This window comes from Agrobacterium sp. LR_9, from assembly GCF_041954855.1.
Taxonomy (GTDB): domain Bacteria; phylum Pseudomonadota; class Alphaproteobacteria; order Rhizobiales; family Rhizobiaceae; genus Agrobacterium; species Agrobacterium leguminum.
On sequence record NZ_JAVAYA010000001.1, the window covers coordinates 168,830 to 224,081 of the forward strand.

Genomic DNA, 55,252 nt, shown 5'->3' on the forward strand with positions numbered 1-55,252 from the left:
ACCGGCGACCAGGCGGTGCTGGTTTTCGACGTGAGCGCCTGCCGCTTCCTCGACAATGGCAAACCCCCGCTCCGTCAACGATATCAGGACGCTGCGCCGGTCGTTTGGGTTATGGATACGCTCCACCAGCCCGGCTTTCTCGAGCTGGTCGATCCGGTTGGTCATGGTGCCGGAACTCACCATCGTCATGGCCAAAAGATCGCCGGGGGAGAGCCTGTAGGGCGAGCCGGAGCGCCGCAATGTCGCCAGCACATCGAAAGCGGAAGAGGAAAGCCCGTGCTTCAGCAGCACCGCCTCCACCTCCCGGCCGAGATGGGTGGCGAGCCGGTTCAGGCGCCCTAGCAGCCCCATGGGACCGACATCGAGATCGGGCCGCTCCCTGCGCCATTGCGCCAGAATGTGATCGACATGGTCCAACGGTTCTTTGCTCATCACCAAGGCATAACAATTGATGTCTTGACGTCAAGATAAAATCGGCTAGATTGCATTTATCTTGATATAGAGATTCTTGAAATGAAGAAAAATCCGACTTATGCCGCCGATGTGCTGGTGACCGCCCTTGCCCCCGCCATCTGGGGAACAACCTATTTCGTGACGACCGAATTTTTGCCGCACGGCTATCCCTTTCATGTCGCGATGCTGCGCGCATTGCCGGCCGGCGTGCTTTTGCTGCTTTCCGTGAGAAAGCTGCCGCACGGTATCTGGTGGCCGCGCAGCTTCATTCTCGGGGCGCTGAATTTCTCGTTCTTCTGGGCGATGCTTTTTGTGTCGGCCTATCGGCTGCCGGGCGGCGTGGCGGCAACGGTGGGTGCGGTCCAGCCCCTGATCGTGATTGGCCTTTCCCGGCTGTTTCTCGCCGCACCCGTCCGGCCGCTTGCCATCGCGGCCGGTTTTCTGGGCATTGTCGGCGTCGCGCTTCTGGTTCTGGCGCCGGGCGCTGCGCTGGATGGTATCGGTGTGGCGGCAGGTCTTGCCGGTGCCGTCTCCATGGCTTTCGGAACGGTGTTGACCCGCAAATGGCGGCCGCCGGTGTCGAACCTCACATTCACCGCCTGGCAATTGACGGCGGGCGGCCTTCTGTTGCTGCCGGTCGCCTATTTCCTGGAGCCGGCCCTGCCGACGCCGACAGCGGCCAATATTCTTGGCATGGCCTATCTGGGACTTGTCGGTGCTGCCCTGACCTATTTTCTGTGGTTTCGCGGGCTTGCCCGCATCGAACCTTCCGCCGCCGCATCGCTCGGCTTCCTAAGCCCGGTCGTTGCAACCCTGCTCGGCTGGCTGGCGCTCGGCCAAAGCCTCACGCCAGCGCAGATCGTCGGTTTCGTTGCGGTGCTTTTCAGCATCTGGCTCAGTCAGCGCAGCCAGTTGCCGAGATAGGTGTCGTCAGGCCCATTCGCCCTTGCGCATCACCGGAACCGTGGAGCCGTCCGGCTTCACACCGTCAATATCCACCTTGTCGGAGCCGATCATCCAGTCAATGTGGATCAGGCTTGAGTTGCCGCCCTGCGCCTTGATTTCATCCTGCGACAGCGAAGCACCGTCGAGGAAGCATTTCGAATAGCATTGGCCGAGCGCAATGTGGCAGGAGGCGTTTTCATCGAACAGCGTATTGTAGAACAGGATGCCGCTTGCAGAGATCGGCGAGGAATGCGGCACCAGCGCCACTTCGCCGAGACGCCGCGCGCCCTCGTCGGTGTCGAGCACCTTGTTCAGCACCGCTTCGCCCTTCGAAGCCTTGGCTTCGACGATGCGGCCGGCTTCGAACTTCACCTGGATGTCGTCAATCAGCGTTCCTTGATGCGATAGCGGCTTGGTGCTGGAGACGTAACCGTCGACACGCAGCGCATGCGGGGTGGTGAAGACCTCTTCCGTTGGGATATTCGGGTTGCAGGTCACGCCATTCTTGGCGGTGGAGGCGCCGCCATGCCATTCATGGCCGTCGGCGAGACCGATCTTCACATCCGTGCCGGGGCCGGTGAAATGCAGCGCAGAGAAGCGCTCACCGTTCAGCCATGCCGAACGTTTGGCGAGATTGGCATTGTGCTCGGCCCAGGCCGCGACCGGATCGGTCAGATCCACCCGCGACGCGGCGAAGATGGCGTCCGCGAGCTTGCGGACCGCTTCGTCTTCCGCGAGACCGGGGAAAACCTGCTTTGCCCAGGAGGGGTTCGGATAGGAGATGATGTTCCAGTTGATGTCGAAATTGGAAATCTTCTCCAGCGCCGGCTTGTAGGCCGTGGAGTTGGCCTTGTTGGCGCGGGCTACCTTGGCGGGGTCCTGTTCGGCCAGCAGCATGGGATTGTCGCCGGCAATCGCCAGCCGCGCCGCGCCATTGGCATAGGCCTTCGCCATGCCTTCATAAAGCCAGCCGGAAGCCCGGTCGAAATTGGCGTCGCTGGCGTGGCGATAGCGGGCAAGCGTGGTTTCTTCGTCGGAATAGAAAGTGGTGACCAGTCCGCCACCCGCCATATAGGCGTGTTTGGTCAAAAATCGCACCAGCGGCAGGGCTGCCAGCGGTGCGGTAATCACCAGATCCTGATCCTTCTGCAATTGCAGGCCGACCTTGACGGCGACTTCGGCCAGTTTTTCGAGTTTGACGGGATCGATGGGGGAAACGGTCATGATCTGCCTTCGTCTATTTCAATAGGAGGCGCCGACCATAGCCCATTCCTTCCGAAAGCCAAATGCTTTCAGGCGCGCATCCCGCGCTTCAATCGGCGACCAGCGGCGCGGCAATCGCCTTCAGTGCGCTTTGGGCATCGCGGGGCGAAAGCCTAACCTGCAGGCCGCGTTGTCCGCCATTCATGTAGACATAATCATGCGCCATGGCCCCGGCCTCAATGGCCGTTGGCACCTGTTTCTTCTGCCCGAAAGGGCTGATGCCACCGACATGATAACCGGTGGCGCGCTCCGCATCGGCAGGCCTCATCATGCTTGCGGATTTGCCACCGAAGGCGGCGGCCAGCTTCTTCATGCTGACCTCGCGATCCGAAGGGACGACGACGCAGACCGGCTTGCCATCCAGCTCCGCCATCAGCGTTTTCAGCACCAGATGCGGTGGTTCACCGATCGCCTCGGCCGCCTGCAGGCCGATGCGGTCGGCATTCGGGTCGTAATCATAGGTGACGGTGGTGAAGGCAACGCCGGCCTTGGTCAGCATTTGGGTGGCACGGGTTGTTTTGGACATGGCGGGCTGCGTTCACGCAAAAAGGGTCTGATAGGTTTCAGGCTTGAAACCGACGGTTATCCTGCCCTTCGCTTCCAGCACGGGACGCTTGATCATGGAGGGCTGTTCCAGCATCAGCCCGATGGCCTTCTCACGGGTGAGATCGGCCTTCTGGCCGTCGTTGAGTTTTTTGAAGGTCGTGCCGGCGCGGTTGAGAACCGTTTCCCAGCCCGCGGCATCGCACCATGTTTCCAGATGAGCACGGTCGATGCCGGCCGCCTTATAGTCATGGAAAGAATAGTCGACACCGTTTGCTTCCAGCCAGCTTCTGGCCTTCTTCATCGTGTCACAGTTCTTGATGCCGTAAATCGTGACCGTCATGCCTTCTGCCTCTTCGTCTCTAAAAGCACTTCCGGCATAACAAAATATCCGTCTTATTCAACCCGCCTCCTGAAGTGCCCTGCGCATATACCCGGTCGCGGTGCCTAAGCCATGCAAAATCGCAATGGCTGATATCCAAACGAGCGCGAGCAAAGCTGCATGGCTTCCCTGCTGCATCATGAGTTGTAGAATGGGCCGGAAATGCCCATTATCTGGGCATCAAAGATGGAGAGAAAAATGCGTCAGGTTGCAAAGACATCGCGTAACTTCTTCGGTGAAACTTTCGCCGTTCTCGGTGCAGCGCTCTCGGTTTCGGCCGCTGTTCGCGCACATCGCAAGCCCGCCCGCGCCGATCTCGAAGCCCTCGGCATCGACGGCAAGGCTTTCGACAAGGTACAGCTCTAAGCTGGTCATTATCCGTTGCGAGGCGATAGCGCCTCGCTTGCGCTCAGGATCGATAACCGGATCGGTTTTCGGCTGGCGCGGCGGGTGTGCAACTGGCGCGAAAAGCGTCGGATTCGCACAAGAAGGTTCCGCATAGTTCCCAATGGAGAATGCGGAAAAATTGTCGGCATGGGAGTGGTGCGCCGCTTCAGGTGCATGTTATCGCACCGATGCCCTTTGTGTCGGCCGTTTCGAAGGTCCGATCACTTTTTCCGGCAAATGGAGCTGGCTTTCAGGCCGTTCATAACGCTCCGCTTTCGGCGAGAGTGCGAAGCGCCCGAGCAGTTCATGCCGTGTTTCGCCATTGTGGCTGAAAACGAGTTCGAAGCTCCCCGCAAGCCAGCTATAGGGTTTGTCAGCCGGCATCAACTCAATTTTCCCGCAGCCGTAGATAACGGTGAGATGTGGCGTAAACGACGATGCGGCAACATAGGGCAGGTTTGCCCGCCGCAGGGCGCGCTGCACCATTTTCGCCAGAGCCCTAAGTTCCTGCATCTCGCGGCTGCTGTGTAGCGCCAGACTGTTGCGATTGCCGAAAAGCGATGTTCCATCGAATGTGATCGGAACGGGCCGAGCCTTGATCTCCCCCAGCGCTGCCTTCAGCCTTTCTACTAGCCCGTGAGGCACGGTCTCGAAACCTCCGATACAGAGCAGGGTTATGTGCAGAAGCTCCGGCGGATAGGCCTCACGCTTCGTCCGCCCTGCGGCATGGCGCGCCGCATCGGCAAAAATTCGTTCCGCCAGGGCGGCCGGCGGTTTCACCGTGATCAAGAGCTTGCTGCTAAATCGCGGATTGAAACGCCGTATTTTCTCCGGCTCCCATCCTTCGAAGAAAAGCTGCCTTAAACCTCCTTCATTTGCCAACCCAAAACCCATAGCGATGCTCCACGGCCTTTGCCTGGGCCGGGATATTATCACCAGCGGCAATAATTAAAAGAACAAAAAGAGAACAAAAGCCTTGGGTGCTTACCCGATGCCGGGAAATAGCCGGGAGCGCCTTTTCGCAGCCGCAGGTTAAAACCGCCTGATATTGACATTCTACCTACTAATTGGTAGGCAGCTCTCATGAAAAATCCACAGACCAAAGCCGATGAAATCCTCCGTTGCGCACGCTCCCTGATCATAAAGGGCGGCTACAACAGTTTCAGCTATGCCGACGTTTCCGCCGTGGTCGGCATTCGCAATGCGAGCATTCACCATCACTTTCCCAGCAAGTCCGATCTGGTCCAAAAACTCGTTGCGCAATACAGGCAGGAGGCGGAAGCGGGTATCGCCGAACTGGAGCAAAACATTTCCGACCCGCTCGAACAGCTCCGCGCCTATATCGGCTATTGGGAGGGCTGTATCGCCGAGGCCACTCACCCCTTCTGCGTCTGCGCTCTGCTCGCCAGTGAAATTCCGGTTCTTCCTGAAACAGTCGCTCTTGAAGTGCGCACGCATTTTCGAAGTCTCTCCGACTGGCTCACCGCCGTTCTGGAACGTGGCGTTGCCCAGGGGCGCCTCGCGCTGAACGGAACCGCCAGAGCCAATGCTGAAATCTTCATGGCTACCGTGCATGGCGCGATGCTTTCCGCCCGTGCCCATGGTGATGCGACGACTTTTGGCGCAATAACCCGCCCCATGCTGGAGCGCATGGCCGCTTGAAACTGCAGTTTCGCGAGGGAGCTCGATGCATGACCCGAGCGGCACGCCACCGAAAAAATAGACCGTAGTAAGCTGGCAGATTTGTCGATGACGGACTGCTTCCCGGACCACCACGTCCTTTTGGACGAGAAAGGCAATCTCTCATGTTCGGAATTTCTCCGCTCGGCTGGATCCATACGCTTGGAAGCCTGCCGGCCATTCCCGCCGCCATTTACATGTTTGCCCGCCACGGCCGAATCGTTCCCCGATCAGCGCCAGGCACTCTTTATCTTGTCTCCATGCTCATTGGCGCTGCGACGGTCTTCCTCGTGGCGCATCAGCCGATCAGTTACGGCGTTGGCGTCCTGACCATCCTGTTCCTGCTCGCAGGTTACGGCATCGAAGGCGTTCTGGGTTCAACGCGCATGGCCAGATATATCGAAACCATCTGTCTCAGCATCAGTGCGTTTCTTTTGATGGTCCCGACGGTGAGCGAAATCCTGCGTCGTGTTCCAGACGGTCACCCTCTGGTTACGGACCTGAAATCGCCGCTGCTTCTCGGCGCTCAGGCAGGGTTGCTGGCGATCCTCGTGGTTGGCCTGACCGCCCAGATCATCTATCTCGCACGGCAAAACAGAAACGCCGCGAACTAGTCGCGGCGCCATCTTTATAGGACCTGTCGAGTATAGTCCTTATTCCCACTCGATCGTGCCGGGCGGCTTGCTCGTCACGTCATAGACGACGCGATTGATGCCGCGCACTTCGTTGATGATGCGGGTTGCTGCGCGGCCAAGGAAATTCATGTCGTAGGGATAGAAATCCGCCGTCATGCCATCCACCGAGGTCACGGCGCGAAGCGCGCAGACGAAGTCATAGGTACGGTAATCGCCCATGACGCCCACGGTCTGCACCGGCAGCAGCACGGCGAAAGCCTGCCAGATGGTGTCGTAGAGACCGGCTTTGCGGATTTCATCAAGATAGATCGCATCCGCCTTGCGCAGAATATCGAGCTTCTCGCGTGTGATCGCGCCGGGGCAGCGGATTGCGAGACCCGGACCCGGGAAGGGGTGGCGGCCGATGAAGCTGTCCGGCAGGCCGAGTTCACGGCCGAGCGCGCGCACTTCATCCTTGAAGAGTTCGCGCAGCGGCTCGACAAGCTGCATGTTCATCCGCTCGGGAAGGCCGCCGACATTGTGGTGACTCTTGATGGTGACCGAGGGGCCGCCGGAGAAGGAGACGCTTTCGATGACGTCAGGGTAAAGGGTGCCCTGCGCCAGGAAATTCGGTGCGCCCTTGCCATCGGCAGCAATCTTGGCCGCTTCGGCCTCGAAGACCTCAATGAACAGGCGGCCGATGGTCTTGCGCTTCACTTCCGGATCGGAAACGCCCGACAGTTCGCCGAGGAACAGGTCGGCGGCATCCACATGCACCAGCGGAATATTGTAATGGTCGCGGAACATGCCGACGACCTGCTCGCTTTCGCCAAGCCGCATCAGGCCATGATCGACGTAAACGCAGGTGAGCTGGTCGCCGATCGCCTCATGGATGAGGATGGCCGCAACCGAGGAGTCGACGCCGCCGGAAAGCGCGCAGAGCACGCGGCCGGTGCCGACCTGTTCGCGGATCTTGCGGATCATTTCGGCGCGATAGGCCGCCATCGTCCAGTCGGATTTGAGCCCGACGATCTTGTGCACGAAGTTGGAGAGCAGCTTGCCGCCGTCCGGCGTATGCACCACTTCCGGGTGGAACATGGTGGTGTAATAGTGGCGCGTCTCGTCCGCGGCGATGGCGAAAGGTGCGTTCTCAGAGGTCGCGATGACCTCGAAACCTTCCGGCAGCTTCGTCACGCGGTCGCCATGGCTCATCCAGACGGGATAGCTCTTGCCCTGCTCCCAGAAGCCTTCGAAAAGCGGGCTCGCCTTCTTGATGTCGATATCGGCGCGGCCGAATTCCGCCGCATGGCCACCTTCGACCACACCGCCGAGCTGCGTGCAGAGCGTTTGCTGGCCGTAGCAGATGCCGAGGATCGGAACCTTGCTGTCGAACACCGCCTGCGGTGCGCGCGGGCTTCCTTCCGCCGTGACAGATGCGGGGCCGCCGGAGAAGATCACGCCCTTGGGCTGAAGCTTCTCGAACGCCTCTGCGGCATTCTGAAACGGATGGATTTCGCAATAGACCCCGGCTTCGCGGATGCGGCGCGCAATCAGCTGCGTCACCTGGCTGCCGAAATCGATGATGAGAATGCTGTCGGGATGGGCTATCTGGGTCATGGCGAGCCTTTAAAGAAAATGGCGGCTTTAGGCAACCCGGAAGCGGGCGTCAAACAGCGGAAATTTACGAAAATCGCAAGGTTCTAAAGGGCAATCACGCTGTCCTCGATGGCGCGGCAAAGCCGGTGGACGGCATCCGCCAGCTTTTCATCGATGATGTGCAGGTACTCCGTCCAGTCGTCCACATGGTTCACATCCACCTTGCCATCGGAAATGCCGCGCAGACTGACGAGCGGTACGCCGAAGCGCTGGCAGGCTCTTAAAACCGCAAAGGTTTCCATTTCCACCATATCGGCGTCGATCAGCCCATAGGCCTCACCCGAAACGACATTGGCGCCCGTGGAAAGCCGCGCCTCGGCAATTTCAGGTATTCGAAAAGGCAAGGCCACTTCGGCGGGCAGATCGAGCAGCGGCGTGCAGCCCTTTTCGAAACCGAAGGCGGAGGCGTCCATGTCGCGATAGGAAACCGAAATCGCTTGATAGATGCCAGTTTGCTCCAGCGTCCGCGAACCGGCCGAACCGAGCGAAACGACGAGGTCCGGCAGGTGATCGGCCGCATCGAGACCGGCAAGAACGGCCGTGACCGCAATCGCCGCCTCGACCGGGCCGATACCGGTCATCAGCGGCGCAATGCGTGCCTGAAGATGGGGACCGTATTCGGGGGAAGCGGCCATGACAAAGAGGACGGATTTATCCGCAACATGCAAAAGCCGGTAGCTCATCCGGTAATATCCTCGCGACCCTTTACCACCATCATCGTGCCCGTCATGGAGGCGATCAGCTTCGCCGGTCCGTCGGACAGCGCATAGGCGCGGCCATCGGCGACGATCAGGTTGTTCCCTGGCTTGATGATCTCGCCGCGAAACAGGAACCGCTCGCCGCGTCCCGGCGACATGAGGTTGACCTTGAACTCGATGGTCAGCAGCGAGGCTTCCGGCTCGATGATCGTATAAGCGGCATAGGTGCAGGCCGTATCCAGACCGGCGGCGATGACGCCCGCATGCAATATGCCGTGCTGCTGCGTCAGCTTTTCATGAAAAGGAAGCTCGATTTCCACCAGCCGGTGTTCGATACGGGTGATCTCGGCGTTAATCGCCAGCACCACGCCCTGCCGCGCAAAGCTTCTTTCTATCCGCTGACGAAAATCGCCGGGATCCGTGATCTCCATGGCCTACCTGCCTGCTTCTGCCTCATCGCAAACTGACATGGCGCGTGGCGGCAGGCAAGGCAAGGGCGGTGCGGGGATTTAGTTCAACATGCCGATGCTTGCATTCAGCACCGTGGCAAAGGCGACCCATACGGCATAGGGCACGAAAAGCCACATGGATATGCGGTCACGGCGGCAGGTGAGCGCCATAAAGGCGACGATACAGATCAGCATCGGAACGATGATGACGAGCGCACCTGCCGGGCTTTGCATTCCGAAAAAAATCGGAGACCACAGGAAGTTCAGCACCATCTGCGTGAACCACAGCCGCATGCGCGTTCCCATCGGCTTGCGGATCCATGTCCGTGCGCCGGCAATGCCGATCAGCACGTAAAGCGCGGTCCAGACGGGCCCGAAAATCCAGTTGGGCGGATTGAAGAAAGGCTTCTGCAGCGATTGATACCATTCGCCGGGCACATTGTTGACGCCGATCAGCGCCCCCACGGCAACAACAGCAACCACAAAAACGACATAGACGGCAAGGTTTCTCATGATCCGTCAAATGCGCCGGCCGTGCTTTTGTTCCCCTGTCTTTTCAGTATTTTAGCTGGACAGACGCACGATGTGCTGATCCCACGCCACGTCGCTGCGCCGGGTCTCGAAAAATCCGTCATAGGAAGAAACCGCAATGCCTCTCGCGGCGGGCGCGACGCCTGCCGCTTCCCGCACGGTCGTCTCTGAAACGACGCGCCCGGTTTTCGCATCCAGCGTCACGGCGGCGTTGCCGTTGGGCGATGTCAGGCCCACCAGCCCATCGCGCCGGTTGACGGCAATGGCCCCGACATAATTGGCAAGGCGCACCGTCGTTTCTTCCGGCAAATCGACGAAGGTGAGAGCTTCGCCCCTGGAGAAATGGCCGACAAGCGGCGGGAGATCGTTGCGCGGTCCCTCATATTGGCAGGCGAACCAGATACGCCCGTCATCGCCGAGATCGACATGGCGGGTGGAAAGCTGCCGCAGATGCGCCGGCATGGCTTGTTTCTGGATCACTTGCCCGGTCGCCGCATCCAGAAGCACGAGGGACGGCTGCATATTGTCGATATTGAGCTTGGTTCGGCCGAAATCCGGATGGGTTTCGATGCCGCCATTGGCGATCACGATCAGCCGCCCGTCATCGCTCACCGTCATGTCATGCGTGCCGATGCCATGCGCATCATATTCGCCGATGCGGGTAAAGCCGTTGCGGGCGTCATAGAGCCCGATAACGCCGCGATTGCCGTCGAAGTCGTTTTCGCTGGCATAGAGGATTGCGCCGTCAGGGGAGAATTGCCCGTGGCCGTAGAAGTGGCGGTTTTCCGGCGTGTGCATCACGATCGGTTCGCCGCGTCGCGCGGGGTCGAAGGCCATGAAAAAGGTGCCGGGCCGGCGCGCAAACGCCACGGTCATGCCGGTTGCATGGCTCGTCGCCATTCCATGGGCGCGGGCAGGAAGCGCGACGCGGTCGATGATCTCGCCGCGTTCGCTTACCGTCGCAATGCCGTAGGACCCGTCACGGGCGCGGAAGGCGGAGGCAAAGACCGCGTCCGTCCGCTCCAGCGCATAAAGTGAACGGGGAGCCAGCGCGGCGAGGAAGGGAACTCCCGCCGCTTTGATGAAGCTGCGGCGATCTATCAGCATCCGTTTGGTGCCGGAGATCATCGGCTCAGTCCCCATCGGCGAAGGAGAAGCCGGAGCTGAGGCCGATCGCGCCGCCATATTGATCGTTCAAGCGGTAGATCAGGTCTTTGCCATTGAGCAGCAGATAATCCACCTTGGCGCGCTGATCGTCCTGATCCAGCGCCTTTTGCACATCCGTATTGATGGTCCCGGCAACGCGGATCATCGATTTGGCGATGAAATCGATGGAGTTGACGATGGAGCGCTGATCGGGCGGTACGAGTTCGACCATATCCGCCGTGTGCAGCAGGGTCTGAACCGCCTTGATATTGGTGGCAATGCTCTGCCATGTCAGGCCGGAGCGCCAATAAATGGCGGTGCGGGGAAATCTTGCCTTGTCCGGTCCCTTGTAGAAGGTTTCGATCCGCTGGTCGCGAATGGCTTCGGAGCCATGGACGAGAATGCCGAGCAGGGCGACCAGCGCCTCGCGCTCGTCACGAAAGACGGGGTTGTCCGCTCCGGGCTGCGTCCAGTTTTTCTGCGCGCCGTCAGGCGCATTCCAGCTGTCAGAAAGTTCCGTTGCCACATTGGCGATATTGCCGGCGATAGCAGCGCCATAGCGGCAGCGGAAATCACCCTTCCTGTCGAGCAACTCTTCCGCTCCGGTTCCGTAAAGCACGAACTCAAGAGCGCCGAGCCCCTGCGCCGCAACGCTCTTGCCGCTCAGGCCATCCGCACTCGTGACGCTTTCATCCTTTTCGGTGAGATAACGCTGCACCTGTTTCAGTCCGAGACCCTTCTTGTCGGGATAATAAAGCACGCGTTCGAAACGGTTCTTCTCGATGACGGGGCCGACACGCACGATCTCGATGGTCGACCAGCTTGAGACCGTATCGACAAAGGCAGCCTTGGCCGCCGCTGCGGTCGTTTCGGAGGGAGCGGTGCAGAAAGCTTTCATGCGGCCTTCCAGCGTCTCCGCCGACTGCCGGAAGCGGTCATAGCCGGGACGGATGAAGCCGTTCACCGCCTTTTCCATCACGCCCCGCACCTCAACCGGGTCGAGCGGCGGCGGCGGCATCAGCTCCACATCCTGCGCCTTTGCCGGCGGCGTGGTCAGAAGCAGCAGCACGGACATGACGCCGGAAATTTTTCGCATGGCATTTTTCATCAAAGGGACTCCAGAAAGGCCAGCAAAGCCTGCCGGTCGGATTTTTGCAAGGCGGCAAAGGCGTCGCGCGCTTTTTGCCCTTCGCCGCCGTGCCACAATATCGCTTCCGTCAGGCTGCGCGCCCGCCCGTCATGCAGGTAAAAACCGTTGCCATTGACCTTTTGCGTCAGGCCTATGCCCCAGAGCGGCTGGGTTCGCCACTGCCGTCCGCTGGCTTCGCCCACCTGCTGGCCATCGGCAAGTCCTTCGCCCATGTCATGCAGCAGAAAATCGGAATAGGGCCAGATCAGCTGGAAAGCATGCATTGGGTCGGCGGTGTCGCGGCGTGTGACGAATTTCGGGGTGTGGCAGGCCGTACAGCCGGAGGCGTAGAAAAGCTGCTTTCCCCGCAGAACCGTCGGATCATCGACGTTGCGGCGGCGCGGCACGGCGAGGTTTTCGGTGTAGAAGGTCACGAGATCGAGAACCGGATCGGGCGCCTCCACCGGCCCGAGCCGGGGCTGCACACCGGTCGGCATGGCAAGACAGTCCTTCTGGACGTCCGTGCAGTCGCCATAGGCATTCGGCGCATCCGGTGAGGAAATGCCGATATCGTGGGAGAAGGCGCTGGCGCTCTGGTCTCGCACGCTCGCATTCTGAGCTTTCCAGCCAAACCGCCCGAGTTTCACCTCGCCGGTGCGATGGTCTTTGACCCATGCGGGACGCCCGGCAACGCCGTCGCCATCATTGTCGTCCGGGTCGGCCTGGGCCAAAATATCGGCCTCGGCAATGGCCTCGATCAGGCCAAGACCGAGGGTGGGCATGGCAATGCGCGCCGAAAGCGTCGTGTCGGCGCCAAGCGGACCATATTGCAGGTTCTCCACGGCATAGCTGGGCTTGCGCAGCATCACCACCTCACCATCCGCCAGCTGAACCGGCTCTTCCGTATAGGTGATGACCGGCTTGCCTTCGGCGGCGAGGCCGGGAATGGCCAGGTTTTGAAGCTGCCGGCCATAGGTCTCATCGGGAAAATTTAAGGTCTGGTGGCTGGCAATGGCCTGTCGTTCGGCTTCATTGCGCGCCGGTCGCGCCAGCCGCAGAAACAGCGAGACGGCGTCTTCTCCGGCAAGAGGCGGTCGACCCCTGCCATCCTTCACATGGCAGGTCTGGCAGGATCGGGCGTTAAACAGCGGTCCGAGCCCGTCCGAGGCCTGTGTGGAGGACGGAGAGGAGACCCAGAGCTTCTGGAACAGTGCGTTGCCGAGCTTGAAATCCTGCTTCCGTTCGAGCGGCATGGTGGCGGAAGGATGGGAGAACGCGCTGCTGTCGGCCTTGCTGGTGCTGGTCGTCGCTCCACCGGACATGGCTTCGAAAGCTTCCGGCCCGGTAAAATCTGCCGTTGGCGCAGTCACGGCCAGCACGCGGCTTCGATCTTTCTCCGTCAGATCGTTGCGCAGCGGTTCGGCAAGCGCCATCGACGCCACAAGGCAGGCTGCCCCGGCGAAGAAGAATGGCTTGCGGATCGGCGGCAGCAAAAATTGCATGACAATAAGGGCGGGTGAAAAGTGACGGGCCGCAGCGACCTGCGACCCGTTTTACCGCTTATTTGAAGACGGCGTTCGGATTGTCGAGGCTGTCGGAGCCTTCAAGCTCGATCTTGCCGAGATCGAGCGCCGCGATGACGCGTTCGACAGTCTTCGTCTGGTCGAGAAGGCCGTCGATGGCCGTCTGAACCACTGCGTTGCCTTCCTTGTTGCCTTCGCCAATCATCTGGTCATAGGCCTCGACGGTCTGCGCGCGCTTTTCCATGGCATGCATGGCGTCGAGCGTCTTGTTCAGCTTCGCCAGCATCTCGTCGTTCAGCGCCTTGTCCTTGGCGCCGACCAGTTCCGACAGCGAGGCGCCCGTCATCTTCGTTCCGTCCACGCGGGTATAGTCGCCGGTATAGGCCGAGGCGATGCCGATCGCGTCGTAAAGATGCGAATTGTAGGTGTTGTCGGAGAAGCAATCATGCTCCTCTTCCGGATCATGCAACAGAAGGCCGAGCTTCATGCGCTCACCCGCCAGCTCGCCATAGGAAAGCGAACCCATGCCGGTGAGAATGGCGGTCAGGCCGGCTTTCGGATCGGCTTCCACCGTTTTCGTGGCTTCGCCTTCCGGCGCCCAGGCATCCACCATCTCCTGAAGATCCTTGATCAGCAGGGTCGAGGCGGATTTCAGGTAATCGGCCCGGCGGTCGCAATTACCGTTCGTGCATTTCGCCTTGTCGTAATCGGTGTAGGGGCGGTTGCCTGCGCCCGGTCCGGTGCCGTTCAGATCCTGGCCCCAGAGCAGGAATTCGATGGCGTGGTAACCGGTCGTCACATTGGCTTCGACATCGCCCGCCTCGTGCAGGCTTTCGATCAGTTCCGGGGTAATCTTGGAGGCGTCGACCTCTTCACCGCTGATCTTGATCTTCGGATTGGCGATGATGTTGGCAACGTAAAGCTCGTTCTCGTCGCTTTCCGTGCCATAAGAACCGTCGACATAGTCGATCAGGCCTTCATCCAGCGGCCAGGCATTCACCTTGCCTTCCCAATCGTCGACGATCGGGTTGCCGAAACGATAGACTTCCGACTGCTGATAGGGAACGCGGGCCTTGATCCATGCTTCCCGGGCGGCCTTCAGGGTTTCTTCGCTCGGCGTTGCGATCAGCGCATCGATGGCCTTGTCCAGCGCCTTCGCCGTGGTCAGCGAATCCCCATACTTCGCATGCGCGACATCGGCATAATGCTTGACGACGGCGGCCGCGTCGGTGGCGGCCCGGGCGGGAAGCGCGGTGAAAGCCGCAGATGCGGCAAGAAGCGCAAAAGAAGCGCTGAGAATGGTTTTGCGGATCATGATCCCTCTCCTTCGGCAGGCGTGAAATGACTTCGCGCCGCGGCAAGCGAGTTCTGACCCAATCACAAACTTGTGTCAAACATTCTAGTTTAGAATGCTTTGAAACAAGACCTGGTGTTGTTTTCCAAGTAAAATCAGTGCTTGCAAAGACGGTGTTATGCTTTGCGTTTCATCAAGCAGAAGAAGAAGCCATCCGTATCTGTGGTTGCAGGCGTCAGCGTCACTGTCTTGCCGTCGGAAGAATGCGGTTTATTCGCGTTGCCGCCGAAAGTCGTCTGCCAGCGTTCCAGTGCGGAGCCTATGGAAAATTCCGGATTTTCCGCGCAGAAACGCCTTACCTGCTGTTCGTTTTCTTCGGGAAGTACGGAACAGGTGACATAAAGCAGCTCTCCGCCCGGGCGTACGAACCCCTTGGCCTGCGAAAGCGCCTCGCCCTGCTGCTGCACGCGCTCTTCCAGATTGCGGGCCGTCAGCCGCCATTTGGTGTCGGGCCGGCGACGCCATGTCCCGGTGCCGGTGCAGGGCGCGTCCACCAGAACGCGGTCGAATTTTTCCTGGAACGGCGCAAGGCCGGAGGCGCGGTCGTGCACCTGCACATTGCGCGTGCCGGCCCGCTTCAGCCGTTCGATGATCGGCGCAAGGCGCTTGCGGTCGGCGTCAAAGGCGTGGACCTGACCCTTGTTGTTCATGCTGGCCGCCATGGCCAGCGTCTTGCCGCCGCCGCCGGCGCAATAATCGAGGATCTGTTCGCCTTCATGCGCGCCGGCAAGATCGGCAACAATCTGCGAGCCTTCGTCCTGTACCTCGAACCAGCCCTTCTGGAAGGAAAGTTCGGCGGTAACGTTCGGCAGGCGGGAAGGACCTTCGCCGGCGGGAATGCGCACGCCCTGTCGGGCGATATGCGTGGCTTCCGCGCCGCTTTCCTCCAGAGCCTTCAGCACCTTGTCACGCGTCGCTTTCAAGGTGTTGGCGCGCAGATCAAGCGTGGGCCGCTCGTTCAGGGCCTGCGCCTCGGCGAGCCAGCGATCGCCAAAGGCGGTTTCGAAGGAGGATTGCACCCACTCGGGTATGTCGCCCTGAATATGGGCCGGTGCATCGCTGAGGGAACGGGACAGAAAGGCCTGCTGCCTTTGTTCATCCGGTGCGGCGGGGGCGAATTTGTCGCCGTCGAATTCCGCCGAAAGGTCCGAAAAGCTCTTTCCCCATTGGCGCAGCAGCACGGCATAACCCAGCGAGGCAGCGCTGTCGTCATCCATCAGCCAGGCGTGCGACAGTTTCATGCGCAGCGCGTCATAGACGATGTTGCCGATTGCAGCCCTGTCGCCGGAACCGGCGAAACGATGGGCAAGGCCCCAATCTTTCAGAGCATCGGCGACGGGACGCCTGCGTCCCTCAATATCCGCCAATACTTCGATTGCTCCGGCCAAACGCCCGCCTAAACGCATTGTCTACCTCGTTCTTGTGCTAAGCCCGGTTGGTAGACGCGAATGGCGGCGAGGGCAAGGCTCAATCGGCCTTGACGACCTCGTAGCAGACCTTGGCGGTGCCGGAGTTGATCATGCCGATGTTCTTGGCGGCTGCCTTGGAAAGATCGAGAACGCGGCCCTTGATGAACGGCCCACGGTCATTGATGCGCACCACAACGGCCTTGCCATTGCGCGCATTGGTCACCTTGACCTTGGTGCCGAACCGCAGCGAGCGGTGGGCGGCGGTCAGGTTGGCGGCGTTCATGCGCTCGCCCGAAGCAGTCTTGGAGGTCAACGCATACCACGATGCGCCTCCACAACCATTTGCCGCATTCGCCTGAAGAGGCGCAATGATGGAACAGGCGGCGATAGTTGCAGCGGTGAAAGTTATACGACGGATATTCAACAAACTGTGCTTCCCTGAAAATCGGCCCCGCGCCGATTGATTGTGCCCTTGCTAAACGGCCACGAACTGGCCTGAACGCCTTTTGATGCGAGATTGTAGGGCGAGGGAAAAATGGCGAAAAAAAGCTGACCTCAAATCACGAACTGTTACAGTCTGTAATATTCGTGATCGTTAGCCGGAAAGCTGTCGGCAGGGCGTCCCGGCCAAAAGCTGGAAAAAATAACGCAGAATCAATGGATAACGGAAATGCTGTTGCGGGTCACGGCTTCGTGAATCCAGTTCACGAAATGTGAGTGAAATATTTTTCTAATGACTACGATTTTAGTGATTTTTGGATGGTTAATAAAATCCTAATTGGCTGAAATAAGACGAAAACCATCCGCAAAAGCGGGATTGGAAGGATTTTTCATCGCTTTTCAGGGTGGGATTTTTCAGCCTCGCCAGAGGCCGTTTTCCCACAATTGTCTCAGGGAGAACCTGTACTCTGGAAAGCGGAAATCGAAGCCGAGATTGCGTATTCTGGCGTTGGAAACGCGCTTGTTCTCGCCATAAAAAGAGCGCGCCATCGGCGTCAGATCGGCGGTCTCGAAGGCCTGCTCGGGTGGCGGTTCCACACCCATCAGCGCTGCTGCAAAGCTCACCACATCCTGCGGCGGGCAGGGTTCGTCGTCGGTCACGTTGAAGATGCCGCGTTCGTTTTTCCGTGCCAGAAAGGCAAGTGCGGCACCGATATCCTCGACCCGGATGCGATTGAAAACCTGGTCTTTCTTGACCAGCCTCCGCGCCGTTCCCTTCTCGAAATTCATGAAGGCATTGCGTCCGGGGCCATAAATTCCGGAAAGGCGCAGGATGGAAAGCGGCACATCCGCCTTTTCCGCTGCCGCAGTCCAGGCGGTTTCCGCAGCCACCCGTTCCACGGATCGCGCGGAAACCGGGCGGCACGGTGTTGTCTCGTCCACCCAGGCGCCGCCATGGTCACCATAAACGCCGACGGTGGAAAGATAAGCGACCCATTTCAGATTGGGCATGAGCTTTTTCAGATCGCCGCCCAGAAGCGCAAGCAGCGGATCGCCATCCTTGCCCGGCGCGACGGATTGTACGAGATGCGTGACATTGCCCATTGCGGCGACGAGCGCGTCACTGAGCTGAACGCCGTCAAAGAGGAAGGGCGTCATGCCTGCGGCGGTGAGGTTTGGAAACTTGTCCTGGCTGCGTGTGGTGCCGGAAACGCTCGCTGCTTCGGTTTTCAGCGCGTTAGCGATGGCTTTCCCCGAATATCCCGCGCCGAAAATCATCACATGCATGCGTCACGCCTCTGCCAGTTGCCATTCCATTTCCGCCTCCGGATCAGGCTCCGGCGCGCGACCGGCAGAGTATGTACGGAATTCGTCCCTGTCCATAAGCCGTGACAAAGCCCACGCGGCCATGCCGCGTACTTCGGGCGAAGGGTCGGTTTCGGCAAGCGCCTTGCATCGTTCCACGAATTGCCGGTCGGCCGAGTTGCCCGCCGCGATCAGCACATTGCGGATGAAGCGATTGCGGCCGATGCGCTTGACGGGTGAGCCGCTGAAGAAACCGCGAAAGGCTGCGTCATCGAGCGTGAGCAGGAAGGCGATGGAGGGTTCCTTCAGATCCTCGCGCGCCTGCAATTTCATCTCGGAGGCGCTCGCTGCAAACTTGTTCCACGGACAGGCGGCAAGACAGTCGTCGCAGCCATAGATGCGATTGCCGATCATCGGCCGGAATTCGTGCGGGATCGGCCCCTTGTGCTCGATGGTGAGATAGGAGATGCAGCGGCGCGCATCCAATTGATAGGGCGCGGGGAAAGCGGCCGTCGGACAGGCATCGAGACAGGCGCGGCAGGAGCCACAATGGTCCCTCTCAGCCTCGTCAAGACAGAGTTCGGCCGTGGTGAACATGCTACCGAGAAACAGCCACGAACCATGGGTGCGGCTGACGAGATTGGTATGCTTGCCCTGCCAGCCGAGACCGGCGGCGGCGGCAAGCGGTTTTTCCATTACGGGTGCGGTATCGACAAAGACTTTCACATCCTCGCCGGCACGCGCGGCAAAACGGGTGGCGATTTCCTTCAACCGCCCCTTGATGATGTCGTGATAATCGCGATTGCGGGCATAGACCGAAATGGCCGCCTTGTCGGGTTTGGAAAGCAGGCCGCGTGGGTCTTCCTCGGGACCGTAGTTCAGCCCGAACATGACGATGGAGCGCACGTCTCCCCAGAGCGTTTTCGGCTCTGCCCGGCGGGCCTCGGTTTCTTCCATCCACGCCATCGTACCGTGATAGCCCTTGTCGAGAAACTGTCTCAGCCGTTCGGGTGCGAGCGGAATGCTGTCCGGCGCGGTGATGCGACACAGATCGAAGCCAAGCGAAAACGCTTCCTGACGAACGAAGTCCGTCAGTTTACGCGCGCGTATTCGCTGCTTTTCGCTCGCGACGTCGATGGTCGTCTCTCCTGCGGGTTATTCTGCGGCATATATAATGCATGTCGCCCGAAAGTGTGCAGCGGTTTCGGGACAACGACATGCTTTAGATACAGCCGCAGGCCACAGCAAATAACCGGAAGGCCAGACCTCAGAAGTCCAGATCGGCGTAGTGGGAGGAAGGGGCAAGGCGCGGAATGCGTTCGCTGAGGAACGGCCGGAAGGAAGGACGGGATTTCACCCGCTGATACCATTCCTTGGCAATCGGCGCTTCGAGCCAGTTGATCTCACCGAGATAGTCCAGCACCGAGACCGCGGCAGCAGCGGCAAGATCGGCATAGCTCAACCGGTCGCCGGCAAGCCAGGTGCGTGAGCCAGCCAGCCATTCCAGATATTTGATGTGCTGGCGAATGTTGTTGCGGGCCGTGCGCAGCAGCTTGGAATCCGGCGGTCCGCCACCCTGCGCCGCCGTCATCTGCAATTTATAGACCCTTTCCCGCACCAGCGGCCGGGTCACGTCGTTTTCCATCTTCTGCAGAAACCATTCCGTCAGCCGGCGGATTTCCGCACGCTGAAACGGGTCTTCGGCGAGAAGCCGACGGTCGCGCTTCAGAACCCCATGCGTTTCGTCAAGAAATTCCGCAAGCACATAGGGCCCGCTCAGCGAGCGCATATTGTCATCCAGATAGACCGGCAGGGTGCCGGCCGGATTGAGCGCCAGAAACTCCCGCCGTCTTTCCCACGGCTGCTCCTCCACGAGATCGGTCTGGAACCCGTATTCCGCGAGGATCAGACGAACGAACCGGGATGCGGTCGACATCGGAGAGTGATAGAGAGTTGGCATCGGTACTCAATTTTTACGATTGGTTGTCATGATCGGCATTTGCCGAAAAACTTTTTCAGTTTCGCTTCATCAAGACGCTATAAGAGCTTGGCTACTTTAAAACAAGTTTAACGCAATTGCCTTCCATTGCCACTTTCCCCCTGAAAAGAAGGATACCTCATGGGTGACCAATCGATCATCAGCGCGCTTCTGCTGGGCATTATCGAGGGTCTGACGGAGTTCATACCCGTTTCCTCCACGGCGCATGTGCTGCTGGCCGGGCATTTCCTCGGCTTCAAATCACCCGGCAACACCTTTGCCGTTCTCATTCAGCTCGGCGCGATCCTTGCGATCCTTCTTGTTTATTTTCAAAAGCTTGTGTCGATTGCGCTCGCTCTGCCGACAAGCGCGAAAGCGCGCCGTTTCGTGCTGGCCGTCGCTCTCGCTTTCCTGCCGGCGGCGATAATCGGCGCTTTGGCGCATGACTTCATCAAGACCGTGCTGTTTGAAACGCCGATGCTCATCTGCGTGGTGCTGATCATCGGCGGCGTCATTCTGCTCGGCGTCGACCGCATGCCGCTGAAGCCGAAATATACCGACATCATGGATTATCCGCCGTCGCTTGCCTTCAAGATCGGCCTCTTCCAATGCCTTGCGATGATTCCCGGCACGTCGCGGTCCGGCGCCACAATCGTCGGGTCGCTGCTGATGGGAACGGACAAGCGCTCCGCCGCCGAATTTTCGTTCTTCCTGGCGATGCCGACCATGCTCGGTGCTTTCACGCTCGATCTTTACAAGAACCGCGATGCGCTGAGCTTCGATGACGGTGCGCTGATCGCCGTCGGTTTCATCGCCGCTTTCGTCTCCGGCCTCTTCGTTGTTCGCTCCCTGCTGGATTTCGTGTCACGGCGGGGCTTTGCACCCTTCGCCTGGTGGCGCATCGCCATCGGTTCGCTGGGACTGGTGGCACTTCTGGTTCTGGGTTGAACCAGGGGCGGGAATAATCTCCGTTCGTGACGAACGAACAGAAAAAGAAAAAGCGCCCCGGAGAACCGGCGGCGCTTTTTCTTTGAAACTTTTAAAGGCCGATCAGTTGGTGCTGATCGAAGCCGTTGCGCAGGGGTCGACGCCATAGGCGGGAGCGCAACCGCTCTTACCCGCTGCAACCGTTCCCGGCGCCATGAAAGAACCCGCCAGAACCACCAAAGCCGCACACGCAAAAAAGAGTGCGATAGATCTGCCCATTTTATGATTGCCTTTCAGACGTTCGTTTGCGCGGATCATGCCGCCGTGTGTGAATTGAGTGGTCGGGATATGTTTGGAATGTGGCGAATATCAATAAAGCAGCTTGTTGAATACCGGGTTAATACGAAGTCTTTTCCACAGTTGCGCTTGTGCCACGCTTGCCTGTGGAGGCCGGACCACGGTTAACTTTTACCCGGCTTTGCAAAGCAGCCCTGGTTCATTCAACACCTCCCCTGCAGTTGAGGGGAAAATGCACGAATAGCGGTTTGGTTGCGATTGAATTGCGCAAAAACAAAAAGCGGGAATGGCTCCCGCTTTGTTGTGTTCGATGAGGCTGAAGATGGGCTTCAGGCCGCTTTTCCGGCATTTGAGAACTGGCCGTGCGGGCGGTATTGCACCATGTAGGAAGGCAGAATGGACGCAACGCGAACGGGAGTGATGCCAATGCCTTCCAGCGTCAGGCCGTTCTTTTCGGCGTCAGTGGAAACGACATTGTCCTTTTTCAGCATGGTCACCTGATCGGGCGTCAGCGGCGGCGCAATCAGCGGCACCATTGAAGCGATCTTGCCAATCATCGACGCGACGCCGAAGGGCAGGTTGACGAAGGGACGCTCCCGGTAGGTCGCGGCAAGAACCGCCTCGAGACAGTCACGGAATGTCATGACATCCTGACCGCCGAGTTCATAGATCGCGCCGGGTTTCAGCTTGCCATCGACGCCAAGGGCGACGGCTTCCGCGACATCCTCGACATAGACCGGCTGGAACCTGGTTTTCCCGCCACCGATCAGCGGCAGGAACGGCATGCTGCGGGCCATTTTTGCGAACTTGTTGAAGAAATCGTCTTCCGGTCCAAAAATGATCGACGGGCGCAAGATCACGGCGCCAGGCAGGATGGAATGGATGGCGGCCTCGGCGCGGCCCTTCGTGCGGCCATAACCGGTCGGCGAACCGGCATCCGCGCCGATGGCGGAGATATGCGTCAGCGTGGCGCCGGCATCGCGGGCCGCCTCGGCAATGGCTTTCGCGCCGAATTCCTGTACGGCGTCAAAGGTGTTGCGGCCGCTTTCGGTCAGGATGCCGACGCAATTGACCACATGGTCGGCGTCTTCCACGGCTTTGACGATGGAATCGCGATAACGCAGGTTCGCCTGGGCGAAGGAAATCTGGCCGACATTGCCGAGCGGCTGCAGGAAACCGGCGAGATCCGGGCGGCGAACGGCGACGCGGATGCGGTAACCGCGCTTCGCAAGTATCCGCACGACATGCCGCCCGACAAAACCCGAACCGCCGAAAACGGTGACGAGGGGTGGAAGGTTGGCCAAGGTCATGGGAGGCTCCTCAGAAGCTGTCGATAAAGCGTTTTTCAGTCTCTTAGCCCAAAGCCGCGCGCGCGTGAAGAGATGTTGTCGCGAGGCTGGAAGACGGTTTGGGAAATGCGGTTGACGGACGTCAAATTCCTTCGACGATCATCATCTCCGCATCCGCGACTTCCTGGCGGATTTTGGCCGCGGCCTGATATTCGGGAGAATTATAGCAGTCGATGGCGTGCTGCACCGACGGGAACTCGATGATGACGTTGCGCGCACGCGCCTTGCCCTCCAGCTCGGTCAGCGCGCCGCCACGGGCCAGGAAATTGGCGCCGAACCGCTCGAAAGCGGGCTTAGCCGTCGTGACATAGTCCTTGTAACGCTCACTATCGCGCACATCGACGCGGGCGATCCAGTATCCCTTTGCCATTTCATCTCCTCCGATTGTCGTTACTGATTGGCCGGAAAGCTGGCGCGCAGCATGTCGTCAAGAATGGCGCGGGCCGCCGCTTTCGGGTCTTCCGCCCTGACGATCGGGCGGGCGACCACGAGATGGCTCGATCCGGCCTTGATGGCGTCGTAGGGCGTCATCACCCGCTTCTGATCGCCGAGATCCGCGCCGGCCGGGCGAATGCCGGGGGTGACGACGGCAAGGTCCGGGCCGAGGATTTCGCGCACGGCGGTCGATTCTTCCGCCGAACAGACGATGCCGCCCATGCCAGCCTCGCGTGCCTGCTCCGCCCGGCGCAGGACCAGCGAACGGGCGTCAGAGGCATAACCCGCCTCGGCGAGATCGACGTCGTCCATCGACGTCAGCACGGTGACGCCCAGCAGGCAGAGACCGGAGCCTTCGGCGGCCTTGACGGCGGCGCGCATCGCTTTGGGATAGGCATGCAGCGTCAGCATCGACATGCCCATGCGGGCGATGTTTTCGACACCGGAGGCGACGGTATTGTCGATATCGAGCAGTTTCATGTCGAGAAAGACCTTCTTGCCGCTCTGGACAAGGTCGCGCGCGAATTCGAGACCGCCGGCAAAGACCAGCTGATAACCGATCTTGTAGAACAGAACCTCGTCGCCGATTTTCGACACGATGTCTTCGGCTTGCTGCACAGTCGGAACATCCAGCCCGACGATGAGTTTTTCGCGCGCGGTCATTGTCTTATCCCTGCCATGTTTCCATTGCCGTCCAGTCGCATGTGGGGGACGCGGCTGCAAGTGAAAAGTCGGCGATGGAGAAGCGAAAGAGATTGCCGCCGCCGGACGGCTGGTCCTTGCTGCGGCTGATGCCGCGGCCTTCGATATGGCATTTCAGAAGCGTACCTACGCCACCATGTCCGACAAAGGCGATTGGCTGCTGCGGGTCGTGCCGGCCGAGAACGGCTTCGACCGCCCCGACGATCCGCGCCTGCGCGTCGATTGCACGCTCCCAGCCGTGAAAGCTTTCCTCGGGATGGGCGAAGAACCAGTCCGCCGCCTTTTCGAATTCCGGCGGCGGCAGAAAACCGGTGGCGGACCGGTCGTTTTCATGCATCGCCTCGACGATGTCCATTTCCGCCCCGGAGGTTTCAGCCAGGATGCGGGCGGTTTCGATCGCCTTGGTCTCGGCGCTGGAAACGATGCGGCGTAATGACCGCGCCCAGGGCAGGCGGCTTGCCTCGCGCGTCCGCTCGGCACCCCTGTCCGAAAGCCCCCATTCGGGAACGGGAACAGCCGGATCGATCTTGACCTGGGGATGGGTGATGTAGAGCGCATGCATGGCAATCGGTCCTCAAGGACGATGGAAAGGGCAAATCGACACCCTAACCATTCGTCACGACCGGGAAATGACGAGTTCCCGCCCTCTGTCGAAGATCAGGCCCGCGTATAGGTCCACAATTGCGCCGGCGGAATATTGCGCACGATGAAATCGAAATGACGGATGTGGTAGAGATGCGGCTGCGCGACGATGGGGGAAATCGGACCGTAGGATATCTGCACGACGGGGCGGCCATGAGGCACGCGCTTCAGCAATTCATCGAGAAGCTTGATACGGGCGGCCATGGGGAAATTCAGCATCGGCACGGCGGAAACGACGCTGTCGAACATCTGGCCCGTGTGTTCGCCAAGCGTCGCATCGAGATCGAAGGCGTCGCCATTGACGAAATTGACGCCCGGATAGCTCCTGAGGAGCTGATTGTAGAAATCGGTCGAATATTCGATGGCGGTCAGGTTCTCCGGCTTGATGCCGCGCGCCAGAATGGCCTTGGTGATGACACCGGTGCCCGGGCCGAGTTCGAGAACCGGCAGGCCGGAATGGGGATTGATGACACTGGCCATTTTTTTCGCCGTGATGGACGATGTCGGTACAATGGCCCCGACTTTTTTCGGTTGGCTGACCATGCCTTTGAAAAAGCGAATTTCTTCTTCAAATTTCTGTTCAAGCCGTTGCTTCAGGTTAAGTGCCATAGTTCCCTCAGATGCTTTTGGTCATTGTCAAAAAACTGTTACGCAATGTTGATCCCATTTGGCGCAAAAACAAGGCAAAATGTCGTAACTGGAAAAATTCGCTTACGGTTTGAAAGACACCGTCGCCGAATCAAAAAAAGCCGGTGAAGCGTTCCACCGGCTTTTTTGATGAAACCTGCAAAAAAGTCCCGTTTCAAACGCGCATCGGCATCAGAACATAAAGCGCATCGTCGCCAGCGGTGTCGCGAACGAGCGTCGGCGAGCCGGCGTCGGCCAGCAGGAAAATCGCGTCGTCGCCGGAAAGCTGCGAGGTGATGTCGAGGAGATATTTGGCGTTGAAGCCGATTTCCATCGAATCATTGTCGTAACCGACAGCCACTTCTTCCGTAGCACTTCCCGAATCCGGGTTGTTGACGGTCAGCGTCAGCTGGCCGTTGGTGAGCGCGAGCTTCACGGCGCGGCCGCGCTCGGAAGAAATGGTCGAGACGCGGTCGACAGCCTGCGCGAAGGTCTGGCAATCGACGCGCATTTCCTTGTCGTTGCCGGTCGGGATCACGCGCTGATAATCCGGGAATGTGCCGTCGATCAGCTTCGAGGTCAGAACGACCGAACCGATGGTCAGGCGGATTTTCGCATCCGAGACTTCGGCGGTGACTTCCAGCTCGGGGTTGTCCATCAACTTCTGCAACTCGCCGACGGTCTTGCGCGGTATGATGATACCCGGCATGCCTTCGGAACCGGAAGGCGCATCCACATCGGCGCGCGCCAGGCGGTGGCCATCGGTCGCGACGGCGCGCAGCTTCAGGTCGCCATTGCTTTCGATGGTATGGAAGAAAATGCCGTTCAGGTAATAACGCGTTTCTTCGGTCGAGATCGCAAATTGCGTCCGGTCGATCAGCATCTTCAGATCGGTCGCCTTCAGTTTGAAGGTGTGGCTGAAGGTGCCGGCCGTGAGGTCGGGGAAGTCCCCTTCCGGCAGGCATTGCAGCGAGAATTTCGAACGGCCGGAGGCAACCGTCATCGAGGAGCCGTCCGGATTGGTGGCCAGAAGCACTTCGGAACCGTCCGGCAGCTTGCGCACGATTTCATAAAGCAGATGCGCCGGCACGGTGGTGGCGCCTGCCTGCTCCACCATGGCCGGTGTCGCTTCGGTGATTTCGAGATCGAGGTCGGTCGCCTTCATGTCCAGATTGGCGCCGGATGCGCGCAGCAGGACGTTGGACAGGATCGGGATCGTGTTGCGACGCTCGACGACCCGGTGGACGTGGTTCAGCGATTTCAGAAGGTTCGACCGCTCAAGAGTAATACGCATGGACGCTACCGCTTTCAACCGTTGCGAACCGGCCACCGCCGGATCGGCAAGAAGAGTCTTCACCGGCCAGAAAGCCGGACAATGTGGACGGGCAAAATGGCAGAGTTATTGCAGGAAATGCAAGAGCCGAGTGCATCTGCCACGGGTCATTTTGCTGCTATACAGCATGATCCACAGGCTGGGGGCGTCCGTGGACCTTGTTCGCCGGTTTTCTATTGCCCATAAAGAGAGGAAACCAGAGCGACCGGCCGCGAATAATCGGCCAGAATGATTGGAAGCCGTGTGACGGAAGAAATATCGAACAGCGACTTGAGAGATGCAACAAAGAGCTTCAGGATCGGCACGGCCACCATTCCGGCCCGGCCGCTGGAGCCTGCGCTTTATCTCGTGGCCACGCCCATCGGCAATCTTGGCGATATCACCATCCGCGCGCTGGAAACGCTGGCCTCGGCCGATGTTCTCGCCTGCGAGGATACCCGCGTCACCCGCATCCTGCTCGAACGTTACGGCATCCGCACCCGCCCGCTCGCATATCATGAGCACAACGCAAACGAAGCGGGGCCGAAGCTCATTGCGGCGCTTGAGGCGGGAAAATCCGTGGCGCTGGTCTCGGATGCCGGAACGCCGCTCGTTTCCGATCCCGGTTACCGCCTCGGCCAGCTCGCGCTCGAGGCCGGGCATCGTGTCGTGCCGGTGCCGGGGGCATCCGCGCCGCTCGCCGCCCTCGTGGGTTCGGGAATGCCGAGCGATGCTTTCCTGTTTGCGGGCTTCCTGCCGGTGAAGGATCGGGGCAAGCGCGACCGTTTTGCCGAACTCGCAAAAATCCCGGCCACCTTGATCTTCTTTGAATCGCCGCATCGCATTGGCGCTTCCGTCAAGGTCGCGTCCGAAGTGCTCGGCCACGACCGCCGCGCCGTGGTCTGCCGCGAGCTGACCAAGACCTTCGAGGAGTTCCGGCGCGGCACGCTTGGCGGGCTTGCGGATTATTACGGTGGTGACCGTGTGGTGAAGGGTGAGATCGTGCTTCTGGTGGAGCCGCCCTCTTATGACGAGATTCCCGATATCGAGGATGTCGAGAAGCTGCTGAAGGACCTCGTCGCCACCATGCCCGCCGCCAAGGCGGCAGGCGAAGCCGCCAAGCTGACGGGCCTGCCGCGCAAGGAGCTTTATCAAAGGCTGCTGGATATGAAGGAAACGGATGGCCGCTGACGGGCGAAGCAATAACAGGCGCAAGGCCGAGCGACGCGGCCATGCCGCGGAATATTGGGCGGCACTTTATCTGCTGCTGAAGGGATATCGCATCCTCGCCATTCGTTATCGTACCCGGCTGGGGGAAATCGATCTCATCGCCCGCAAGAAGGACCTCGTCGCCATTGTCGAGGTCAAGGCGCGAACGTCCGGCGAAGGTGCCGTGGATGCCGTCGGTTTCCATTCGCAGCAACGCATTCGGGCGGCGGCCGATCTGTGGCTCGCCCGTCGCAAGGATGCCGCGCGCTTTTCGCTGCGTTTCGATATCATCGCCGTTTTGCCACGACGCCTGCCGCAGCATTTTATCGACGCCTTTTAAAGGGGAGGGAAACATGTCCACCGAGCGGGAAAAAATGGCCGCGGGCGAATGGTACAGCTGCATGGATGCCGAGCTGGATATATTGCGCTGGCGGGCACGAGGGGCCGTCCACCAGCACAATACGATGCCGCCGGATGAGCGCGGGGCAGTGGCCCCGTTGCTAAGGGCTCTGTTCGCTTCTGTTGGTGAAGGGGCATTTATCGAAGCGCCGTTTCATTGCGCTTACGGCTTCAACATCACACTTGGTAAAAATGTTTATCTCAATGCCGGCTGCACCATTCTGGATTCCGCGAAAGTTACGATAGCCGACGGCGCGATGCTCGGGCCTGCGGTGCAGATCTATTGTGCGGAACACCATCTGGACCCGGTGCCGCGAGCGCAAGGCATTGAAATCGCAAAGCCCGTGACGATCAGCCGTGATGTCTGGATCGGCGGCGGAGCGATCGTTCGGGCTGGCATCACTATTGGTGACGGCGCGATTGTCGGCGCCGGTTCGGTGGTGACGCGCAATGTGCCGCCGGGCGTGACGGTGGTCGGAAATCCGGCTCGGCCGATAAAGCGCATGACCGACTGAGATTTTCGTCAGTCGCTGTAATAAATCTGACATGGAACTGTCAAAGAGGCGTCATGGAACGTCTCTATTCGCATCCTCATCCCAATAAATGGTGGAGAGGATTTAGTAATGTTGAAGAAGATTTCCATGGCCGCAGTGGCCGTCAGCATTTCGGCGACGTCTTCCATGGCTGCTACCAACATCACCTGGTGGCACGGCATGGGCGGCCGCAATGGCGAAGTCATCAACGAAGTCGCCCAGAAGTTCAACGAAGCCCAGAAAGAATGCGCTCTGACGCCGGTTTCCAAGGGCTCCTACGAAGAAGCCCTGGCCAGCGGCATCGCTGCTTTCCGCTCTGGCGAACAGCCGAACATCCTCCAGGTTTTCGATGCTGGCGCCGCGACCATCATCAACGCCAAGGGCGCTGTCATTCCTGCCGAAGATCTCATCAACAAGGCCGGTTACAAGTTCGACCGCGATGCCTTCATCAACGGCGTGCGTTATTTCTACGCTGCCGCTGACGGTAAGTTCGTCGGCATGCCGTTCAACTCCTCCGCTCCCATCATGTACGTCAACGACGAAGCCCTGAAAAAGGCCGGCGTCGAAGCGCCGAAGACTTGGGAAGAGTTCGAGCAGGTTGCGCCGAAGCTGAAGGAAGCCGGCTACATTCCGCTCGTTCAGTCGCAGCTCACCTGGCAGTTCACGGAGAACTTCTTCTCCCGCAACAACATCCAGTTCGCCACCAACAATAACGGCTATGACAGCGTCACCGACACCAAGCTCAAGGTCACCGACCCGAACCTCGTCATGATGTTCGACAAGCTGAAGGACTGGAAGGACAAGGGCCTGTTCGCCTATTACGGCGCCGGCTGGAACGACAACCAGAAGCCCTTTGAAGAAGGCAAGGTCGCGTTCTGGATTGGTTCTTCGGGCTCCTTCGGCGGCCTGCAGAAGACGGCGACCATGCCGTTCTCGGCAACCTTCCTTCCTTACTGGGGCTCCATCAAGGGTGCCGGCACCAACTCCTTCATCGGTGGCGCGGCGCTTTTTGCAATGTCGGGCAAGTCTGAAGCCGAAAACAAGTGCGTGGCCGACTTCTTCCAGTTCCTGACCTCGCCGGAAATCCAGGTCTTCTACCACAAGGCAACCGGTTACGTCGCTATCACCAAGGCCGCTTACGAAAAGGCCAAGGCTGAAGGCTTCTACAAGGAAAAGCCGGTCGCGGAAGTCGGCATCCAGCAGCTCTCGCTGCCGGGCGGCGAATGGTCCAAGGGTTACCGCCTCGGCTTCTACCCGCAGATCCGCGCCGTCATGGAACGCGAATATAACCGCATCTTCTCCGGCGAAGTGACCCCGAAGGACGCCTTCGACATCATCGAGAAGGAAGGCAACGACCTGCTCGCCCGTTTCGCCAAGACGGCCGGCTGATCGTCTGTTTCGAAACCAATGACCATTGCCGAGCCTCCTTTCCCACGGAAGGGAGGCTCGCTCTCGGATAAGGAAGCGCAAGCGTGGCCTATACATCGTCTCAACCGCGCCGGTTTTTGTCCGGCTGGTCCGCAAAGGCTGGAAAGCCAGCCAAACCTGCCGACGCCGGCATGAAGCGCGTGCAGTTCTCCTCGTCCTACGTACCTTACCTGTTTCTGGCGCCGCAGCTTGCGGTGATTTTCATCTTCTTCTACTGGCCATCGGTTCAGGCCATACATTCGTCCTTCTATATCGAAGACCCGTTCGGTTTCGGCGCTTCCTTCGTCGGACTTGCCAACTATTCGGATGCGATCTTCAGCCCCGAATATCTCAGCATCGCCAAATTCACGGTTGTCTTCACCGTGCTGGTCACCTTCTTTTCGCTGGCGCTCGGCCTGCTGCTCGCCGTCAAGGCCGACGCGGTCATTCGGGGCAGCTCGACATACAAGACGCTGTTGATTTCCGTCTATGCCATCGCGCCGCCGGTCGCCGGTCTCATCGGAATGATGTTTTTCGACCAGCATATTGGCCCCTTCGTGAAGATGGCTGCATTCCTCGGCTGGGACATGAAGGTCGGCCTTAATTATTTCGATACGGCCTTCGCCATGATCGTTGTCGCGGTCTGGAAGCAGATCCCTTACAACTTCATTTTCTTCCTCTCCGGTCTTCAGGGCGTTCCGGTCTCCGTGCGGGAAGCCGCGGCCATCGACTGCCGTTCTGGCTTTCGCAGGTTCTGGACGGTGATCATGCCGCTTCTGGCGCCCACGGCCTTCTTCCTGCTGATCATCAACATCACCTATGCGCTCTTCGACACATTCGGCGTCATCGACGTGATGGTGAAGGACAAGGCTGCCAACAACCCGATCACGCTGGTCTACAAGGTGTTTCTGGATGGTTTCCGCGGCAATGACATCGGTGGCTCTTCGGCCCAGTCCGTCATCCTGATGCTGGTCGTCTTCGTTCTCACCATCATCCAGTTCCGCTTCATCGAAAAGCGCATCCATTACAATTGAGGGAAAAGACCATGTACAAGACAAAACCCCTCGATCATCTGGTGCTGATCATCGGCGCGCTGTTCCTGATATTGCCGGTCATCGTGGCCTTCATGACCTCCACCCATACCGCTGCGGAAATCCACCGCAGCGGTCTGACGATGGTTCCCGGCGACAATTTCATCGAGACTTATGAAAAGGTCCTGACCCAGAAGGGCGGCTTCACCGGGCAGATAACGGGTCTCAACATGGTGCTGAATTCGTTGATCCTCGGCATCGGTTTTGCCGTCGGCAAGATCGTCCTGTCGATGACGGCGGCCTATGCGATCGTTTATTTCCGGTTCCGGTTCGCAACGCTCGCCTTCTGGATCATTTTCACCACGCTGCTTCTGCCGCTCGAAGTGCGCATCATGCCCTCCTACGAGGTGATGAGCAAACTTGGCCTTCTGAACTCCTACACCGGCCTCATCGTGCCGCTTCTCGCTTCGGCGACAGGCACCTTCTATTTCCGGCAGTTCTTCAAATCCGTGCCGGAGGAGTTGCTGGAGGCTGCCCGCATTGACGGCGCAGGGCCGGTGAAATTCTTCATCGACGTTCTCATCCCGCTGTCCCGCACCATGATGGCGGCGATCTTCATCATCATGTTCGTTTACGGCTGGAACCAGTATCTCTGGCCCATGCTGATGACGACGGATGAGGGCTTCTTCACCCTGATGCGCGGCATCAAGTCGATCCTGCAGGTCTGGGTCGGTTCGCAAATTCCCGATTACAACGAAGCTTTCGCGCTCGCCGTGCTGGCCATGCTGCCGCCGGTGCTGATCGTCGTCATTTTCCAGCGCTGGTTCATCAAGGGCCTGACCGAAAGCGATAAATAAGGAGACCGAAATGGCCGCGATAGAAATCAGTCAGGTCTGCAAGGATTATCACGGCGGCGTGCGCGCCGTGCATCACGTCGATATCGACATCAGGGACGGCGAGTTTATCGTTCTGGTCGGCCCCTCCGGCTGCGGCAAATCCACGCTTCTGCGCATGGTCGCAGGGCTTGAGGATATTTCCGAAGGCACTGTGAAGATCGGTGACCGGGTGGTCAATCAGGCCGATCCGGCAGACCGGGATATCGCCATGGTGTTTCAGAACTACGCGCTTTATCCGCATATGTCGGTGCGCCAGAACCTGGAATACGGGTTGAAGAACCGCAAGACGCCGAAGACGGAGATCGATGCGCGTGTGGCCGAAGCCGCGCGTATGCTGCAACTTGAGCCCTATCTGGACCGCAAGCCGCGCGCCCTTTCCGGCGGCCAGCGGCAGCGTGTCGCCATGGGTCGCGCCATCGTGCGCAAACCGGCGGCCTTCCTGTTCGACGAGCCTTTGTCCAATCTCGATGCCAAGCTGCGCGTTTCCATGCGCGGCGAGATCAAGCGCCTGCAAAAGCGTCTCGGCACCACCTCGATCTACGTCACCCACGATCAGCTGGAGGCCATGACGCTCGCCGATCGTCTTGTGGTGTTGAATGGCGGCCGTATCGAACAGATCGGCGCACCGCTGGATGTCTATCATACGCCTGCCTCGACCTTCGTTGCGAGTTTCATCGGCTCTCCCGCCATGAACCTGCTGAACGCCGAGTTGCATGGCGATAGCCTCGCTATCGGCCCGTCGCTCTTTGCGCTCAACGGTTTCGCGCCTGCCTCCGGCCCCGTGACGGTGGGCATGCGGGCGGAAGATTTCCGCCTCGCAGCGGCAGGTGAGCAGAGCTTTCCGCTTCGGGTCGATTACATCGAGGAGCTGGGGTCGCAGCGCCTTATCCACGGCATGATCGGCGACCAGAGCCTGACAGTTGCTTTCCCGCCGGATGTCGAGGTTCCGTCTGCGCTCTCCGTCACGATCGCGCCGGAAAAACTGCATTTCTTCTCCAGCGAAACCGGCAAGCGCATCGCCGGCAAAGCGGAGCAGCTGGCGGCGCAGCCCGCGCAAATGGCGACAGCCTGAGTGCTTCGCAGAAATCGGCGCGATGACTAAAATTGCGCCGATTGTCAAAACCGCTTCGTTACGATCCCGATGATAGAAGACCTCCAATATTTCACGGGGGTTTTCTAATATGTCCTTCAAAATGATGTTCGCTGCCGCAGCAACGATGGCGGTCCGCACCGTGCCGATATTGCCGGCCTATTTGCGCCGGTCAAAAGACGAGGCTGTCATCAGCGCATCCTGCACCGATCTGCGGCTTCAGCCGGCCCCCATCAATCCGGAATGGATCATTTCCGGCAACCCCCAGGCGCGCGCGGCGGATCATTCCAGAAGCGGCGACCGTGCGTCCAGCACCGCCATGTGGGATTGCACGGCGGGTGAGTTCCGCTGGTTCTTCGGCTGGGATGAAACCGTCTATATTCTCGAAGGCGAAGTGCATGTGACCGCGGAAGACGGTTCCATCAGCATCCTGCGGGTCGGCGATGTCGCTTATTTCCCTGCGGGAACATGGGCCACCTGGCGGGTGGATGATTATGTCCGCAAGGTCGCTTTCATGCGCCGTCCGTTCCCCAAGGCGCTGGCTTTTGCCTATCGCGTCAAGAACAAGCTGTTTGCCGGCCGTTCCTATAAGCTGGCGGCTTGAACCCATAGAACATTCCAGTCGGCGGGGACCTGCATGGCTTCGCCGACGGAATTGTGAAGGTTCAATAAAACTCACACAAACCACCGCTTGCAGCAGTTGCCTTTGAATGGTCGCTGCCCTACATCTTCAGGGTTTTCTGAAGCATTTCCGGGTTTCTACCGGTCCTGCAGGGAAGCTTGAAAAGGCGAGGCAATGGGCACCGCGGGCCAACAAAGCGCCCGCATGCTGCAAGAGGAACATGCGCATGGCGAAGATCAAGAACGTCGCGATCCAGATGGATCATGTCTCCGGCATCAATATCGCCGGTGACTCCACCTTCGCCATGAGCCTTGAGGCGCAGGCGCGCGGATACCGGCTGTTCCATTATACCCCAGAGCGCCTCTCCATGCGCGATGGCAAGATTTACGCCACCGTCGAGCAGATGGAACTGCGTGACATCAAGGGCGACCATTTCTCGCTCTCCGAACCGGAGCGCGTCGATCTGTCGACCATGGATGTCATCCATCTGCGTCAGGATCCGCCATTCGACATGGCTTACATCACCTCGACCCATCTGCTGGAGCGCATTCATCCGAAAACGCTGGTGGTCAACGATCCCGCCTGGGTGCGCAACTCGCCGGAAAAGATTTTCGTCACCGAATTCGCCGATCTGATGCCGAAGACGCTGATCACCAAGGATGTGGCCGAAATCGCCCGCTTCCGCAATGAAATGGGCGATATCATCCTCAAGCCGCTTTACGGCAATGGTGGTGCCGGCGTCTTCCATTCCGCGCGCGACGACCGCAATTTCTCCTCGCTGCTGGAAATGTTCGGCCAGATGTTCCGCGAGCCTTATATCGCCCAGCAATATCTGCCTGACGTCCGCAAGGGCGACAAGCGTATCCTGCTGGTGGATGGCGAGCCGGTTGGCGCAATCAACCGTGTGCCGGCGGAAAACGACGCCCGCTCCAACATGCATGCCGGTGGCCGGCCGGAACCGACGGAACTGACGGCGCGCGAGAAGGAAATCTGCCGCCGCATCGGCCCTGCCTTGCGCGAGCGTGGTTTCCTCTTCGTCGGTATCGATGTGATTGGCGACTATATGACGGAAATCAACGTCACCTCGCCGACCGGCATTCGCGAAGTGCGGAAATTCGGCGGTGCCGATGTCGCAAGCCTGCTGTGGGATGCGATCGAGAAAAAGCGCGAAGCCCAGGATTTCTGAGGCGGGCTTTCGCCGGTCCAGCTTTGTTCCGCGAGTACAACTAGACACAACTAAAATACATCGTCAGCGAGAAATTGTTCGCTGGATGTTCTTGTTTTATTCTTTGCCCTGTGGCACGTTGCTTGCGGGTGGCCGTGATAAGGGTATGAAGCTCTGTTGATGCGGCCGGTTTGCGGGGGCAGGCCATGGTGGCAAGGGTCAATACGGTTGCATTTCAGGGCATAGAGGGTGTGCCCGTCGAGGTGCAGGTCATGGTCGCGCCGGGAAAGGTGGGCATCCAGATTGTCGGCCTGCCCGATAAGGCGGTGGCCGAAAGCCGCGAGCGGGTGCAGGCCGCCCTGCATGCCTCCGGTCTGGCACTGCCGGCAAAAAAAGTCACCGTCAATCTCGCGCCTGCCGATCTGCCCAAGGAAGGATCGCATTTCGATCTTCCCATTGCGCTTGGCCTCATGGCCGCTTTAGGCGCGATACCGGCAGAAATGCTGGCACGTTATGTGGTTCTCGGCGAACTCAATCTCGATGGCACCATCGGTATGGTTTCGGGCGCCCTGCCGGCGGCGATCGGCGCAAATGCGCTTGGCAAGGGGCTGATCTGCCCGGCTGAAAGCGGACCGGAAGCGGCCTGGGCCGGCGCCGGTATCGATATTCTCGCCCCGCGCAGCCTGATTGCGCTGGCCAATCATTTTCGCGGCACCCAGCTTCTCTCGCGCCCGACGCCCGCCATTCGCGCCAACCCGGTCAATCTGCCGGATTTAGCGGATATCAAAGGACAGGAGAGCGCCCGGCGCGCGCTGGAGGTGGCAGCCGCCGGCGGCCACAACCTGCTCATGGTCGGTCCACCCGGCTCCGGCAAATCCATGCTCGCAGCCCGCCTGCCTTCCATCCTGCCGCCGCTGGAGGCGGCGGAATTGCTGGAAGTGTCGATGGTCCATTCCATCGCCGGCCAATTATCCGGCGGCAAGCTTTCGGACCGCAGGCCGTTCCGCACCCCGCATCACTCCGCCACCATGGCGGCGTTGATCGGCGGAGGGCTTCGCGCCAAGCCGGGTGAGGCTTCGCTTGCCCATCACGGCGTTCTGTTTCTGGATGAGTTCCCGGAATTTTCGCCGCAGGTGCTGGATGCACTGCGCCAGCCGCTGGAAACGGGCGAATGCATCATTGCGCGGGCCAATCACCGCGTCAGCTATCCGGCGGAAATCCAGCTCGTTGCGGCGATGAATCCCTGCCGTTGCGGCATGGCGGGAGAGCCGGGTTTCACCTGCGCCCGAGGCCCGCGTTGTGTGACGGATTATCAGGCCCGCATTTCCGGCCCGCTGCTGGACCGTATCGATATCCGCATCGACGTTCCCGCCGTCTCCGCCGCCGATCTCATCCGCCCCGTCGCGTCCGAGCCGAGTGCCGCGGTGGCCGCCCGTGTCGCCCGGGCACGTCTTGCGCAGCAAGAACGTTACGCGTCGGCGGGATTTGCCGCCATTCGCACCAATGCCCGCTGCACGACGACCCTGATAGAAAAATATGCCGAGCCGGATGCGTCCGGGCTGCAATTGCTGCGCGATGCGGCCGAGCGGCTGAAGTTCTCCGCGCGCGGTTATCATCGCATTCTCAAGGTTGCCCGCACCCTGGCCGATCTGGATGGCAAACAGACGGTCGGCCGTATCCATGTGGCGGAAGCCGTGTCCTATCGTATCGCTGGCGAGAGGCTGACGACGGCGGCATAGAACATTTCCAGTAAACGCACGAAGCGGTTTTTGGTGGGGAAGTGTGTAAAAACAAGTAATTAGAGCACATCTAACGATTCCGTTTAAACCGGATATGCTCCAGAAGGTCGCCTGTTGTACCTTCCCTGAAAAAACACTGTGCCGCCAGCGGAAGCCGGCGGCACATAAGAATATTCGCTACTCTGGCGCGCGATCCTTACCGCGCTTGAAAGCCTGGCTTAAAGCCCGAGGCCTTCGAAAAGCGCTGTCGAAAGGTAGCGTTCCGCAAAGGAAGGAATGATGACGACGATGTTCTTGCCGGCATTTTCTTCCCGCGCGCCAACCTTGATTGCCGCCGCCAGCGCCGCACCCGAGGAGATGCCGACCGGCACGCCTTCCAGCCTTGCCGCCAGACGTGCGGTTTCGAAAGCCTCGTCATTGGTCACGGTGACGATCTCGTCATAAATGCCGGTATCGAGGATAGCGGGTGCAAAACCGGCGCCGATGCCCTGAATCTTGTGCGGGCCGGGGTTGCCGCCGGAAAGAACCGGGCTGTCGGCAGGTTCGACCGCAATGACCTTCACCTCGGGCTTGCGGGATTTCAGCACCTGACCCGTGCCGGTGATGGTGCCGCCGGTGCCGATACCCGAGACGAGAATATCGACCGTGCCTTCGGTGTCGTTCCAGATTTCTTCAGCCGTCGTCTTGCGGTGAATATCGGGATTGGCGGGGTTTTCGAACTGCTGCGGAATGATCGCGTCAGGCAGGGTCTCGGCCAGTTCCTGCGCCTTGGCGATGGCGCCCTTCATGCCCTTGGGACCTTCGGTCAAAACCAGTTCGGCGCCGAGCAGGGCCAGCATTTTCCGGCGCTCAACCGACATGGTTTCAGGCATGGTCAGGATCAGCTTGTAGCCCTTCGCAGCGGCAGCGAAGGCAAGCGCGATGCCCGTGTTACCGGAGGTCGGCTCCACCAGCGTGGTTTTGCCGGGGGTGATCTTGCCCTGCGCTTCCAGAGCTTCGATCATGGCGACGCCGATGCGGTCCTTCACGGAAGCGATGGGATTGAAAAATTCGAGTTTGGCGAGAAGGTTGGCCTTCACGCCCTTCTCCTTCGCCAGCTTGTCGAGCCGCACGATCGGTGTGTCGCCGATTGTTTCCGTAATCGAGGAATAGACGCGTCCGCGTCCGGGCTTTCTGGCTTCGGGCATGATGCTCTCCTGTGTAAAGACCGCAAGATTTGAGCGGCAGAATAGGAGCAATAGCTTTCGCAAGCTAGCGAACGTTCGTCCTAATATCCCTAAATTGCAGGAATAATTTCACGATAAATCGCATAAATGCACGAATTTGTTTTACGTGCTGCGGATCGCGATCATGGTCGCGGTTCCGGCCAGAATACCCGCCGCCGTACGGTTGAGGATCGTCAAGGCGCTCGGCCTTTTCAGGAGGTTACGCGCCTTGGCCGCAAGCAGGATGTAAGGCAGGAGAACCGCCATCAGCACGATGAAGGTGATGGCGAGAAGTGTCGCATAGTCCGAAGGGCCGATCATGCGGATATCGATCAGTGTCGGCACCAGCGCCACATAAAAAAGCATGGTTTTGGGATTGCCGAGGGTGATCAGCAGGCCGGACAGGAAGGACATGGACATGCTGGTGCTTTTCTTGGCCTTCAGCTCCTGCGGCAGCAGGCCGGCGGTCCAAAGCTTCCAGGCGATATAAAGGAGATAGGCCGCGCCCGCGAATTTCAGCACCATGAAGGCTTCCTGAAAGGTCTGCGCGACGAAGGCCAGGCCCAGGATCACAGCGGTCAGGTAAATCATGTCGCCCAGCACCAGCCCGAGACCCATGAAGAAGGTTTCGCGAAAGCCCGAACCCAGCGCCCGCGCCACGATCGCCGTCATGCCGGGGCCGGGAATGGCAGCGGCGATGAAGAGGGCGGTGGCATAGGCGAAAAGGGTCGTCAGCGTCATGATCGTGTTTCCCGAAAAATCCGCTAAATCCATAACGAAATTGCCGGGTAAAGACAATCAGTCCACGCGTCTGTACCAGCGACGTCGCTAAACGCCGGTGGAGCCGAAACCGCCGGCGCCCCGCGCCGTCTCAGAGGTCTCCGTCACCTCGCTCACAACAACCTGGGTTACCGGCGCGATCACCATCTGCGCAATGCGCATGCCGCGCTCGATGACGAAAACCTCCTGGCCAAGATTGGCGAGGATGACTTTCACCTCGCCGCGATAATCGCTGTCCACCGTGCCGGGAGAGTTGAGGCAGGTGATGCCGCTCTTGATGGCGAGGCCGGAGCGGGGGCGGATTTGCGCCTCGTATCCCTGCGGAACCTCGAAGATGAAACCGGTCGGGACCAGGGCGCGTTCGCCCGGTTGCAGGGTCAGCGGTTCACCGGCAGGTACGGCCGCGCGCAGGTCCATGCCGGCAGCGCCACGGGTTTCGTAGGACGGCAATTCGAGGTCAGCGCCATTGGCGAGGCGGACGAGCCGGAGAGTGGGGCGATTGTCGTTTTGAAGGGTCATCCGGCATTAGTTTGCCGAGATCGCGGCAAGGTCAATTGCAAATGCGGGCCTGAAACGCTAGATAGCCCGCAATTCCACAGGATTTGTCAGATGGCCGAAACACTTGCCGAGGCGGTCTCCCGCCGCCGCACCTTTGCGATTATCGCGCACCCGGACGCGGGTAAGACCACGCTCACCGAAAAACTGCTGCTGTTCGGCGGAGCGATCCAGCTTGCCGGTGAGGTGAAGGCGAAGAAGGATCGCATCCAGACCCGTTCGGACTGGATGAAGATCGAGCGCGAGCGCGGCATTTCGGTCGTCACCTCGGTCATGACCTTCGAATATAACGACCGGGTCTTCAACATTCTCGATACGCCCGGCCACGAGGACTTCGCCGACGACACCTACCGCACGCTGACGGCGGTGGATGCGGCGATCATGGTCATCGACGCCGCCAAGGGTATCGAGCCGCGCACGCTGAAGCTGTTCGAAGTCTGCCGCATGCGCGATATTCCGATCATCACCTTCATCAACAAGATGGACCGCGAAAGCCGCGACCCCTTCGAGATTCTGGATGAGGTGGAAGAGAAGCTCGCACTCGATACGGCGCCCATCACCTGGCCTGTCGGTCGGGCAAAGACCTTCTGCGGCGCCTATAATCTCGCCGACAGCACCTTCCGTGGCGTCGATACGCAGGTGGAAGCCATGCCGGTCAACGGTCCGCAGGCGGTTGCCGATCGCCTGCCGGAAAATGAGCGCCATCTTTTCGTCGAAGAAACGGAACTGGCGCTGGAAGCCTGCCGTCCTTTCGATCGTCAGGCATTTCTCGAAGGTCATATGACGCCGGTGTTCTTCGGCTCGGCGCTGCGTAATTTCGGTGTGCGTGATCTCATCAATGCGCTTGGCGATTTCGCACCGCCGCCGCGCGATCAGGTGGCGGACACCCGCACCGTCCATGCAGCTGAAGAAAAAATGACGGCCTTCGTCTTCAAGATTCAGGCCAATATGGACCCGAACCATCGCGACCGCATCGCTTTCGCCCGCATCTGCTCCGGCAAGCTGGAGCGCGGCATGAAGGCGCGGCTTGCTCGCACCGGCAAACAGATGGGCCTCACTGCGCCGCAGTTCTTCTTCGCCTCGCAGCGCCAGCTTGCCGATACGGCCTTTGCGGGTGACGTGGTGGGCATCCCGAACCACGGCACGCTGCGCATCGGCGATACGCTGACCGAGGGTGAAAACCTCGTCTTCCAGGGCGTGCCGAATTTCTCTCCGGAAATTCTCCGCCGCGTGCGTCTTGAGGACGCCATGAAGGCGAAGAAGCTGAAGGAAGCCCTGCAGCAGATGGCGGAAGAAGGCGTCGTGCAGCTGTTTTCGCCGGAAGACGGCTCGCCGGCCATCGTCGGCGTTGTCGGCGCGTTGCAGCTCGACGTGTTGAAAGAACGGCTGATGGGCGAATATGGCCTGCCGGTCTCCTTCGAAATGTCGCGCTTTTCCGTCTGCCGCTGGATTTCTTCCGATCAGCCGGCGGAAATGGACAAGTTCCTCAACGTCAAGCGTGGCGATATCGCCCGCGATCTGGATGGCGATCCGGTGTTTCTGGCGCAGGATGCCTTCTCGCTCCGCTATGAGTCCGAGCGTTTTCCGGCGATCAAGATGGTCGCGATCAAGGAATATCACGTCGCCAAGGCGGCGTGAAAAAGGCGTGATTGCACTTTGTATGCCAAGGGCTTAGTTTCCCCTCAAACGGGAAACTGGTCCGGCATCATGACGCTTTCAGGCAAACATATTCTCCTCATCATCTCCGGTGGCATCGCAGCCTATAAAAGCCTCGATCTCATCCGCCGCCTGAAAGAGCGCGGCGCGAAGGTAACGCCGGTGATGACGAAGGGCGCCCAGGAATTCGTCACGCCGCTTGCCGTCGGTGCACTTTCCGCCACCCATGTCTTCACCGAGCTCTTTTCCCGGCAGGATGAACAGGATGTCGGCCATATCAGGCTGGCGCGTGACTGCGATCTCGTGCTTGTGGCGCCCGCCACCGCCGATCTGATGGCGAAGATGGCGCATGGTCTTGCAGACGATCTTGCCTCCACCATTCTTCTCGCGACGGATCGCAAGGTGCTGGTGGCACCCGCGATGAACCCGAAAATGTGGGCTGCGAAGCCCACGCTGCGTAATGTCGAAACGCTGAAAGAAGATGGCGTGTTTTTCATCGGCCCGATGGCCGGTGAGATGGCAGAGAAAGGCGAGGCTGGTTTTGGCCGCATGGCCGAGCCATTGCAGATCGTCGAAGCCGCCGCCGCACTGCTGGATGAGGGGCCAAAGCCCCTGAAGGGCAGAACGGCGATCGTCACCTCCGGCCCCACGCATGAACCGATCGACCCGGTGCGCTACATCGCCAACCGCTCCTCCGGCAAGCAGGGCCATGCCATTGCGGCGGCTCTGGCGGAACTGGGGGCAGAGGTCACGCTGGTTTCCGGTCCGGTCACCATCGCCGATCCTGCCGGGGTCACGACGATCCATGTCGAGCGCGCCGAGGAGATGCGCGATGCGGTGATATCGAGACTGCCGACGGATATCGCCGTCATGGTCGCCGCCGTCGCCGACTGGCGGGTGACGGGCTCGTCGGAGCAGAAGATCAAGAAGCAGCCGGGCGATGCCCCGCCGGCGCTGCAACTGACGGAAAATCCCGATATTCTCAAAACCGTCGGCCATCATGAAAAGCGCCCGAAGATTGTCGTGGGCTTCGCCGCCGAAACGCAGGATGTCGAGAAGAACGGCCGGGCGAAGCTGGAGCGCAAAGGGGCGGATTATATCGTCGCAAATGATGTTTCGGCGGAAACCGGCATCATGGGCGGAGACCGCAACAGCGTGAAGATTATTTCCGCAGATGGCATCGACGTCTGGCCGGATCTCGATAAGGCCGACGTTGCAAAACGTCTGGCGGCCCTGATCGCGGAGAAACTCGCATGAGCCTGTTCGATCGCAAGACTTTCGACAGGGTGCTCGGCAAATGGCCGGGCGTGCGTTTCGTCGACCAATGGGATTCCCATGTCGCCAAGGTGGGCGACAAGGTCTTTGCCGTGCTTGGCGAGCGGGAGGACTGGCGGCTGGTCGTGAAATGCTCGGAAGAGAGCTTCGAAATATTGACCTCGCTGGAAGGCATAGGGCAGGCGCCCTATTTCGCCAAACGCAAGTGGATATCGATTGGCGATCATTCCCCGTTGGAACAGGAAGAACTGGAGCATTATGTGCGTCGCTCCTATGAGCTTGTCGCAGCCGGTCTGACCAAAAAACTGCGGGGCGAACTGGGTATCGTGATCGATACTGCGCGTGCCCTGTAATTTTTCGATTCAGTCGAGCTTGGTGTCCTTGCCGATGATCTGGCGTACGCCTTCCTTGGTGAAGGGCTGCAGGAGCTGCGGCAGGAATCCTTTCGCAATCTTGCCCTTGATGCCGATATCGGTGGAAGAAGGCCTGTCGGGATTATGGTAGGAGCCGAAGATCAGATCGAAGAAGACGAGATTCTCACCGTAATTGGTGTTCCCTTCCGGAAGCTGTTTTGAGTGGTGCCAGCGGTGCAGGCGCGGGGTGCTGAACACGTAATCGAGCGGCCCCGTTTTCATATCGACGTTGCAATGGGTCAAAATACCGATGAATGCGGTAACGGCGCCCAGCCACCAGAAAACCTGTAGCGGCGCCCCCATGAAATAGAGCGGAATCTGGCTGAGCGCGATCTTGAACAGGGAATCGGCCACATGGAACCGTCCCGTATTGACGACCCAGAGCCGCACGACGCTGTGATGCAGCGCATGGAAACGCCAGAAGAATACGGTTTCATGCGCAATACGGTGAGACCAGTAGAGGCCGAATTCGGCAATCGTCACCGCAAGGGCGACCTGAACGATCATCGGCAGATGAGACGGCCAGAGGTCGAACCGCATGGCGGCGAGCGGCTGCAGCACATTGGCGGTCACCATCGGGAAGATTGCCGCTGCGGCGGCTGCGAGCTGGACCAGCCCTTTCGTCAAAAGCGTGTGGCCGATGCTGTTCACGGTTTCGCCGTCACCCTCAAGCCATTGGATTTCGTAGGGAATATAACGTTCGAGAAGAAACAGGCTTAAAACCGCGCCCGCATAAACGGTCAAAAAGGCCGCGATGGGATGGCTGCTCGTGAAAGCGAAATAGGACCCCACGAGGCCGCCGACGAACACCAGCGGCCATGAAGAATAGGAAAGGGCCTCTTTCAATACTTGCGCTTTTGCCATCAAAATCAAATCCCGTCCGGCATCGTCCGTCTATACCGCCGGCGCAATTCCGCGCAGGCATCAAAGCAGCCCTTACCCCGCATCGATCACCTGTCTCGATTGGAGATCAGGCCCTTATCGCTCCAATGCATTACACAAACATGGCACTCACTGGTGCCGAGATGCTCAGCTTATCCTGATGGCGATGTAAAGAAGCGTCAGCGCTATGACCCAGAGTGCCGCCCGTCCCCATTTGGTGTGGCGCGCTTCCGCCTTGCCGATGGCTTCCGCCGCCTGCGCGTCGAAACGCAGGCCGTTCTCGCTCATATACATCAACTCGGAATGCAGCTTTTCGGTCTTGGCGGCGATCTCCGGCGCTGCCTCGGCAAGCTTGAGGGCCGCCTTCACGCCGTCCTTCAGATCGGTGACGATGCGTTTCGGGCCGAGATTGTCCCTGATCCAGCCACCGACGACGGGGTCTGCCGCCTTCCACATGTTGAAGCGCGGATTGAGCATGCGCGACACGCCTTCCACCACCACCATGGTCTTTTGCAGCATCACCAGTTCCGGCCGCGTTTCCATGTCGAAAAGCTCGGTCACTTCGAACAGCAGCGTCAAAAGCTTGCCCATGGAGATCGTTTCGGCCGGCTGGCCGTGGATCGGCTCGCCAATGGCGCGGATCGCCTGGGCGAAGCTTGCTATATCGTGATGGCCCGGCACGTAACCGGCTTCGAAATGCACTTCCGCCACCCGCATGTAATCGCGGGTAATGAAGCCGTAGAGGATCTCGGCAAGGAAGCGGCGTTCCTTTTTGCCGAGACGTCCGGCAATGCCCATGTCGACGGCGACGATCTCGCCCCCAGCATCGACGAAGAGATTGCCGGGATGCATGTCTGCATGGAAGAAGCCATCGCGCAGCGTGTGCCGCAGGAAGGACTGGATCAGCGTGTCGGCAAGTTTGTTCAGGTCGTGGCCGGCGGCCTTCAACCCTTCGATATCCGACATCTTGACGCCGTCGATCCACTCCATGGTGACGACATCGCGCCCGGTGCGTTCCCAGTCGACCTCGGGCACTCGGAATCCGGGATCGTCCTTGGTGTTTTCCGCAAGTTCGGAGAGGGCGGCGGCCTCGAGCCGCAGATCCATCTCGATCTTGGTGGTCTGTTCCAGCGTGCGTGTCACTTCGACGGGGCGCAGGCGACGGGCGGAGCGGACGAAACGCTGCTGCAGATCGGCGATCAGATACATCGCCTCGAGATCGTTCTGGAAACGCTGGCGCACGCCGGGGCGGATGACCTTGACGGCCACCTTGCGCGGCCCCTTCGGCGTATCCACAATTGCCGGGTGAACCTGGGCAATGGAGGCGGCGGCAATAGGATCGCCGAATTCCCTGTAGAGATCGGACACCGAACGGCCGAGCGAACCTTCGATATTCGCTTTCGCCGCAACCGCCGGGAAAAAGGCCATGCGGTCCTGAAGGCTCGCAAGATCGTCGGCGAAGTCGGCGCCCACCACATCCGGTCGGGTGGCGAGAAACTGGCCCATCTTCACGTAGGAAGGACCAAGCCGCTCGACAGCCACCGCCAGACGGTCGCTGCGCTGCGCCCTTTTCGCCTTGCTGCGGGCGAATGGCTTCAGCAGCGCTTTCAACAATTGGGCGGGAGCAGGCAGGTCATCGGAAGGCAGGGCCAGCACGACGCCTTCGCGCACGAGAACCCAGCCAACCCTTGCGAGGCGGAAATATGCGCCCAAAGTACTCATGCTTATGCTTGTCTCCTGCGTCTGCCGGTCATGGTCTTAAAGCTTCCAGCCGGAATGCAGGGCGGCGATGCCGCCGGTGTAATTGGTATAGGTGACGCGGGAGAAGCCGGCGGTGCGGATCATCGTCGCGAAATCCTCCTGATTGGGGAATTTGCGGATCGACTCGACCAGATATTGATAGGGCTCGGCGTCACCCGTGATCATCTTGCCGAATTGCGGGATGGCGTTGAACGACCAGGCGTCGTAAACGCGGTCAAGCAACGGCATTTCTACCTCGGAAAATTCCAGCACCAGCAGCCGTCCGCCGCGCTTCAGCACGCGATGCGCCTCCTTCAGCGCGACGTCGATGCGCGGCACGTTGCGGATGCCGAAGGCAATCGTATAGGCGTCGAAACTGTTTGCCTCGAAAGGCAGTTCCTCGGCATTGGCCTCCACGAAGGTCAGATTGTCGGAAAGCTTCTTTTTTGCCGCGCGTTCTTCGCCGACGGCAAGCATCGAGCCGTTGATGTCGAGAACGGTGGCATGCGCCAGGCGGTTGGAGGCTTCGATGATACGGAAGGCGATATCGCCGGTGCCGCCGGCAACATCCAGAACCTTGTAGGACGCGTCCTTGCGCGGCGAAAGCGAAGAGACCATGGCGTCTTTCCACAGCCGGTGCAGGCCGGCCGACATCACATCGTTCATGATGTCGTAGCGTTTGGCCACCTTGTGGAAGACTTCGTTGACCAGCCCCTGCTTTTTGCCTTCGTCCACCTTGTGGAAGCCATAGGACGTTTCCATGCCGCCTTGGGCAGTGGTACGGGCGTCGGTCATCGTCTGTCTCCATATTTATTGCGTGGCGGACCATAGCGGAAACGCCATGGCAACGCTATCTGTTGCCGCATCGCCTGGGCGCGACATTTCGCGTGCATTGTATAGACCACATGGTCCTAACGATAAACTGTCGGATAAGCCAGATGCCAGAATTGCCAGAAGTCGAAACCGTCAGACGTGGCCTTGCGCCCGCCATGGAAGGCGCAAGGGTCCGCAGGCTCCATCTCGGCCGCCCCGATTTGCGCTTTCCATTCCCGCAGGATTTCGCAGCGCTTATCGAAGGCAAGACGATCCTGTCGCTCGGGCGCAGGGCGAAATATCTTCTGATCGAACTGGAGGATGGGCTGACCATCGTTTCCCACCTCGGCATGTCCGGCTCGTTCCGCATCGAGGCGGAGGCGGGTGAGGCCGGCGATGCTCCAGGCGTGTTTCACCATGCCCGGTCCAAAGACGGCAAGCATGACCATGTCGTCTTTCATCTGGATAAAGGGGAAGAGCGCGTCTGCGTCATCTATAATGATCCGCGCCGCTTCGGCTTCATGCATCTGGTGGAGCGCAACAAGCTCGACCTTTACCCCGCTTTTGCCGAGCTCGGCCCGGAGCCGACAGGCAATGCGCTGAGCGCGGATTATCTGGCGAGCCGGTTTGAAGGCAAAAGCCAGCCCCTGAAAAGCACATTGCTCGACCAGAAGGTCATTGCCGGTCTCGGCAATATCTATGTCTGCGAGGCGCTGTGGCGCGCGCATCTTTCGCCTTTGCGGGCGGCGGGGACGCTGGTGACGAAAGGTGGCAAGCCCAAAGCGCAGCTCGTCGATCTGACGGAGAAAATCCGCGACGTGATCGCGGATGCGATCGCCGCTGGCGGCTCCTCATTGCGAGACCATATACAGACGGACGGAACGCTCGGTTATTTCCAGCATTCCTTTTCGGTCTACGATCAGGAAGGCCAGCCTTGCCGGACGCCCGGCTGCCGGGGTACGGTTGAAAGGGTGGTGCAGGCCGGTCGTTCGACCTTTTATTGCGCCGCCTGCCAGAAGTAACGGAGCCGGAGTGCCGGAAGGGGAGATTGCCGTGGACTATGAAACGATACTGGTCGAGAAACGCGATGAGGTGGGTGTCATCACCCTCAACCGCCCCAAGGCGCTCAACGCTCTCAATTCGGTGCTTCTGAAAGAGCTGCGGCACATTCTGTCTTCGTTTTCCGCCGATGATTCCATCGGTGCGATCATTATAACCGGTTCGGAAAAGGCATTTGCGGCAGGCGCCGATATCAAGGAAATGCAGGGGCTGGATTTCGTCGATGCCTATGTCGGCGATTTTCTCGGCGGCTGGGACGAGGTTGCGGCCACCCGCAAGCCGGTCATCGCCGCCGTATCCGGCTTTGCGCTTGGCGGCGGCTGCGAACTGGCGATGATGTGCGATTTCATCATCGCTTCGGACACGGCAAAATTCGGCCAGCCGGAGATCACCCTCGGCGTCATCCCTGGCATGGGCGGCTCGCAGCGGCTGACACGGGCGGTCGGCAAGGCGAAGGCCATGGACCTGGTTCTGACCGGGCGCATGATGGATGCGGCGGAAGCTGAGCGCGCCGGTCTCGTGTCGCGTGTCGTGCCGGCTGCAAATCTCATGGACGAGGCGGTGGAGGCGGCAACCCGCATCGCTTCCCTGTCGCGTGCTTCCGTTCTCATGGCCAAGGAAAGCGTCAATCGCTCCTTCGAGGTGCCGCTTACGGAAGGACTGAGATATGAAAGACGATCCTTCCAGTCGCTCTTTGCGACAGCGGATCAGAAGGAGGGCATGGCCGCCTTCGTGGAAAAGCGCAAACCCGCTTTCCGGAATCGCTAAGGATTCGGAATATCGGCGCTTTTAAGCGTTTTGCGCGTTGACGGGCGTAAGCTTTAGCGGTATATGCCCGCCCACGGTTAAGGAAAGCCATCCGGCTTGTCCGAAATTACTCCCGCATTCTTGGGTTACGTGAGGTCTTCGAACGACCCGATCCTATGGTTGCGGAATTTGGTTTGAATTCGAAGAGAGGCATACATGGCCAATACAACTTCGGCGAAAAAGGCGACCCGCAAGATCGCTCGCCGTACCGCAGTCAACAAGGCTCGCCGTTCGCGCGTTCGCGGCTTCATCCGCAAGGTCGAGGAAGCCATCGCTTCCGGTGATCTCGCAGTCGCTACCGAAGCTCTGAAGGCAGCTCAGCCCGAGATCCAGCGCGCCGCCACCCGGGGCGTGCTGCACGGCAACACCGCATCCCGCAAGGTGTCGCGTCTCGCACAGCGCGTTAAGGCTCTTTCCGCCTAATCCGGCTAATCACAAATAATTATTCAAAAAGCCTGGTCTTTTGACCGGGCTTTTTGTGATTCTAACTGCCCGTTAACCATTGCTGCCGTAACGTGACAAACGCATGTCAGATGGACGACAGGAAATTTGCAATAAAAACAACAGCTTGCTGGAGGTCTCTGGAAAACTCGGGGGCTTTCTCTACGGAAGTCGCGGCCAGTTTTGAGTCAAGAAGATTTTTATTTTTTTGCCAAAATCAGCTCTCAAAAATTGCCAAAATTGAATCTCATTGATTCATAAGCGATTCTGCTTCGCACCTCGTCGGTGATGCAAAACGGCCTTTGCGAGTCAATGGCCGATCTGAGTTTTTGCAGAAAAAACGCCATTGATCTCTCCCCACGATCCTGCCTAAATGCATTTCAACAAGGGGTGCGGATCTCAGTCCACAGATTATCTCGATGATCGTATCGACGATATTCACCTTCTTGCTGGCGGGTCTTTCGGGGTCCGTTTTTTCAGGTCATGGAGCTTTTTGTGCCGTTTCGGTCTCCGGAACGGGCGGGAGCTTTTGTCCTCAAGAATGCGCCTTAAGGTTGTAACGAAAGGAGCGTTTTAGCGTGTCGCAGGCCTCTCCATGAGGGGGAGGGAAATGGGATAACCGGCTCGCAAACGAGTAGTCGCCTTTGACGTTCTTTCGAGGGGAACGCTGGAGGCAAAAATATACGAGGGGGATCTCTGGCGATCGATCTTTGATCGTCAGGCTATGATTGGCAATTTGAAAGGCGGCAATATGCAATTGAATTTGGCGATGGGTGCGGTGGCTGATGGGGACCGCGCACCGAAGACGCGTGATGCAGCTTGCTCAGATGCGGCAGGGGACAAATCGGCAATGACGCACGATGCGCTGTTTGAACGTTTTAGCGCGCGGCTCAAGGCACAGGTTGGTCCGGAGGTCTATGCAAGCTGGTTTGCACGGCTCAAACTCCATTCCGTTTCGAAAAGCGTCGTCCGTTTTACCGTTCCGACGACCTTTTTGAAGTCCTGGATCAACAACCGTTACATGGATCTGATCACGAACCTCGTCCAGAGCGAGGATCCGGATGTGCTGAAGGTGGAGATTCTGGTCCGCTCGGCCAGCCGCCCGGTCCGTCCGGCACAGACCGAGGAAAGGGCGCAGCCCGTTCCGGAAGTCGGCGCGGTTCAGCGTAACAAGTCCTTCATTCCGTCGCAGCCCGCGACGCCTGTCGCACAGCCTGCGGCTTCGCAGGCGACCTTGCGTCAGGGCGGTTCCGGGCCGTTATTCGGTTCGCCGCTCGACACCCGTTTCACCTTCGATACCTTTGTCGAAGGCTCGTCCAACCGTGTCGCCCTTGCGGCGGCAAAGACGATCGCCGAAGCCGGTGCCGGCGCCGTGCGCTTCAACCCGCTGTTCATCCATGCGGGTGTCGGCCTCGGCAAGACACATCTTCTGCAGGCAATCGCCAATGCCGCCATCGACAGCCCGCGCAATCCGCGCGTGGTCTATCTGACGGCCGAATATTTCATGTGGCGTTTCGCCACTGCGATCCGCGACAATGACGCGCTGACGCTGAAGGACACACTGCGCAACATCGACCTGCTCGTCATCGACGACATGCAGTTCCTGCAGGGCAAGATGATCCAGCACGAATTCTGCCATCTGCTGAACATGCTGCTCGACAGCGCCAAGCAGGTCGTGGTCGCGGCTGACCGTGCGCCGTGGGAGCTGGAATCGCTCGATCCGCGTGTCCGTTCCCGTCTTCAGGGCGGCATGGCCATCGAGATCGAAGGTCCCGACTACGACATGCGCTATGAAATGCTCAACCGCCGCCTCGGCTCGGCACGTCAGGACGATCCGTCCTTCGAGATTTCGGATGAAATCCTGACCCATGTGGCCAAGAGCGTGACGGCAAGCGGACGCGAACTGGAAGGCGCCTTCAACCAGCTGATGTTCCGTCGCTCCTTCGAGCCGAACCTCTCGGTTGATCGTGTCGATGAGCTGCTGTCGCATCTCGTCGGGACGGGTGAGGCCAAGCGTGTACGCATCGAGGATATTCAGCGCATCGTCGCCAAGCACTATAATGTGTCGCGACAGGAGCTGGTGTCCAACCGCCGCACCCGCGTCATCGTCAAGCCGCGCCAGATCGCCATGTATCTGGCAAAGATGCTGACGCCGCGGTCTTTCCCCGAGATCGGTCGCCGTTTCGGCGGTCGCGATCACACCACGGTTCTGCATGCCGTGCGCAAGATCGAGGAACTGATTTCCGGCGACACCAAGCTCGGCCATGAGGTTGAGCTGTTGAAACGCCTGATCAACGAAAACAACGCATGAAAAAAGCGGCCTTCGGGCCGCTTTTTTATTGTCGTCTTGTCTATTGGGCTAAAGCTGGGGTGGAGGCTGGCGTCAGCAGGCGAGATCGGCCACCACCGCATCCAGAATAAGCATGCCGGACGGCGTGCAGCGCAGGCGGGAATTGCCGAGCCTCTCCACGAAACCGTGCTGGAGGAGGAATTCCTCCTTTTCCGGATCGAGATCGCGGCCGGAAAGGTCGCTCCAGCGGGCGAGATCGATACCTTCGCGCAGGCGAAGTCCCATCAGCAGCAATTCATCGGCCTGCTCATCGACGCCAAGCAGCTCCTGATCGACCATGCCGTGGCCTTCCCGCTCAACGGTTTCGAGCCAGTTTTCCGGGTGGCGCTCGGTGGCGGTTGCGAGCTTGGAAGCGCCTCTCGTCAGGCGTCCATGCGCGCCGGGGCCGATGCCGGCATAATCGCCATAACGCCAGTAGGTCAGGTTGTGGCGGCTTTCAGCACCCGGCCGGGCATGGTTGGAAACCTCATAGGCCGGCATGCCGTAACGCTCGGTGATTTCCTGCGTCGCCTCATAAAGCACAGCCGAATGTTCGCCATCCGGCACGATGAGCTTGCCGGCCTTGTGCAGCCCGTAGAAGGGCGTGCCTTCCTCGATGGTCAGCTGATAGAGCGACAGATGGTCGACAGCGTAGGAGACAGCCTCTTTCAGCTCTGCGTCCCATTCGGCCACCGTCTGGTTCGGGCGGGCATAGATGAGATCGAAGGACATGCGCGGAAAAATCTCCCGCGCCAGCCGGATGGCTTTCAAAGCATCGGAAACATCATGCAGGCGGCCGAGGAACTTCAGGTCCCGGTCGTTCAGCGCCTGTACGCCGAGCGAGACACGGTTGACGCCCGCCGCGCGGTAACCGCGAAAACGCTCCGCCTCGACGCTGGAAGGATTGGCTTCCATGGTGATCTCGATACCATCCGGCACATGCCAGAAGCGCGAGACGCCATCGAGAAGTGCGCCCACCGTCTGCGGGTCCATCAGCGACGGCGTGCCGCCGCCCATGAAGATGCTGGTCACGACGCGCGGACCGCTCAGCGTCCGCATATGTTCCATTTCACGGAGAAAGGCCGCCGTAAACCGTTCCTGATCCACCGGCCGGTGGCGGACATGGCTGTTGAAATCGCAATAGGGACATTTGGCCGCACAGAAGGGCCAATGCAGATAGATCCCGAAACCGGGATCGCCCGTATCCGGCAGAAGCGACGCGCCGGGGGCAGAAAGTTGATGCTCCCCGACCATCGGGTTCATGCCTCCAGGCAGGTTTCTACGAATTTTTTAAACGCCCGGGCACGGTGCGAAAGCGCGAAGGCGTCGCCATGTTTCCAACCGTGTTTTTCATCCGCGCTCATCTCGCCGAATGTGGTGTCGTATCCTTCCGGTTTGAAGACCGGATCGTAACCGAAACCGCTCGTTCCGCGTGGCGGCCACACCACCGTGCCTTCCACCTCGCCGCGGAAATATTCGAGATGCCCATCCGGCCAGGCGAGGCACAGCACGCTGACGAAGCGGCCGGTGCGGTCTTCCGGCTTCGATGCGCCCCGCTCGGCCAGCGCATCTTCGACCTTCTGCATCGCCATGGCAAAGTCGCGGGTGCCATCGGCCGTTTCCGCCCAATTGGCGGTATAGACACCCGGCGCACCATCCAGCGCATCGATGACCAGACCGGAATCGTCGGACAAAGCCGGAAGGCCGGATGCCTTCGCGGAGGCAAGCGCCTTGATGGCGGCATTTTCCTCGAAGGTCGTACCCGTCTCATCCGGCTCTTCGAAATTCAGCTCCGCCGCCGATTTGGCGGAAAAGCCGAAAGGCCCGATCAGATCGGCGATTTCGGCGATCTTGCCCTTGTTATGGCTGGCGACGACGATCGTTCTGGTATCGAGCTTGCGCATGGTGCTTTCCTGTCGGCTCAGGCGATCGCCTGTTTCTGAAGGGCGACCAGTTCGCTGCAACCGGCCTTGGCAAGACCGAGCAGCGTCAGGAATTCCTCCTCGGAGAAGGGCGCGCCTTCCGCCGTGCCCTGAACCTCGACGATGCCGCCGGAGCCGGTGATGACGAAATTAGCGTCGGTCTCGGCGGAGGAATCCTCGAGGTAATCGAGATCGATCACCGGCTGGTTGGCGAAGATGCCGCAGGAGATCGCGGCGATATGGTCCTTTAGAACCTTCTCGACCTTGATCATGTTGCGGGTTTCCATCCATTTCAGGCAATCGTGAAGCGCAATCCATGCGCCGGTGATGGAAGCGGTGCGGGTGCCGCCATCGGCCTGGATCACGTCGCAGTCGATGCTGATCTGGCGCTCACCCAGCGCTTGCAGATCAACGACGGCGCGCAGCGAGCGGCCGATGAGGCGTTGGATTTCCTGCGTGCGACCGCCCTGCTTGCCGGAAGCGGCCTCGCGCTTCATGCGTTCATGGGTGGAGCGCGGCAGCATGCCATATTCGGCGGTGACCCATCCCTTGCCGCTGTTGCGCAGCCACGGTGGGGTCTTTTCTTCAAGACTGGCGGTAACGAGCACATGCGTGTCGCCGAATTTCACGAGACAGGAACCTTCGGCATGTTTCGAGAAATTGCGCTCGAAGGAAACCTTGCGCATCTGGTCGGTTTTTCTGCCTGAAGGCCGCATATGATCCACTCTCCATGTTGGTCCCTGCCTTCTAAGGCGAGGTCCGGGCTTTTGCAAAGCCAATTTCCATTTTGCCCCGGCGTTGCAACGCATTATATTGATGCGAGCTGGTTTGAACGACAAAGAACGGACGAAATGGGTTTTTCCGCACCGCTATCAAAAGATCAGGCATCGCTGCTGGATGAACGGTCTCGGGAAATTTTCCGGCGCATCGTCGAAGGTTATCTCGATACGGGCGAGCCGCTCGGATCGCGCAGCCTGTCGCGGCTGTTGCCGATGTCGCTTTCACCCGCCTCCGTTCGCAACGTCATGAGCGATCTCGAGGAACTGGGCCTCATCTATTCGCCGCATATCAGCGCCGGTCGCCTGCCGACCCAGACGGGGCTGCGCTTCTTTGTTGACGCCTTCATGCAGGTGGGTGACCTGCCCGCCGAGGAAAGGGCGACTATCGACCGTCAGATCGGACCGGTCGCCGGCCACGAACAGTCGCTGGAAGGGCTGTTGACGGAGGCGAGCCGCATGCTGTCCGGCATGTCGCGCGGCGCGGGCCTCGTATTGACGGCGAAGAACGACGTCATCCTCAAACATGTCGAATTCATAAGGCTGGAACCCACCAAGGCGCTCGCCGTGCTGGTGGGCGACCACAATCAGGTCGAAAACCGCATCATCGAATTGCCGGCCGGCATTTCCTCATCGCAATTGACCGAAGCGGCGAATTTCATCAATGCCCATCTCTCCGGTCAGACGCTGCACGAGTTGCGGGGTCAGTTCCAGACGCAGCGGGCGGAACTGCAATCGGAACTCGGCATATTGGCGCAGGACCTCGTGGAGCGTGGTCTGGCGGTATGGGCGGGAGACAATGAGGAGGGCAAGCTCGGCCGTCTCATCGTTCGCGGTCGCTCCAACCTGCTCGAAGGTCTCGCCGGTGAGGAAGATATCGATCGGGTGCGCCTGCTGTTCGACGACCTGGAGCGCAAGGAAAATCTCATCGAAATCCTCAATCTCGCCGAAAGTGGCTCGGGGGTCAGGATTTTCATCGGCTCGGAAAACAAGCTGTTTTCCCTGTCCGGTTCGTCGCTGATCGTCGCGCCCTATCGTGACGAGGACAATCGGGTCGTGGGTGCGGTCGGCGTCATTGGCCCGACCCGGCTGAATTACGCCCGTATCGTGCCGATGGTGGATTACACGGCGCAGATCATGGCCCGCCTTTCCCGCAAGCAGAGATAGGACAGACCCGCAAGGTCAGGGAATGCGGCAAGCTTTTCGCCGCAAGCCTTGATTTTTGCCCGTCAAAGCTCGATATCGGGCGCAACCAACATATTCAAATCTGGAGAACGTCATGACCGACGATACAAAAAAGCCCGGACCTGACGCGGACGTCGCGGAAGAGTTTGTCGATCTTGCTCAGGCAGGTGAAGAACAGGCCGAAACGGCAGAGCCCGATCCGGTGGAGCTGCTCAAGGCTGAGAACGCCGATCTGCGCGATAAATTTCTGCGCCTTGCCGCCGAGATGGACAATCTTCGCCGCCGCACCGAGCGTGATGTCAAGGACGCCAAGGCCTATTCGCTGGCTGCCTTTGCACGCGACATGCTTGCCGTTTCGGATAATCTTCGCCGCGCGCTGGAAGCAATTCCGGATGAACTCAAGACCAATGGCGAAGCCGGTCTCAATGGTTTGATCGAAGGCGTCGAGATGACGGAACGTTCGATGCTGTCGACGCTGGAACGCCACGGCGTGAAGAAGATCGATGCCGAGGGCCAGAAGTTCGACCCGAATTTCCATCAGGCCATGTTCGAAATTCCAAATCCGGCAGTTCCGAACAATACCGTGCTGCAGGTGGTTCAGGCCGGTTTCACCATCGGCGACCGCGTGCTGCGTCCTGCCATGGTCGGCGTCGCCAAAGGCGGCCCGAAGGCGGAAGTTGCCGCATCGGCCGAGCCGGGCACGTCGTCTCTCAACGAAAAAGATGCGTAAGGCATCTATCTTTACGTCATAAAAAACGCGCCTTCAGGGCGCGTTTTTTATCGCCGTTAAACTGAGGGAGTTACCCCGCGATCAGGCCGCCGTCGCCTGCTCCTGATTGAGGAAAGCGTAGATTGCCGTGTCGGAATCGGTGGCGCGCAGCTTGGCGACCAGTTCAGGGTCGCGCAGGGCGCGTGCAATTCTGGACAACGCCTTCAGGTGATCCGCGCCGGCGCCCTCGGGCGCGAGCAGCAGGAAAACCAGATCGACGGGCTGGTCGTCCAGCGCTTCGAAATCGACCGGTGTTTCAAGACGTGCGAAGACGCCGGTGATCTGATGGATGCTGTTGAGCTTGCCATGCGGAATGGCGATGCCATGGCCCACACCGGTGGAGCCGAGTTTCTCACGCTGGAGGATGACGTCGAAAA

The 55,252-nt window shown here is 59.6% G+C and carries 58 protein-coding genes (2 of these 58 cut by a window edge); 24 read left to right on the forward strand and 34 right to left on the reverse strand.

The window, feature by feature from the left end; genetic code table 11:
* Positions 1–432, reverse strand: the 5' portion of a protein-coding gene (locus RAC79_RS00845; RefSeq protein ID WP_162936740.1) for a MarR family winged helix-turn-helix transcriptional regulator. 69 nt of this gene lie to the left of the window's left edge; 432 of the gene's 501 nt are visible here — the first part of the coding sequence; its start codon is at positions 430–432; its stop codon lies off the left edge, out of view.
* 81 nt (positions 433–513) lie between these two features.
* On the opposite strand from RAC79_RS00845, the gene RAC79_RS00850 reads away from it, so the two are divergent.
* Positions 514–1,377 (forward strand): EamA family transporter, encoded by an 864-nt coding sequence (locus RAC79_RS00850; RefSeq protein WP_174038739.1) that lies wholly within the window; start codon positions 514–516, stop codon positions 1,375–1,377.
* Positions 1,378–1,383: 6 nt separating this feature from the next.
* Here RAC79_RS00850 and RAC79_RS00855 read toward each other — a convergent pair whose 3' ends face one another.
* The 3 genes from RAC79_RS00855 to RAC79_RS00865 form a co-directional block, all read right to left on the reverse strand.
* Positions 1,384–2,622, reverse strand: a complete 1,239-nt coding sequence (locus RAC79_RS00855) for an aminopeptidase (protein WP_125145164.1) — start codon at positions 2,620–2,622, stop codon at positions 1,384–1,386.
* Between the two features lie 88 nt (positions 2,623–2,710).
* The gene (gene ybaK, locus RAC79_RS00860; protein ID WP_125145165.1) at positions 2,711–3,187 is read right to left on the reverse strand and encodes a Cys-tRNA(Pro) deacylase; all 477 of its coding nucleotides are present in this window, start codon (positions 3,185–3,187) and stop codon (positions 2,711–2,713) included.
* Between the two features lie 12 nt (positions 3,188–3,199).
* Positions 3,200–3,547, reverse strand: a complete 348-nt coding sequence (locus RAC79_RS00865) for an ArsC family reductase (protein ID WP_125145166.1) — start codon at positions 3,545–3,547, stop codon at positions 3,200–3,202.
* A gap of 237 nt (positions 3,548–3,784) precedes the next feature.
* On the opposite strand from RAC79_RS00865, the gene RAC79_RS00870 reads away from it, so the two are divergent.
* Positions 3,785–3,952: a hypothetical protein gene (locus tag RAC79_RS00870; RefSeq protein WP_003503889.1), complete on the forward strand. Its 168-nt coding sequence runs from the start codon at positions 3,785–3,787 to the stop codon at positions 3,950–3,952.
* Positions 3,953–4,150: 198 nt separating this feature from the next.
* Here RAC79_RS00870 and RAC79_RS00875 read toward each other — a convergent pair whose 3' ends face one another.
* The gene (locus RAC79_RS00875) at positions 4,151–4,867 is read right to left on the reverse strand and encodes a 2'-5' RNA ligase family protein (RefSeq protein WP_080855833.1); all 717 of its coding nucleotides are present in this window, start codon (positions 4,865–4,867) and stop codon (positions 4,151–4,153) included.
* Positions 4,868–5,056: 189 nt separating this feature from the next.
* Here RAC79_RS00875 and RAC79_RS00880 point away from each other — a divergent pair, with 189 nt between their 5' ends.
* The gene (locus tag RAC79_RS00880) at positions 5,057–5,635 is read left to right on the forward strand and encodes a TetR/AcrR family transcriptional regulator (RefSeq protein ID WP_065654664.1); all 579 of its coding nucleotides are present in this window, start codon (positions 5,057–5,059) and stop codon (positions 5,633–5,635) included.
* 143 nt (positions 5,636–5,778) lie between these two features.
* Positions 5,779–6,267 (forward strand): hypothetical protein, encoded by a 489-nt coding sequence (locus tag RAC79_RS00885; RefSeq protein ID WP_065654663.1) that lies wholly within the window; start codon positions 5,779–5,781, stop codon positions 6,265–6,267.
* Between the two features lie 39 nt (positions 6,268–6,306).
* On the opposite strand, the gene guaA is transcribed toward RAC79_RS00885, so the two are convergent.
* The 13 genes from guaA to RAC79_RS00950 all read right to left on the reverse strand — a co-directional run bounded on the left by guaA (position 6,307) and on the right by RAC79_RS00950 (position 19,868).
* A complete protein-coding gene (gene guaA / locus RAC79_RS00890) occupies positions 6,307–7,884 on the reverse strand; it encodes a glutamine-hydrolyzing GMP synthase (protein WP_020812399.1) in 1,578 nt (525 codons plus the stop codon).
* Positions 7,885–7,967: 83 nt separating this feature from the next.
* Entirely contained in the window at positions 7,968–8,606 is a 639-nt protein-coding gene (locus tag RAC79_RS00895) for a 5'-methylthioadenosine/S-adenosylhomocysteine nucleosidase (protein WP_078051370.1), read from the reverse strand.
* Entirely contained in the window at positions 8,603–9,052 is a 450-nt protein-coding gene (locus RAC79_RS00900) for a PaaI family thioesterase (protein WP_142844110.1), read from the reverse strand. Before RAC79_RS00900 ends, RAC79_RS00895 begins: the two co-directional genes overlap by 4 nt.
* Before the next feature lie 78 nt (positions 9,053–9,130).
* Positions 9,131–9,583, reverse strand: a complete 453-nt coding sequence (locus RAC79_RS00905; RefSeq protein ID WP_078051368.1) for a TspO/MBR family protein — start codon at positions 9,581–9,583, stop codon at positions 9,131–9,133.
* Between the two features lie 51 nt (positions 9,584–9,634).
* Positions 9,635–10,729 (reverse strand): DUF1513 domain-containing protein, encoded by a 1,095-nt coding sequence (locus RAC79_RS00910; protein ID WP_174038740.1) that lies wholly within the window; start codon positions 10,727–10,729, stop codon positions 9,635–9,637.
* Between the two features lie 4 nt (positions 10,730–10,733).
* A complete protein-coding gene (locus RAC79_RS00915) occupies positions 10,734–11,855 on the reverse strand; it encodes an imelysin family protein (protein WP_174038741.1) in 1,122 nt (373 codons plus the stop codon).
* On the reverse strand, positions 11,855–13,378 hold the full coding sequence (locus RAC79_RS00920) for a di-heme oxidoredictase family protein (protein WP_174038742.1): 1,524 nt from the start codon (positions 13,376–13,378) through the stop codon (positions 11,855–11,857). The genes RAC79_RS00915 and RAC79_RS00920 overlap by 1 nt, the downstream gene beginning before the upstream one ends.
* 58 nt (positions 13,379–13,436) lie before the next feature.
* Positions 13,437–14,714 carry an imelysin family protein gene (locus tag RAC79_RS00925; RefSeq protein WP_174038743.1) on the reverse strand — a complete coding sequence of 426 codons (1,278 nt, stop codon included), beginning with the start codon at positions 14,712–14,714 and terminating at the stop codon, positions 13,437–13,439.
* Between the two features lie 155 nt (positions 14,715–14,869).
* Positions 14,870–16,159 carry an RsmB/NOP family class I SAM-dependent RNA methyltransferase gene (locus RAC79_RS00930; protein WP_174038744.1) on the reverse strand — a complete coding sequence of 430 codons (1,290 nt, stop codon included), beginning with the start codon at positions 16,157–16,159 and terminating at the stop codon, positions 14,870–14,872.
* Positions 16,160–16,220: 61 nt separating this feature from the next.
* Positions 16,221–16,589 (reverse strand): septal ring lytic transglycosylase RlpA family protein, encoded by a 369-nt coding sequence (locus tag RAC79_RS00935; protein ID WP_059759243.1) that lies wholly within the window; start codon positions 16,587–16,589, stop codon positions 16,221–16,223.
* A 428-nt stretch (positions 16,590–17,017) separates the two neighbouring features.
* A complete protein-coding gene (locus RAC79_RS00940) occupies positions 17,018–17,890 on the reverse strand; it encodes an SDR family oxidoreductase (protein WP_174038745.1) in 873 nt (290 codons plus the stop codon).
* A 3-nt stretch (positions 17,891–17,893) separates the two neighbouring features.
* Positions 17,894–19,045 carry a tRNA epoxyqueuosine(34) reductase QueG gene (gene queG / locus RAC79_RS00945; protein WP_174043896.1) on the reverse strand — a complete coding sequence of 384 codons (1,152 nt, stop codon included), beginning with the start codon at positions 19,043–19,045 and terminating at the stop codon, positions 17,894–17,896.
* Between the two features lie 130 nt (positions 19,046–19,175).
* Entirely contained in the window at positions 19,176–19,868 is a 693-nt protein-coding gene (locus RAC79_RS00950; RefSeq protein WP_003520121.1) for a glutathione S-transferase family protein, read from the reverse strand.
* Between the two features lie 159 nt (positions 19,869–20,027).
* On the opposite strand from RAC79_RS00950, the gene RAC79_RS00955 reads away from it, so the two are divergent.
* A complete protein-coding gene (locus RAC79_RS00955; RefSeq protein ID WP_065654605.1) occupies positions 20,028–20,834 on the forward strand; it encodes an undecaprenyl-diphosphate phosphatase in 807 nt (268 codons plus the stop codon).
* A gap of 605 nt (positions 20,835–21,439) precedes the next feature.
* Here RAC79_RS00955 and RAC79_RS00960 read toward each other — a convergent pair.
* The 6 genes from RAC79_RS00960 to dnaN form a co-directional block, all read right to left on the reverse strand.
* Complete coding sequence (locus RAC79_RS00960) at positions 21,440–22,420, reverse strand: complex I NDUFA9 subunit family protein (protein ID WP_065654604.1); 981 nt, start codon at positions 22,418–22,420, stop codon at positions 21,440–21,442.
* Positions 22,421–22,541: 121 nt separating this feature from the next.
* Positions 22,542–22,829, reverse strand: coding sequence for a DUF1330 domain-containing protein (locus tag RAC79_RS00965; RefSeq protein ID WP_065654603.1), 288 nt, complete (start codon positions 22,827–22,829; stop codon positions 22,542–22,544).
* Between the two features lie 20 nt (positions 22,830–22,849).
* Positions 22,850–23,557 (reverse strand): orotidine-5'-phosphate decarboxylase, encoded by a 708-nt coding sequence (pyrF, locus tag RAC79_RS00970; protein WP_003503850.1) that lies wholly within the window; start codon positions 23,555–23,557, stop codon positions 22,850–22,852.
* 4 nt (positions 23,558–23,561) lie between these two features.
* The gene (locus tag RAC79_RS00975; protein WP_374996845.1) at positions 23,562–24,158 is read right to left on the reverse strand and encodes a histidine phosphatase family protein; all 597 of its coding nucleotides are present in this window, start codon (positions 24,156–24,158) and stop codon (positions 23,562–23,564) included.
* 95 nt (positions 24,159–24,253) lie between these two features.
* Entirely contained in the window at positions 24,254–24,847 is a 594-nt protein-coding gene (pmtA, locus tag RAC79_RS00980) for a phospholipid N-methyltransferase PmtA (RefSeq protein WP_080855846.1), read from the reverse strand.
* Positions 24,848–25,040: 193 nt separating this feature from the next.
* On the reverse strand, positions 25,041–26,159 hold the full coding sequence (gene dnaN / locus RAC79_RS00985) for a DNA polymerase III subunit beta (protein WP_142844096.1): 1,119 nt from the start codon (positions 26,157–26,159) through the stop codon (positions 25,041–25,043).
* A 267-nt stretch (positions 26,160–26,426) separates the two neighbouring features.
* Between dnaN and rsmI the strand changes: the two genes are divergently transcribed.
* The 10 genes from rsmI to RAC79_RS01035 all read left to right on the forward strand — a co-directional run bounded on the left by rsmI (position 26,427) and on the right by RAC79_RS01035 (position 36,268).
* Complete coding sequence (gene rsmI / locus RAC79_RS00990; RefSeq protein WP_174038746.1) at positions 26,427–27,368, forward strand: 16S rRNA (cytidine(1402)-2'-O)-methyltransferase; 942 nt, start codon at positions 26,427–26,429, stop codon at positions 27,366–27,368.
* Entirely contained in the window at positions 27,358–27,726 is a 369-nt protein-coding gene (locus RAC79_RS00995; protein WP_065654598.1) for a YraN family protein, read from the forward strand. Before rsmI ends, RAC79_RS00995 begins: the two co-directional genes overlap by 11 nt.
* 13 nt (positions 27,727–27,739) lie before the next feature.
* Positions 27,740–28,300, forward strand: coding sequence for a sugar O-acetyltransferase (locus tag RAC79_RS01000; protein ID WP_142844095.1), 561 nt, complete (start codon positions 27,740–27,742; stop codon positions 28,298–28,300).
* A 108-nt stretch (positions 28,301–28,408) separates the two neighbouring features.
* Entirely contained in the window at positions 28,409–29,707 is a 1,299-nt protein-coding gene (locus RAC79_RS01005; protein WP_142844094.1) for an extracellular solute-binding protein, read from the forward strand.
* 83 nt (positions 29,708–29,790) lie between these two features.
* The gene (locus RAC79_RS01010) at positions 29,791–30,759 is read left to right on the forward strand and encodes an ABC transporter permease subunit (RefSeq protein WP_170985783.1); all 969 of its coding nucleotides are present in this window, start codon (positions 29,791–29,793) and stop codon (positions 30,757–30,759) included.
* An 11-nt stretch (positions 30,760–30,770) separates the two neighbouring features.
* The gene (gene ugpE / locus RAC79_RS01015) at positions 30,771–31,613 is read left to right on the forward strand and encodes a sn-glycerol-3-phosphate ABC transporter permease UgpE (protein ID WP_003520108.1); all 843 of its coding nucleotides are present in this window, start codon (positions 30,771–30,773) and stop codon (positions 31,611–31,613) included.
* A gap of 10 nt (positions 31,614–31,623) precedes the next feature.
* Positions 31,624–32,724, forward strand: a complete 1,101-nt coding sequence (locus RAC79_RS01020) for a sn-glycerol-3-phosphate import ATP-binding protein UgpC (RefSeq protein WP_080855849.1) — start codon at positions 31,624–31,626, stop codon at positions 32,722–32,724.
* Between the two features lie 109 nt (positions 32,725–32,833).
* Positions 32,834–33,346 carry a cupin domain-containing protein gene (locus RAC79_RS01025; RefSeq protein WP_174038747.1) on the forward strand — a complete coding sequence of 171 codons (513 nt, stop codon included), beginning with the start codon at positions 32,834–32,836 and terminating at the stop codon, positions 33,344–33,346.
* A gap of 244 nt (positions 33,347–33,590) precedes the next feature.
* Positions 33,591–34,550, forward strand: a complete 960-nt coding sequence (gene gshB, locus RAC79_RS01030; RefSeq protein WP_003520105.1) for a glutathione synthase — start codon at positions 33,591–33,593, stop codon at positions 34,548–34,550.
* Positions 34,551–34,735: 185 nt separating this feature from the next.
* Positions 34,736–36,268: a YifB family Mg chelatase-like AAA ATPase gene (locus RAC79_RS01035; RefSeq protein ID WP_149742851.1), complete on the forward strand. Its 1,533-nt coding sequence runs from the start codon at positions 34,736–34,738 to the stop codon at positions 36,266–36,268.
* Between the two features lie 218 nt (positions 36,269–36,486).
* Here RAC79_RS01035 and cysK read toward each other — a convergent pair whose 3' ends face one another.
* The 3 genes from cysK to dut form a co-directional block, all read right to left on the reverse strand.
* Positions 36,487–37,455: a cysteine synthase A gene (gene cysK / locus RAC79_RS01040; protein WP_003520103.1), complete on the reverse strand. Its 969-nt coding sequence runs from the start codon at positions 37,453–37,455 to the stop codon at positions 36,487–36,489.
* Between the two features lie 141 nt (positions 37,456–37,596).
* On the reverse strand, positions 37,597–38,214 hold the full coding sequence (locus tag RAC79_RS01045; RefSeq protein ID WP_080856943.1) for a LysE family translocator: 618 nt from the start codon (positions 38,212–38,214) through the stop codon (positions 37,597–37,599).
* A gap of 87 nt (positions 38,215–38,301) precedes the next feature.
* Positions 38,302–38,772, reverse strand: coding sequence for a dUTP diphosphatase (gene dut / locus RAC79_RS01050; protein ID WP_174038748.1), 471 nt, complete (start codon positions 38,770–38,772; stop codon positions 38,302–38,304).
* Between the two features lie 90 nt (positions 38,773–38,862).
* On the opposite strand from dut, the gene RAC79_RS01055 reads away from it, so the two are divergent.
* From RAC79_RS01055 to RAC79_RS01065, 3 genes are all read left to right on the forward strand, one after another.
* On the forward strand, positions 38,863–40,446 hold the full coding sequence (locus RAC79_RS01055; protein WP_003520100.1) for a peptide chain release factor 3: 1,584 nt from the start codon (positions 38,863–38,865) through the stop codon (positions 40,444–40,446).
* Between the two features lie 69 nt (positions 40,447–40,515).
* Positions 40,516–41,721: a bifunctional phosphopantothenoylcysteine decarboxylase/phosphopantothenate--cysteine ligase CoaBC gene (gene coaBC / locus RAC79_RS01060; protein ID WP_174038749.1), complete on the forward strand. Its 1,206-nt coding sequence runs from the start codon at positions 40,516–40,518 to the stop codon at positions 41,719–41,721.
* A complete protein-coding gene (locus RAC79_RS01065) occupies positions 41,718–42,092 on the forward strand; it encodes an MmcQ/YjbR family DNA-binding protein (RefSeq protein ID WP_078051349.1) in 375 nt (124 codons plus the stop codon). The genes coaBC and RAC79_RS01065 overlap by 4 nt, the downstream gene beginning before the upstream one ends.
* A gap of 9 nt (positions 42,093–42,101) precedes the next feature.
* Here RAC79_RS01065 and RAC79_RS01070 read toward each other — a convergent pair whose 3' ends face one another.
* The 3 genes from RAC79_RS01070 to ubiE form a co-directional block, all read right to left on the reverse strand.
* A complete protein-coding gene (locus RAC79_RS01070) occupies positions 42,102–43,016 on the reverse strand; it encodes a sterol desaturase family protein (protein ID WP_065654590.1) in 915 nt (304 codons plus the stop codon).
* A 165-nt stretch (positions 43,017–43,181) separates the two neighbouring features.
* The gene (gene ubiB, locus RAC79_RS01075; protein WP_174038750.1) at positions 43,182–44,756 is read right to left on the reverse strand and encodes a 2-polyprenylphenol 6-hydroxylase; all 1,575 of its coding nucleotides are present in this window, start codon (positions 44,754–44,756) and stop codon (positions 43,182–43,184) included.
* Positions 44,757–44,792: 36 nt separating this feature from the next.
* On the reverse strand, positions 44,793–45,569 hold the full coding sequence (gene ubiE, locus RAC79_RS01080; protein ID WP_003520094.1) for a bifunctional demethylmenaquinone methyltransferase/2-methoxy-6-polyprenyl-1,4-benzoquinol methylase UbiE: 777 nt from the start codon (positions 45,567–45,569) through the stop codon (positions 44,793–44,795).
* Positions 45,570–45,712: 143 nt separating this feature from the next.
* Here ubiE and mutM point away from each other — a divergent pair, with 143 nt between their 5' ends.
* From mutM to dnaA, 4 genes are all read left to right on the forward strand, one after another.
* Positions 45,713–46,609, forward strand: a complete 897-nt coding sequence (mutM, locus tag RAC79_RS01085) for a bifunctional DNA-formamidopyrimidine glycosylase/DNA-(apurinic or apyrimidinic site) lyase (protein WP_125145220.1) — start codon at positions 45,713–45,715, stop codon at positions 46,607–46,609.
* Positions 46,610–46,640: 31 nt separating this feature from the next.
* On the forward strand, positions 46,641–47,414 hold the full coding sequence (locus RAC79_RS01090) for an enoyl-CoA hydratase (RefSeq protein WP_078051345.1): 774 nt from the start codon (positions 46,641–46,643) through the stop codon (positions 47,412–47,414).
* 195 nt (positions 47,415–47,609) lie between these two features.
* Positions 47,610–47,876, forward strand: coding sequence for a 30S ribosomal protein S20 (rpsT, locus tag RAC79_RS01095; RefSeq protein ID WP_003493474.1), 267 nt, complete (start codon positions 47,610–47,612; stop codon positions 47,874–47,876).
* An 868-nt stretch (positions 47,877–48,744) separates the two neighbouring features.
* A complete protein-coding gene (gene dnaA, locus RAC79_RS01100; protein ID WP_236780815.1) occupies positions 48,745–50,205 on the forward strand; it encodes a chromosomal replication initiator protein DnaA in 1,461 nt (486 codons plus the stop codon).
* 72 nt (positions 50,206–50,277) lie between these two features.
* Here the strand turns inward: dnaA and hemW are convergent, their stop codons facing one another.
* From hemW to rph, 3 genes are read right to left on the reverse strand one after another with little or no spacing between them, the layout of a single operon-like run.
* Positions 50,278–51,477 (reverse strand): radical SAM family heme chaperone HemW, encoded by a 1,200-nt coding sequence (hemW, locus tag RAC79_RS01105; RefSeq protein ID WP_142844287.1) that lies wholly within the window; start codon positions 51,475–51,477, stop codon positions 50,278–50,280.
* 5 nt (positions 51,478–51,482) lie between these two features.
* The gene (rdgB, locus tag RAC79_RS01110) at positions 51,483–52,127 is read right to left on the reverse strand and encodes an RdgB/HAM1 family non-canonical purine NTP pyrophosphatase (protein WP_003520089.1); all 645 of its coding nucleotides are present in this window, start codon (positions 52,125–52,127) and stop codon (positions 51,483–51,485) included.
* Positions 52,128–52,144: 17 nt separating this feature from the next.
* Positions 52,145–52,861 (reverse strand): ribonuclease PH, encoded by a 717-nt coding sequence (rph, locus tag RAC79_RS01115; protein ID WP_003503798.1) that lies wholly within the window; start codon positions 52,859–52,861, stop codon positions 52,145–52,147.
* A 135-nt stretch (positions 52,862–52,996) separates the two neighbouring features.
* Here rph and hrcA point away from each other — a divergent pair, with 135 nt between their 5' ends.
* The gene (gene hrcA, locus RAC79_RS01120; protein ID WP_020811203.1) at positions 52,997–54,088 is read left to right on the forward strand and encodes a heat-inducible transcriptional repressor HrcA; all 1,092 of its coding nucleotides are present in this window, start codon (positions 52,997–52,999) and stop codon (positions 54,086–54,088) included.
* Positions 54,089–54,200: 112 nt separating this feature from the next.
* Positions 54,201–54,836, forward strand: coding sequence for a nucleotide exchange factor GrpE (gene grpE / locus RAC79_RS01125; RefSeq protein ID WP_078051343.1), 636 nt, complete (start codon positions 54,201–54,203; stop codon positions 54,834–54,836).
* A gap of 81 nt (positions 54,837–54,917) precedes the next feature.
* Here grpE and ptsN read toward each other — a convergent pair whose 3' ends face one another.
* A protein-coding gene (gene ptsN, locus RAC79_RS01130) for a PTS IIA-like nitrogen regulatory protein PtsN (protein WP_003503792.1) crosses the window boundary here: on the reverse strand, positions 54,918–55,252 show its 3' portion. Its footprint extends 127 nt past the window's final position; the window shows 335 of its 462 coding nt (coding positions 128–462); its start codon lies off the right edge, out of view; it ends in the stop codon at positions 54,918–54,920.

What these genes read in the sequence shown, in the direction of transcription:
- RAC79_RS00850 (WP_174038739.1), top strand. Translation starts at nt 514, where the DNA reads ATGAAGAAAAATCCGACTTATGCCGCCGATGTGCTGGTGACCGCCCTT.
- RAC79_RS00855 (WP_125145164.1), bottom strand. Translation starts at nt 2,622, where the DNA reads ATGACCGTTTCCCCCATCGATCCCGTCAAACTCGAAAAACTGGCCGAA.
- ybaK (WP_125145165.1), bottom strand. Translation starts at nt 3,187, where the DNA reads ATGTCCAAAACAACCCGTGCCACCCAAATGCTGACCAAGGCCGGCGTT.
- RAC79_RS00865 (WP_125145166.1), bottom strand. Translation starts at nt 3,547, where the DNA reads ATGACGGTCACGATTTACGGCATCAAGAACTGTGACACGATGAAGAAG.
- RAC79_RS00870 (WP_003503889.1), top strand. Translation starts at nt 3,785, where the DNA reads ATGCGTCAGGTTGCAAAGACATCGCGTAACTTCTTCGGTGAAACTTTC.
- RAC79_RS00875 (WP_080855833.1), bottom strand. Translation starts at nt 4,867, where the DNA reads ATGGGTTTTGGGTTGGCAAATGAAGGAGGTTTAAGGCAGCTTTTCTTC.
- RAC79_RS00880 (WP_065654664.1), top strand. Translation starts at nt 5,057, where the DNA reads ATGAAAAATCCACAGACCAAAGCCGATGAAATCCTCCGTTGCGCACGC.
- RAC79_RS00885 (WP_065654663.1), top strand. Translation starts at nt 5,779, where the DNA reads ATGTTCGGAATTTCTCCGCTCGGCTGGATCCATACGCTTGGAAGCCTG.
- guaA (WP_020812399.1), bottom strand. Translation starts at nt 7,884, where the DNA reads ATGACCCAGATAGCCCATCCCGACAGCATTCTCATCATCGATTTCGGC.
- RAC79_RS00895 (WP_078051370.1), bottom strand. Translation starts at nt 8,606, where the DNA reads ATGAGCTACCGGCTTTTGCATGTTGCGGATAAATCCGTCCTCTTTGTC.
- RAC79_RS00900 (WP_142844110.1), bottom strand. Translation starts at nt 9,052, where the DNA reads ATGGAGATCACGGATCCCGGCGATTTTCGTCAGCGGATAGAAAGAAGC.
- RAC79_RS00905 (WP_078051368.1), bottom strand. Translation starts at nt 9,583, where the DNA reads ATGAGAAACCTTGCCGTCTATGTCGTTTTTGTGGTTGCTGTTGTTGCC.
- RAC79_RS00910 (WP_174038740.1), bottom strand. Translation starts at nt 10,729, where the DNA reads ATGATCTCCGGCACCAAACGGATGCTGATAGATCGCCGCAGCTTCATC.
- RAC79_RS00915 (WP_174038741.1), bottom strand. Translation starts at nt 11,855, where the DNA reads ATGAAAAATGCCATGCGAAAAATTTCCGGCGTCATGTCCGTGCTGCTG.
- RAC79_RS00920 (WP_174038742.1), bottom strand. Translation starts at nt 13,378, where the DNA reads ATGCAATTTTTGCTGCCGCCGATCCGCAAGCCATTCTTCTTCGCCGGG.
- RAC79_RS00925 (WP_174038743.1), bottom strand. Translation starts at nt 14,714, where the DNA reads ATGATCCGCAAAACCATTCTCAGCGCTTCTTTTGCGCTTCTTGCCGCA.
- RAC79_RS00930 (WP_174038744.1), bottom strand. Translation starts at nt 16,159, where the DNA reads ATGCGTTTAGGCGGGCGTTTGGCCGGAGCAATCGAAGTATTGGCGGAT.
- RAC79_RS00940 (WP_174038745.1), bottom strand. Translation starts at nt 17,890, where the DNA reads ATGCATGTGATGATTTTCGGCGCGGGATATTCGGGGAAAGCCATCGCT.
- RAC79_RS00950 (WP_003520121.1), bottom strand. Translation starts at nt 19,868, where the DNA reads ATGCCAACTCTCTATCACTCTCCGATGTCGACCGCATCCCGGTTCGTT.
- RAC79_RS00955 (WP_065654605.1), top strand. Translation starts at nt 20,028, where the DNA reads ATGGGTGACCAATCGATCATCAGCGCGCTTCTGCTGGGCATTATCGAG.
- RAC79_RS00960 (WP_065654604.1), bottom strand. Translation starts at nt 22,420, where the DNA reads ATGACCTTGGCCAACCTTCCACCCCTCGTCACCGTTTTCGGCGGTTCG.
- RAC79_RS00965 (WP_065654603.1), bottom strand. Translation starts at nt 22,829, where the DNA reads ATGGCAAAGGGATACTGGATCGCCCGCGTCGATGTGCGCGATAGTGAG.
- pyrF (WP_003503850.1), bottom strand. Translation starts at nt 23,557, where the DNA reads ATGACCGCGCGCGAAAAACTCATCGTCGGGCTGGATGTTCCGACTGTG.
- RAC79_RS00975 (WP_374996845.1), bottom strand. Translation starts at nt 24,158, where the DNA reads ATGCATGCGCTCTACATCACCCATCCCCAGGTCAAGATCGATCCGGCT.
- pmtA (WP_080855846.1), bottom strand. Translation starts at nt 24,847, where the DNA reads ATGGCACTTAACCTGAAGCAACGGCTTGAACAGAAATTTGAAGAAGAA.
- dnaN (WP_142844096.1), bottom strand. Translation starts at nt 26,159, where the DNA reads ATGCGTATTACTCTTGAGCGGTCGAACCTTCTGAAATCGCTGAACCAC.
- rsmI (WP_174038746.1), top strand. Translation starts at nt 26,427, where the DNA reads ATGATTGGAAGCCGTGTGACGGAAGAAATATCGAACAGCGACTTGAGA.
- RAC79_RS00995 (WP_065654598.1), top strand. Translation starts at nt 27,358, where the DNA reads ATGGCCGCTGACGGGCGAAGCAATAACAGGCGCAAGGCCGAGCGACGC.
- RAC79_RS01000 (WP_142844095.1), top strand. Translation starts at nt 27,740, where the DNA reads ATGTCCACCGAGCGGGAAAAAATGGCCGCGGGCGAATGGTACAGCTGC.
- RAC79_RS01005 (WP_142844094.1), top strand. Translation starts at nt 28,409, where the DNA reads ATGTTGAAGAAGATTTCCATGGCCGCAGTGGCCGTCAGCATTTCGGCG.
- ugpE (WP_003520108.1), top strand. Translation starts at nt 30,771, where the DNA reads ATGTACAAGACAAAACCCCTCGATCATCTGGTGCTGATCATCGGCGCG.
- RAC79_RS01020 (WP_080855849.1), top strand. Translation starts at nt 31,624, where the DNA reads ATGGCCGCGATAGAAATCAGTCAGGTCTGCAAGGATTATCACGGCGGC.
- RAC79_RS01025 (WP_174038747.1), top strand. Translation starts at nt 32,834, where the DNA reads ATGTCCTTCAAAATGATGTTCGCTGCCGCAGCAACGATGGCGGTCCGC.
- gshB (WP_003520105.1), top strand. Translation starts at nt 33,591, where the DNA reads ATGGCGAAGATCAAGAACGTCGCGATCCAGATGGATCATGTCTCCGGC.
- RAC79_RS01035 (WP_149742851.1), top strand. Translation starts at nt 34,736, where the DNA reads ATGGTGGCAAGGGTCAATACGGTTGCATTTCAGGGCATAGAGGGTGTG.
- cysK (WP_003520103.1), bottom strand. Translation starts at nt 37,455, where the DNA reads ATGCCCGAAGCCAGAAAGCCCGGACGCGGACGCGTCTATTCCTCGATT.
- RAC79_RS01045 (WP_080856943.1), bottom strand. Translation starts at nt 38,214, where the DNA reads ATGACGCTGACGACCCTTTTCGCCTATGCCACCGCCCTCTTCATCGCC.
- dut (WP_174038748.1), bottom strand. Translation starts at nt 38,772, where the DNA reads ATGACCCTTCAAAACGACAATCGCCCCACTCTCCGGCTCGTCCGCCTC.
- RAC79_RS01055 (WP_003520100.1), top strand. Translation starts at nt 38,863, where the DNA reads ATGGCCGAAACACTTGCCGAGGCGGTCTCCCGCCGCCGCACCTTTGCG.
- coaBC (WP_174038749.1), top strand. Translation starts at nt 40,516, where the DNA reads ATGACGCTTTCAGGCAAACATATTCTCCTCATCATCTCCGGTGGCATC.
- RAC79_RS01065 (WP_078051349.1), top strand. Translation starts at nt 41,718, where the DNA reads ATGAGCCTGTTCGATCGCAAGACTTTCGACAGGGTGCTCGGCAAATGG.
- RAC79_RS01070 (WP_065654590.1), bottom strand. Translation starts at nt 43,016, where the DNA reads ATGGCAAAAGCGCAAGTATTGAAAGAGGCCCTTTCCTATTCTTCATGG.
- ubiB (WP_174038750.1), bottom strand. Translation starts at nt 44,756, where the DNA reads ATGAGTACTTTGGGCGCATATTTCCGCCTCGCAAGGGTTGGCTGGGTT.
- ubiE (WP_003520094.1), bottom strand. Translation starts at nt 45,569, where the DNA reads ATGACCGACGCCCGTACCACTGCCCAAGGCGGCATGGAAACGTCCTAT.
- mutM (WP_125145220.1), top strand. Translation starts at nt 45,713, where the DNA reads ATGCCAGAATTGCCAGAAGTCGAAACCGTCAGACGTGGCCTTGCGCCC.
- rpsT (WP_003493474.1), top strand. Translation starts at nt 47,610, where the DNA reads ATGGCCAATACAACTTCGGCGAAAAAGGCGACCCGCAAGATCGCTCGC.
- dnaA (WP_236780815.1), top strand. Translation starts at nt 48,745, where the DNA reads ATGACGCACGATGCGCTGTTTGAACGTTTTAGCGCGCGGCTCAAGGCA.
- hemW (WP_142844287.1), bottom strand. Translation starts at nt 51,477, where the DNA reads ATGGTCGGGGAGCATCAACTTTCTGCCCCCGGCGCGTCGCTTCTGCCG.
- rdgB (WP_003520089.1), bottom strand. Translation starts at nt 52,127, where the DNA reads ATGCGCAAGCTCGATACCAGAACGATCGTCGTCGCCAGCCATAACAAG.
- rph (WP_003503798.1), bottom strand. Translation starts at nt 52,861, where the DNA reads ATGCGGCCTTCAGGCAGAAAAACCGACCAGATGCGCAAGGTTTCCTTC.
- hrcA (WP_020811203.1), top strand. Translation starts at nt 52,997, where the DNA reads ATGGGTTTTTCCGCACCGCTATCAAAAGATCAGGCATCGCTGCTGGAT.
- grpE (WP_078051343.1), top strand. Translation starts at nt 54,201, where the DNA reads ATGACCGACGATACAAAAAAGCCCGGACCTGACGCGGACGTCGCGGAA.